General features: G+C 65.3%; 52 protein-coding genes and 6 pseudogenes (2 of these 58 only partly in view). 31 read left to right on the top strand and 27 right to left on the bottom strand.

The genetic code is table 11. The annotated features are described in order from the left end of the window. On the top strand, positions 1-720 hold the 3' portion of the coding sequence (locus LKE06_RS15495) for a diacylglycerol kinase family protein (RefSeq protein WP_372477368.1). Its footprint begins 621 nt before the window's first position; 720 of the gene's 1,341 nt are visible here — the last part of the coding sequence; its start codon lies beyond the left edge, outside the window; its stop codon occupies positions 718-720. After that, the gene (locus LKE06_RS15490) at positions 707-1,381 is read left to right on the top strand and encodes a rhomboid-like protein (protein WP_227999643.1); all 675 of its coding nucleotides are present in this window, start codon (positions 707-709) and stop codon (positions 1,379-1,381) included. Before LKE06_RS15495 ends, LKE06_RS15490 begins: the two co-directional genes overlap by 14 nt. A gap of 10 nt (positions 1,382-1,391) precedes the next feature. Here LKE06_RS15490 and LKE06_RS15485 read toward each other — a convergent pair. The 4 genes and pseudogenes from LKE06_RS15485 to LKE06_RS15470 all read right to left on the bottom strand — a co-directional run. Beyond that, positions 1,392-1,526 (bottom strand): annotated as a pseudogene (locus LKE06_RS15485) (IS5/IS1182 family transposase); the annotation flags it as partial. Positions 1,527-1,771: 245 nt separating this feature from the next. After that, entirely contained in the window at positions 1,772-2,332 is a 561-nt protein-coding gene (locus LKE06_RS15480; protein WP_227999637.1) for a TetR/AcrR family transcriptional regulator, read from the bottom strand. Further along, positions 2,332-2,844, bottom strand: a complete 513-nt coding sequence (locus LKE06_RS15475; RefSeq protein ID WP_227999635.1) for an FBP domain-containing protein — start codon at positions 2,842-2,844, stop codon at positions 2,332-2,334. The genes LKE06_RS15480 and LKE06_RS15475 overlap by 1 nt, the downstream gene beginning before the upstream one ends. 201 nt (positions 2,845-3,045) lie before the next feature. Next, positions 3,046-3,652, bottom strand: a pseudogene (locus LKE06_RS15470) (acyl-CoA dehydrogenase family protein); the annotation flags it as partial. A gap of 242 nt (positions 3,653-3,894) precedes the next feature. On the opposite strand from LKE06_RS15470, the gene LKE06_RS15465 reads away from it, so the two are divergent. Beyond that, on the top strand, positions 3,895-4,050 hold the full coding sequence (locus LKE06_RS15465; protein WP_227999632.1) for a hypothetical protein: 156 nt from the start codon (positions 3,895-3,897) through the stop codon (positions 4,048-4,050). A 33-nt stretch (positions 4,051-4,083) separates the two neighbouring features. Next, a complete protein-coding gene (locus LKE06_RS15460) occupies positions 4,084-5,103 on the top strand; it encodes an alcohol dehydrogenase catalytic domain-containing protein (protein ID WP_227999631.1) in 1,020 nt (339 codons plus the stop codon). Positions 5,104-5,157: 54 nt separating this feature from the next. Here LKE06_RS15460 and LKE06_RS15455 read toward each other — a convergent pair whose 3' ends face one another. After that, positions 5,158-5,694, bottom strand: coding sequence for a hypothetical protein (locus LKE06_RS15455; RefSeq protein WP_227999630.1), 537 nt, complete (start codon positions 5,692-5,694; stop codon positions 5,158-5,160). 281 nt (positions 5,695-5,975) lie between these two features. Here LKE06_RS15455 and LKE06_RS15450 point away from each other — a divergent pair, with 281 nt between their 5' ends. Then, positions 5,976-6,380 (top strand): hypothetical protein, encoded by a 405-nt coding sequence (locus LKE06_RS15450; RefSeq protein ID WP_228000688.1) that lies wholly within the window; start codon positions 5,976-5,978, stop codon positions 6,378-6,380. Positions 6,381-6,405: 25 nt separating this feature from the next. Here the strand turns inward: LKE06_RS15450 and LKE06_RS15445 are convergent. Next, positions 6,406-6,513 (bottom strand): annotated as a pseudogene (locus tag LKE06_RS15445) (IS30 family transposase); the annotation flags it as partial. Here LKE06_RS15445 and LKE06_RS15440 point away from each other — a divergent pair. The 3 genes from LKE06_RS15440 (at position 6,466) to LKE06_RS15430 (ending at position 8,627) form a co-directional block, all read left to right on the top strand. Beyond that, entirely contained in the window at positions 6,466-6,603 is a 138-nt protein-coding gene (locus LKE06_RS15440; protein WP_228000687.1) for a hypothetical protein, read from the top strand. The pseudogene LKE06_RS15445 and the gene LKE06_RS15440 sit on opposite strands and share 48 nt — an antisense overlap. Positions 6,604-6,845: 242 nt before the next feature. Next, positions 6,846-7,697: a hypothetical protein gene (locus LKE06_RS15435; protein ID WP_227999629.1), complete on the top strand. Its 852-nt coding sequence runs from the start codon at positions 6,846-6,848 to the stop codon at positions 7,695-7,697. A gap of 525 nt (positions 7,698-8,222) precedes the next feature. Then, positions 8,223-8,627, top strand: coding sequence for a DUF7144 family membrane protein (locus LKE06_RS15430; RefSeq protein ID WP_227999627.1), 405 nt, complete (start codon positions 8,223-8,225; stop codon positions 8,625-8,627). A 227-nt stretch (positions 8,628-8,854) separates the two neighbouring features. Here LKE06_RS15430 and LKE06_RS15425 read toward each other — a convergent pair whose 3' ends face one another. Continuing rightward, positions 8,855-10,264, bottom strand: coding sequence for a hypothetical protein (locus tag LKE06_RS15425; RefSeq protein ID WP_227999625.1), 1,410 nt, complete (start codon positions 10,262-10,264; stop codon positions 8,855-8,857). A gap of 510 nt (positions 10,265-10,774) precedes the next feature. On the opposite strand from LKE06_RS15425, the gene LKE06_RS15420 reads away from it, so the two are divergent. Together LKE06_RS15420 and LKE06_RS15415 are read left to right on the top strand one after the other, a co-directional pair. Next, positions 10,775-11,227 carry a DUF6325 family protein gene (locus LKE06_RS15420; protein WP_227999623.1) on the top strand — a complete coding sequence of 151 codons (453 nt, stop codon included), beginning with the start codon at positions 10,775-10,777 and terminating at the stop codon, positions 11,225-11,227. Positions 11,228-11,273: 46 nt separating this feature from the next. After that, complete coding sequence (locus LKE06_RS15415) at positions 11,274-11,549, top strand: SHOCT domain-containing protein (RefSeq protein ID WP_227999621.1); 276 nt, start codon at positions 11,274-11,276, stop codon at positions 11,547-11,549. Positions 11,550-11,889: 340 nt separating this feature from the next. Here the strand turns inward: LKE06_RS15415 and LKE06_RS15410 are convergent, their stop codons facing one another. After that, on the bottom strand, positions 11,890-13,290 hold the full coding sequence (locus LKE06_RS15410) for an MFS transporter (protein WP_227999619.1): 1,401 nt from the start codon (positions 13,288-13,290) through the stop codon (positions 11,890-11,892). A gap of 13 nt (positions 13,291-13,303) precedes the next feature. Then, positions 13,304-15,142 carry a glycoside hydrolase family 15 protein gene (locus LKE06_RS15405; RefSeq protein ID WP_227999617.1) on the bottom strand — a complete coding sequence of 613 codons (1,839 nt, stop codon included), beginning with the start codon at positions 15,140-15,142 and terminating at the stop codon, positions 13,304-13,306. Positions 15,143-16,116: 974 nt separating this feature from the next. Here LKE06_RS15405 and LKE06_RS15400 point away from each other — a divergent pair. Both LKE06_RS15400 and LKE06_RS15395 read left to right on the top strand, forming a co-directional pair. Beyond that, complete coding sequence (locus tag LKE06_RS15400; protein WP_227999615.1) at positions 16,117-16,470, top strand: GNAT family N-acetyltransferase; 354 nt, start codon at positions 16,117-16,119, stop codon at positions 16,468-16,470. Positions 16,471-16,793: 323 nt separating this feature from the next. Continuing rightward, a complete protein-coding gene (locus LKE06_RS15395) occupies positions 16,794-19,544 on the top strand; it encodes a cation-translocating P-type ATPase (RefSeq protein ID WP_227999613.1) in 2,751 nt (916 codons plus the stop codon). A 39-nt stretch (positions 19,545-19,583) separates the two neighbouring features. Here the strand turns inward: LKE06_RS15395 and LKE06_RS15390 are convergent, their stop codons facing one another. Then, on the bottom strand, positions 19,584-19,835 hold the full coding sequence (locus LKE06_RS15390) for a hypothetical protein (protein ID WP_228000686.1): 252 nt from the start codon (positions 19,833-19,835) through the stop codon (positions 19,584-19,586). Here LKE06_RS15390 and LKE06_RS15385 point away from each other — a divergent pair. Together LKE06_RS15385 and LKE06_RS15380 are read left to right on the top strand one after the other, a co-directional pair. Further along, positions 19,768-20,664 (top strand): slipin family protein, encoded by an 897-nt coding sequence (locus LKE06_RS15385; RefSeq protein ID WP_227999611.1) that lies wholly within the window; start codon positions 19,768-19,770, stop codon positions 20,662-20,664. The two genes, LKE06_RS15390 and LKE06_RS15385, sit on opposite strands and share 68 nt — an antisense overlap. A gap of 428 nt (positions 20,665-21,092) precedes the next feature. Next, entirely contained in the window at positions 21,093-21,725 is a 633-nt protein-coding gene (locus LKE06_RS15380; RefSeq protein ID WP_227999609.1) for a CBS domain-containing protein, read from the top strand. Between the two features lie 195 nt (positions 21,726-21,920). On the opposite strand, the gene LKE06_RS15375 is transcribed toward LKE06_RS15380, so the two are convergent. From LKE06_RS15375 to acsA, 6 genes are read right to left on the bottom strand one after another with little or no spacing between them, the layout of a single operon-like run. Then, positions 21,921-22,877 carry a ribose-phosphate diphosphokinase gene (locus LKE06_RS15375; RefSeq protein WP_227999607.1) on the bottom strand — a complete coding sequence of 319 codons (957 nt, stop codon included), beginning with the start codon at positions 22,875-22,877 and terminating at the stop codon, positions 21,921-21,923. Then, on the bottom strand, positions 22,874-23,161 hold the full coding sequence (locus LKE06_RS15370) for an acyl carrier protein (RefSeq protein ID WP_227999606.1): 288 nt from the start codon (positions 23,159-23,161) through the stop codon (positions 22,874-22,876). Before LKE06_RS15370 ends, LKE06_RS15375 begins: the two co-directional genes overlap by 4 nt. 6 nt (positions 23,162-23,167) lie before the next feature. Continuing rightward, a complete protein-coding gene (locus LKE06_RS15365; protein WP_227999605.1) occupies positions 23,168-24,751 on the bottom strand; it encodes a dihydrolipoamide acetyltransferase family protein in 1,584 nt (527 codons plus the stop codon). Further along, positions 24,748-25,722 (bottom strand): alpha-ketoacid dehydrogenase subunit beta, encoded by a 975-nt coding sequence (locus tag LKE06_RS15360; protein ID WP_227999604.1) that lies wholly within the window; start codon positions 25,720-25,722, stop codon positions 24,748-24,750. The genes LKE06_RS15365 and LKE06_RS15360 overlap by 4 nt, the downstream gene beginning before the upstream one ends. Next, positions 25,719-26,756 carry a pyruvate dehydrogenase (acetyl-transferring) E1 component subunit alpha gene (pdhA, locus tag LKE06_RS15355; protein WP_227999603.1) on the bottom strand — a complete coding sequence of 346 codons (1,038 nt, stop codon included), beginning with the start codon at positions 26,754-26,756 and terminating at the stop codon, positions 25,719-25,721. Before pdhA ends, LKE06_RS15360 begins: the two co-directional genes overlap by 4 nt. Then, entirely contained in the window at positions 26,753-28,564 is a 1,812-nt protein-coding gene (gene acsA / locus LKE06_RS15350; protein WP_227999601.1) for an acetate--CoA ligase, read from the bottom strand. The genes pdhA and acsA overlap by 4 nt, the downstream gene beginning before the upstream one ends. 220 nt (positions 28,565-28,784) lie before the next feature. Here acsA and LKE06_RS15345 point away from each other — a divergent pair, with 220 nt between their 5' ends. Next, on the top strand, positions 28,785-29,204 hold the full coding sequence (locus tag LKE06_RS15345) for a CBS domain-containing protein (protein ID WP_227999600.1): 420 nt from the start codon (positions 28,785-28,787) through the stop codon (positions 29,202-29,204). Between the two features lie 198 nt (positions 29,205-29,402). On the opposite strand, the gene LKE06_RS15340 is transcribed toward LKE06_RS15345, so the two are convergent. Both LKE06_RS15340 and LKE06_RS15335 read right to left on the bottom strand, forming a co-directional pair. Beyond that, entirely contained in the window at positions 29,403-29,807 is a 405-nt protein-coding gene (locus LKE06_RS15340; protein WP_228000633.1) for a DUF302 domain-containing protein, read from the bottom strand. A gap of 25 nt (positions 29,808-29,832) precedes the next feature. After that, on the bottom strand, positions 29,833-30,102 hold the full coding sequence (locus LKE06_RS15335; RefSeq protein ID WP_227999599.1) for a metal-sensitive transcriptional regulator: 270 nt from the start codon (positions 30,100-30,102) through the stop codon (positions 29,833-29,835). 150 nt (positions 30,103-30,252) lie between these two features. Here LKE06_RS15335 and LKE06_RS15330 point away from each other — a divergent pair, with 150 nt between their 5' ends. From LKE06_RS15330 to LKE06_RS15320, 3 genes are all read left to right on the top strand, one after another. Next, the gene (locus LKE06_RS15330) at positions 30,253-30,870 is read left to right on the top strand and encodes a mycothiol-dependent nitroreductase Rv2466c family protein (protein WP_227999598.1); all 618 of its coding nucleotides are present in this window, start codon (positions 30,253-30,255) and stop codon (positions 30,868-30,870) included. Positions 30,871-31,083: 213 nt separating this feature from the next. Further along, positions 31,084-31,563 (top strand): pyridoxamine 5'-phosphate oxidase family protein, encoded by a 480-nt coding sequence (locus LKE06_RS15325; RefSeq protein WP_227999597.1) that lies wholly within the window; start codon positions 31,084-31,086, stop codon positions 31,561-31,563. A 299-nt stretch (positions 31,564-31,862) separates the two neighbouring features. Further along, complete coding sequence (locus tag LKE06_RS15320) at positions 31,863-32,417, top strand: flavodoxin domain-containing protein (protein ID WP_227999596.1); 555 nt, start codon at positions 31,863-31,865, stop codon at positions 32,415-32,417. A gap of 85 nt (positions 32,418-32,502) precedes the next feature. Here the strand turns inward: LKE06_RS15320 and LKE06_RS15315 are convergent, their stop codons facing one another. Further along, on the bottom strand, positions 32,503-35,055 hold the full coding sequence (locus LKE06_RS15315; protein WP_227999594.1) for a cation-translocating P-type ATPase: 2,553 nt from the start codon (positions 35,053-35,055) through the stop codon (positions 32,503-32,505). Positions 35,056-35,346: 291 nt separating this feature from the next. On the opposite strand from LKE06_RS15315, the gene LKE06_RS15310 reads away from it, so the two are divergent. Next, on the top strand, positions 35,347-37,077 hold the full coding sequence (locus LKE06_RS15310; protein ID WP_227999592.1) for a sensor histidine kinase: 1,731 nt from the start codon (positions 35,347-35,349) through the stop codon (positions 37,075-37,077). On the opposite strand, the gene LKE06_RS15305 is transcribed toward LKE06_RS15310, so the two are convergent. Then, positions 37,078-38,013, bottom strand: coding sequence for a universal stress protein (locus LKE06_RS15305; RefSeq protein ID WP_227999590.1), 936 nt, complete (start codon positions 38,011-38,013; stop codon positions 37,078-37,080). Positions 38,014-38,345: 332 nt separating this feature from the next. On the opposite strand from LKE06_RS15305, the gene LKE06_RS15300 reads away from it, so the two are divergent. Further along, positions 38,346-38,828, top strand: a complete 483-nt coding sequence (locus LKE06_RS15300; RefSeq protein ID WP_227999589.1) for a hypothetical protein — start codon at positions 38,346-38,348, stop codon at positions 38,826-38,828. Here LKE06_RS15300 and otsB read toward each other — a convergent pair. Continuing rightward, a complete protein-coding gene (gene otsB, locus LKE06_RS15295; protein ID WP_308188372.1) occupies positions 38,808-42,755 on the bottom strand; it encodes a trehalose-phosphatase in 3,948 nt (1,315 codons plus the stop codon). The two genes, LKE06_RS15300 and otsB, sit on opposite strands and share 21 nt — an antisense overlap. A gap of 397 nt (positions 42,756-43,152) precedes the next feature. Here otsB and LKE06_RS15290 point away from each other — a divergent pair, with 397 nt between their 5' ends. Next, on the top strand, positions 43,153-43,704 hold the full coding sequence (locus LKE06_RS15290) for an IS110 family transposase (protein WP_308188391.1): 552 nt from the start codon (positions 43,153-43,155) through the stop codon (positions 43,702-43,704). A gap of 12 nt (positions 43,705-43,716) precedes the next feature. Here LKE06_RS15290 and LKE06_RS15285 read toward each other — a convergent pair. Continuing rightward, positions 43,717-44,046, bottom strand: a pseudogene (locus tag LKE06_RS15285) (cupin domain-containing protein); the annotation flags it as partial. A 183-nt stretch (positions 44,047-44,229) separates the two neighbouring features. Here LKE06_RS15285 and LKE06_RS15275 point away from each other — a divergent pair. The 6 genes from LKE06_RS15275 to LKE06_RS15250 all read left to right on the top strand — a co-directional run bounded on the left by LKE06_RS15275 (position 44,230) and on the right by LKE06_RS15250 (position 49,578). Continuing rightward, positions 44,230-45,201 (top strand): Acg family FMN-binding oxidoreductase, encoded by a 972-nt coding sequence (locus LKE06_RS15275; RefSeq protein WP_227999587.1) that lies wholly within the window; start codon positions 44,230-44,232, stop codon positions 45,199-45,201. A gap of 25 nt (positions 45,202-45,226) precedes the next feature. Next, positions 45,227-46,117, top strand: a complete 891-nt coding sequence (locus LKE06_RS15270; protein ID WP_227999585.1) for an ABC transporter ATP-binding protein — start codon at positions 45,227-45,229, stop codon at positions 46,115-46,117. 6 nt (positions 46,118-46,123) lie between these two features. Then, positions 46,124-46,918, top strand: coding sequence for an ABC-2 transporter permease (locus tag LKE06_RS15265; protein WP_227999584.1), 795 nt, complete (start codon positions 46,124-46,126; stop codon positions 46,916-46,918). A 280-nt stretch (positions 46,919-47,198) separates the two neighbouring features. Further along, positions 47,199-47,558, top strand: a complete 360-nt coding sequence (locus LKE06_RS15260) for a hypothetical protein (protein WP_227999583.1) — start codon at positions 47,199-47,201, stop codon at positions 47,556-47,558. 5 nt (positions 47,559-47,563) lie between these two features. After that, complete coding sequence (locus LKE06_RS15255; protein WP_227999582.1) at positions 47,564-48,163, top strand: Rv1733c family protein; 600 nt, start codon at positions 47,564-47,566, stop codon at positions 48,161-48,163. Then, on the top strand, positions 48,160-49,578 hold the full coding sequence (locus tag LKE06_RS15250; protein WP_227999581.1) for a wax ester/triacylglycerol synthase family O-acyltransferase: 1,419 nt from the start codon (positions 48,160-48,162) through the stop codon (positions 49,576-49,578). Before LKE06_RS15255 ends, LKE06_RS15250 begins: the two co-directional genes overlap by 4 nt. A 98-nt stretch (positions 49,579-49,676) precedes the next feature. On the opposite strand, the gene LKE06_RS15245 is transcribed toward LKE06_RS15250, so the two are convergent. The 5 genes and pseudogenes from LKE06_RS15245 to LKE06_RS33455 form a co-directional block, all read right to left on the bottom strand. Continuing rightward, positions 49,677-50,108 (bottom strand): DUF2267 domain-containing protein, encoded by a 432-nt coding sequence (locus LKE06_RS15245; protein WP_227999580.1) that lies wholly within the window; start codon positions 50,106-50,108, stop codon positions 49,677-49,679. 9 nt (positions 50,109-50,117) lie between these two features. Next, complete coding sequence (locus tag LKE06_RS15240; protein ID WP_227999579.1) at positions 50,118-51,050, bottom strand: universal stress protein; 933 nt, start codon at positions 51,048-51,050, stop codon at positions 50,118-50,120. Between the two features lie 89 nt (positions 51,051-51,139). Continuing rightward, positions 51,140-51,574, bottom strand: a complete 435-nt coding sequence (locus LKE06_RS15235; protein WP_228000630.1) for an Hsp20/alpha crystallin family protein — start codon at positions 51,572-51,574, stop codon at positions 51,140-51,142. 355 nt (positions 51,575-51,929) lie between these two features. Next, a pseudogene (locus LKE06_RS15230) lies at positions 51,930-52,610 on the bottom strand (dienelactone hydrolase family protein); the annotation flags it as partial. 321 nt (positions 52,611-52,931) lie between these two features. After that, positions 52,932-53,072, bottom strand: a pseudogene (locus tag LKE06_RS33455) (pyridoxamine 5'-phosphate oxidase family protein); the annotation flags it as partial. Positions 53,073-53,203: 131 nt separating this feature from the next. Here LKE06_RS33455 and LKE06_RS15220 point away from each other — a divergent pair. From LKE06_RS15220 to LKE06_RS15205, 4 genes are all read left to right on the top strand, one after another. Continuing rightward, positions 53,204-53,656, top strand: coding sequence for a CBS domain-containing protein (locus tag LKE06_RS15220; protein WP_227999578.1), 453 nt, complete (start codon positions 53,204-53,206; stop codon positions 53,654-53,656). Positions 53,657-53,832: 176 nt separating this feature from the next. Then, on the top strand, positions 53,833-54,678 hold the full coding sequence (locus LKE06_RS15215; RefSeq protein WP_227999576.1) for a universal stress protein: 846 nt from the start codon (positions 53,833-53,835) through the stop codon (positions 54,676-54,678). A gap of 364 nt (positions 54,679-55,042) precedes the next feature. Then, positions 55,043-56,047 carry an Acg family FMN-binding oxidoreductase gene (locus LKE06_RS15210; RefSeq protein WP_227999574.1) on the top strand — a complete coding sequence of 335 codons (1,005 nt, stop codon included), beginning with the start codon at positions 55,043-55,045 and terminating at the stop codon, positions 56,045-56,047. A 373-nt stretch (positions 56,048-56,420) separates the two neighbouring features. Further along, positions 56,421-57,081, top strand: the 5' portion of a protein-coding gene (locus LKE06_RS15205) for a DUF2267 domain-containing protein (RefSeq protein ID WP_227999572.1). 5 nt of this gene lie beyond the right edge of the window; the window shows 661 of its 666 coding nt (coding positions 1-661); its start codon is at positions 56,421-56,423; the stop codon falls past the right edge of the window.

Here is a 57,081-nt window from a genome sequence, read left to right as displayed (position 1 = left end):
CCGTTCCTGGTGATCAGCGCCGGAACCCGCAACCACTTCGCGATGGATCTCGGCCTGGACCGCACCGACCCAGCCACCTGTCTCGACGCGGTACACGATGGCGTCGAGATTCGCGTCGATCTCGGCACCATCAACGGACTGCCGTTCGTCAACAACGTCTCGTTCGGCGTCTACGCCGAAATCGTGCGCAGCCCCGCCTACCGCGACGACAAGACCGCGACAGTATTGCGACTGCTCCCCGACCTACTCGCCGAACACTCCGACTCGCGGCTCATCGCCCGGATCGGCGACACGACGGTAGCGGGACCGCAGGCGATCCTGGTAAGCAACAACCCCTACGGCAACAGCGATCTAGCCGGCCTGAGCCGCCGCGACCGGCTCGACCGCGGCGTACTCGGCGCGGTCACAGTATCGGTCGCGAACTCTCGCGAGGCCATCGGCCTGCTCCGCCGCACTCGCAGTCACGGACTGACGCAACGAACCACGGTCGAAATCAACGTCGACGCCGACACCCCGCAGATCCCCGTCGGCGTTGACGGCGAATCGCTCCTGATGGATACCCCCGTACGATGTGTCATCGAACCCGAAGCCCTGCGAGTACGGGTTCCGAAGACACGACCGGGGATACGCCCCGCCGCACCAGCACTCGACTGGATACAGCTTCGCGACATCGCGCGCCACCCACAAACCGGATCGATGACTCTCGATGAAGCACGATAAAGCGCTAGTTGTCGTGTGGCACTACGTTCGCAGTGCTCCGTGGACCTTCTCCTGGCTGACGTTGCTGTTGGTGACTACAGTCGTCCAACATCTAGTGCCACGCAGCGACCTGCAACACATACTGGGTGAACGATCCACCAACCTCCGTCACCTCGAGTCCGACCCGGTGCACGTCCTCGTGACCAGTCTGCTGTGGATCGACGGCTATTTCTGGCTGCCCTACCTAGTGCTGTTCTGTGTCTTCCACGCACCGGCGGAACGGTGGCTGGGCTCGTTGCGCTGGGCAATCGTCGGCCTTACCGCGCACGTCGGCGCCACCTACCTGAGTGAGGGAATACTCGCCATGGCCATTCGCCATGGTTACTCCGATCCTGGAATGATCGACGTACGCGACATCGGTGTCAGCTATTTTCTCACCGGCGTCATCGGGATCCTCACCTATCACGTGGCTCGCCCGTGGCGGTGGCTGTACCTCGACGGGATCCTCGTGTGGTTTGCCATTCCGCTTTTGGTCCACCCCACGTTCACGGGTATCGGGCATTACTCGGCGATGCTGATCGGGCTGGCCGCCTACCCGCTCACCCGTGGACGGACCACGCCACAATGGAACCCGGCCACCGTGTGGCAGCGCCGGGTCCGCGTCCACCGACCCCGAGCCTAGGACGCGTCTCCTATTTCGTGAGGGATCTCAGCCAGATGCAGACCGCTGAGAGGACCACACTCGCTCGGTAGGTGAGGGCGAGTTTGTCGTAGCGAGTGGCCAACCCGCGCCACTGCTCGAGGGCCGCGAAGGATCGTTCGACAACGTTGCGGCCCTTGTACTTCTCGGCATCGAACCCGACGGGGCGGCCGCCACGTCATGCGGATCCCGCACAGTACTCACCGGAGTAGTCCTTTCGGATTGCATTCGAACAGGGGCGTCCGTCTGACAGGCGCCACGACGGCATGAGCTACCAGCAGTAGCCGCCGTCGACGACTACTGCCGGCAAATGGTTGCGGTGAGGTCCGGCGCACCGAGCGCGGCGCTACCGGACCGACATCCCCGACAGCGTCAGGCGCACTCCGCCCGGATGGCCGAGAGCATGACGGAGCGCAGGGAGATGGGCGGATCGTCGGTGATGCGGGCGATCCCCGCGAGACCGACGCCGAGCATGAGCAGCCGGCCTGCGGCTTCCCGAGCCTGCACCACGTCGAGGTCACCGCGAGCGAGGACGGACGCGAGCACGTCTGTCAGTCGGGCGAGCGACTCGACGTAGCTGTCCGCGACGGGCTTGCGCAACTGCGCGTGCGCCGCCGCCTCGGCCCACCGGGCCATCGCGTGACCGTCCGTCTCGCCCAGCAGATCTTCAAAGAAGTCCATCACCGCCTCGAGCGGTTCGAGACCGGCGACTTCCTTCTGGTAGGCCTCGATCTCACTCACGGCGTACTGTCGCCACGCCTCGGCGGCGAGTTCGTCGGTCGAGGCGAAGTGGTGATGAATCTGCCCCTGTGATCCGCCGAGTTCCTCCGCGACCGCGCGAGCTGTCACAGCACTGAGACCGCCCCTCGCCACTACCGCGGCCGCCGCCTCGACGATGGAGCGTCGGCGCTCGGCACGTGCCATATACGCCATCACTCACTCCGCCGTGCAGTTCGATCGAGATCCGAAACCGACCTTAGGAACGTCACTGTTCGCTCCCGCAGCCCTTGTCGGCGCCGTTCGATGGTCTCCTCGGCCGGGGGGTCGAGCGGTCCGACGATCGGCTTGCTGTGGACATTCACACTGCAGTCGAGATCGGTGCAGACGTGAAGCCCGAGCTTACTCAGACGCTGACGCTTGTCCTTGGACGGGCGCTGCGCGGTGAAGAGTGAGACCTCGTTGAACCGCCGCGTGAACCGGCACAGGTCGCACATCACTGCACGAGACCCGAGGGCGGCTTGATTCGGGTTCTGCCGAAGCATGACCCCGAAAGCCTCGCCGTCGACGTCGGCGACCATGTAGACCCGCATCGGGGCACGCAGGTCTCGCCAACCGAGGTAGTCGATCCGGTGCCAGTGCACCTCGTCGAACCACGTCGGTAGGTGCACCTTCTTCTGCGCCGGATCCAGGTTCACGATCGCTGCACGCACTTCTGCCCGTGTCATAGGTCGCATGGCAACTCACCTCACATATTTGTACATCGATACAAGTTGTACCAGGATACAAATTCGTTGCCCAGCCGTTCGCGCCGCGCGGGTGGACGCCGGACAGGCCACCAGGCGCACAAAACGACAGGGCTGTGTCGGCACCCGACCCGTTCCGACTTCGCACCGGACGGCCGCGCAACCAGCACAGTCCTGTCGCGATCAGACCGTTGCAGATTCGACCTGGTATCGCTGAAGTTCGCGCCGCGCGATGGTCCTCATGTGAACTTCGTCCGGCCCGTCAGCGAGACGAAGCGTCCTGAGATGCGCGTACGAAGCCGCAAGCGGGAAGTCCTCGGTGACCCCAGCCGCGCCGTGTACCTGGATCGCCCGATCCACAATCTCGAGCGCGATGCGTGGCACCGCGACCTTGATCACCGCGATCTCGGTGCGTGCCTGCTTGTTTCCGACGGTGCCCATCAACCAGGCAGTCTGCAGGGACAGTAGCCGGGCCATCTCGAGCTGGATGCGCGCCTCGGCGATCCAGTCCTCGATGTTGGCGTTGGCGGCCAACTCTCGCCCGAACGTCACCCGAGAGGAGGCACGCTCGCACATCAATTCCAATGCGCGCTCAGCCATCCCCGAGTGCGCGCATGGAGTGGTGTATTCGTCCGGGCCCGAGACGGGCCTGGCTGATCGCGAATCCGTCACCCTCACCCGACAGGACATCACTGACCGGAACACGCATGTTCTCGAACGTGATCTCCGCACGCCCTTCCCTGTCGTATCCGAACACCGGTAGGTTCCGCGCGACAGTCACCCCCGGCGACGGTGTCGCTGCCACAGAGGTGCGCCGACATCAACACTCGCACCACGAAGCGTCGAAAGTCCATAACCCGTAGCGATTCAACGGATATGAGCGGTCGATCAGTTCGCGCGGTCGATCCCGGTATGCCCACGCACAGCACGCCCGGGCGCTACTCTCGTAGCTATCCGCCGCCTTACATCGGCGGCCCGCCACGACGGACCGCATTATGGCCGTTCTGCTCGACACAAATGGATTCCCGCGGCATGACCGTGCGGACATTCGCAAGCCGGCGGTTCCAGCCGGCCGCCGGGCATATCGCCCACCTCCACCTCTACGAGGTCACCATGCAAGGCAAATTCCGCATCGGGCAATTGATTATCAGCCACCGTCCCAGAAGAGTCGCGGGCGGTCACATCTGATTCACGCACCCACCAGATTGGGGAGATCGCCTCATGACCAGCATCCGATCCGTCCAGGTAGACCGCCCCGACGCCGAGCTGCGCCTGACCACTCGGGAGATACCGGACCCCGGTCCTGGTGAGGTGCGGGTCATCGTCGAGGCCTGCGGCATCTGCCACTCCGACGACGCGTTCGTCACCAATGCTCTACCCGGCGTGACGTTCCCACTGACACCCGGACACGAGATCGCCGGCCGCATCGATGCCGTCGGCGATGCCGTACCCCGCTGGCGTCCCGGCGATCGGGCGGCTGTCGGCTGGTTCGGCGGCGCGTGCCTGTACTGCGACCCCTGCCGCGACGGGGACTTCATGCACTGCGAGAACCTTCAGGTGCCCGGCTGGCACTACCCGGGTGGCTATGCCGACGCCCTGGTGGTCCCCGCCACCGCAATCGCCCGCATCCCCGACGAGTTCACCGCCGCCGACGCCGGACCGATGGCCTGCGCCGGCGTGACCACGTACAACTCACTGCGCCGAAGCCCGGCCCGCCCCGGCGATCTGGTCGCGATCCTCGGCCTCGGCGGTCTCGGGCACCTCGGCGTCCAGTTCGCGGCGAAGATGGGTTTCGACACTGTCGCGATCGCCCGCGGTCAGGACAAGGAATCGCTGGCCACGACGCTTGGCGCACGGCACTACATCGACTCCACCGCACAGGACGTCGCCGCCGAACTGCGCCGATTGGGCGGCGCCCGGGTGGTGCAAGCCACCGCCGCCAACTCCGCGGCGATGGCCGCCACCATCGACGGGCTCTCGGCGGACGGCGAACTGATCGTCATCGGCGCCGTCCCGACTCCGATCCCGGTCAGTCCCTTCCAGCTGATCTTCCAGTCCCGCTCGGTGCACGGGCACCCGGCCGGCACCGCGCGCGACATCGAAAGGACGCTGGAGTTCGCAGCCCTCACCGGCATCCGCCCCATGATCGAAGAGGTACCGCTGACCGACGCGCCCGCCGCCTATCGTCACGCCCTCAGCGGCAAGGCACGATTCCGCGTGGTCCTGACAACTGGGCTCTGATCGACGACCGATTGCAGCAGAACGATTTGCGGTCGACCACCGACCGGGCATGGGTCAGTGGGTGATGATAACTTTGACCACTACTACGGTGGTGGCCGCAGCCGCCAACAGCATGGCCTCGAACAGGATCGAACGCCGCGGCCGCGCACCATTGAGCCGCTCGATGACGAACACGATTCCGCCGATCCGGATCAGCATGACCACCTCCGCGAGCAGCTGCGCCGTGCGCGGTTCGAGCCGCCCGATCCCGGCGGTGGCGAGAATCAGGCAAGGCAGCACCGCCGAGGTGAGGATCGGTACCGAGTCCCGCAGATCCATCCAGCGCTCCCGCGTGGAGATCGGACGGTTCTGCTGGACACTTTGCCGGACTCCCTCGGCGAAGGCGTGCCCAAGGAATGTCGACAGAGCCGTCCCGAGGACGATCAAGATGCCAACGTATTCAGCGGACGTCGTCACCGGTATGAGCGCAGAGAGGATCAGGACGTTTCCGTAAACGTACGCACTGATCCGGCTGGCCGCGTTGCGACCGTCCAACGGAGCGCTCCGGGAGAACAGCGGTCCGTGTAAAAGTGCTTGCTTGTTGGCTTCCATCGGCCCTCGCATGGTCGTCGCCGCGCGACGTGTCTTCTCGAACCGTACCGACTCCACAGTAGTGAAGCGAAAACCGAAAATCGCTCGGCGAGGATTTCGGTTACCGCCGCGTCCCACTGTGGCCGTTCCGACGATGCCCGCGAGCCAGAACCGCCCTCGTCACCACGTCGTACCTGCCTGGCATGGTGTCTGCCTTCCCAATCATGAAGATAGGTCTCAAATCCGGACGGTTCATACTGTGCGTTCGTTATCCACAATGCTTTGTCGAAGAGGGATCTACATTGTTCAAGATCAAGAAGGCTGTTGTCCTGTGTTCGGGCGCTGTCGGAATCGCCGCCCTGGCAACGGTAATTGCCCCAGCTACCGCGTCCGCTGCAACCTATGGCGGTCAGTGCGGGGCCGGGCACCACGTGATTGACTCGCATGCGCTTTCGAGCGGCACCATCTTTCTCACCTATGACGGATCGACCAATTGCGTTGTCACCGTGCGAAACCAACCGGGCAACCCGGTGCATATGACCGCGGGCCTGCGGAAAGCGGGGGACGGCGAACACACGGCGTTCGACGAGGGCAACTTCCGCGAGTATGCGGGCCCGGTGAAGCTCTCGGCGAAGGGCCAGTGCATCGACTGGGGCGGGATGATCGGCAATGACGTGTGGAACGGCTATAAGACACACTGCGGCTGATAGCGAAAGGCGAGAGGCTTGTGCGGAGTCGTTTCCGTGGCCGGTCGTTGAGTGCGGTCGCGACCTTCTGTAGGCCTGTAGGAGCGTGACGCTGCAAATTGCTTCCTCGTGGGAAGTATTGGCGCAGAAGTCCTGGCTGCGGTTGGCGTGCCTGGCCTACAACCTGACCCGCGCCGACCTCATAGAGGCCCCCACTCGGCTGACATCCTCTGGGCGACAATAGATTTGGCATCTGCCACAACACTGGCACGCTGAATACGGCTGACACAAGCTGTTCATCGCCGTCCACGCACCACCCGCCGCGGCCTGACGCATCCACCATCCCCGAAAATCGGGCTCCACCAGGAAACAGTAGAAAGTCGGGGCAGACCAGCGGAACCGGCTACCATGACCTTGTGGTCTGCGCGCCACATGCGCCCAGACCACCCAGAAAATACGACGGTGGATCCGGGCTGAATCGAAGATATGCGGTCGACGAAATTGTTTGGCGCGCTGGCCGAGGCTCTCGCCGCGGACACCAAGTCCGCGAACGGCTGGTCGCGGACAGCCCGACAGATTATCAACGGCTTCGCCGAAATCGAGATCCTCGACCGATCAATGACCCTCGCGGCGAAGATCTTCACTTCTGTATTGCCCGTGATAATCGCGGGCTCGATATTCACTTACTGGGATCTGGCCGCCCGGGCAATAAACGACCAGCTCGGCTTCAACACGAAGATATTTTCGAGGGTCGGCGCCTTCGCAACCACCGATCCGACCTTCGCGGCGTTCGGTGTCCTCGGATTGCTGATGGTCGCAATCAGTGGCACCTCGTTCGCCAAAGCGCTGGCTCGAATTTACGGGAAGATATGGAATGTGCCGTCGATCGGCCTGCGTGACGCCTGGCGATGGCTTATCGTCCTCCTCACCGTCGCCCTTTCCGCCGTACTCATCGGCGCAATCCGAGAACTCACCGGAGTACGCTACGTCGGCGTTCCTCTCGCCGTCGCCGGCGAGCTGGTGATCTGGATGATTGTATGGACCCTCAGCCCCTTCCTACTCACAATGGGGCAGCTGTCCGGTCGCGTACTGTGGGCGACCGGGGTTCTCACGGCTTCTAGTCTTACGCTCGTCCGCGCCGCAGGACGGCTCGTTCTCCCGAGGATCACGGAAACCGCGTACGTGAGGTTCGGACTACTCGGGCCAGTGTTCACCTCGATCAGTTGGCTGTTCGTGCTATCGATCGTGATCGTCGGCGCCGCATCGATCACCAGGGCCCTTGCCTTCGATGAGACACGCCTCGGTCGATATCTCCGCGGGCCGGTCGCCGGCGATTGAGAATATCCGCGGCCGACCGCGACCGACTCGAATATTTCAGTCGCGGGCTCCGAATCCGTCAGATATCTCCCTCCGGCAACAACACTTCGAGCTACATGGCGAGCATCGGATCGGCAGACATGCGGCCCGACGGCACGGTAGCCGCAGCGCCGCTGGGCGGAATTCCCTTGCCGAGGAACGACGCTGGGTGATTCCGATTCGACGGTAACCAAAGTATCGCTGGGGGTATGCTGACGCAGGTGAGGCGAGCGCCGGCACCAGTATCGGCGACTGCTGTCTGGGCGTCGAGTGGCGAGGGAACCCGGGTGTGGCAGACAACCCGAGGGGCAGAAACGCGCCATTCTCATTCTCGATACCTATCAGGCATTTCCTTCGCGCACACCGATCCGCGATTCTGCCCAGGCAGCTCTGCGCAGCCGCTGTTCGCAGTAAATCCCCAGTTTTGGTCGGCCTCATCCGCATCTGGCGAGACCCACCGAAACTGACGAACCCCATCGTGCATCGCCGATGAGAGAGGTGAACGCAATGTCCGCAACCGATGAGCATTCCGTCAAGAATGCAGTCGCGGCCGGGACGTCGATCGGCGCCGCGGTTCTTTTGATTGCCGCCGGTATCCTTTCGATCTTCGAGGGAATCTCCGCTATCGCCAAGGACGCGGTTCTCGTTTCCGGGCCCAACTACACCTACAAATTCAATACCACCGGCTGGGGCTGGATCCATCTCGTTCTCGGGATCTTGATATTGATCGCGGCAGTCGGGCTGATGACCGGAGCTATGTGGGCGCGAGTGGTAGCGGTGTTCCTCGCCGGGTTGTCGATCGTGGCCAACTTCCTATGGCTGCCGTACTACCCATGGTGGTCGACCGTGGTGATCGCCTTGGATGTCGTGGTGATCTGGGCGGTGACGACTTGGCGGCCGGACCGAGTCTGACCCGATCCGCACCGCTGGGATGGGAATCGCTCATCGCGCGGGCCCGGCTCGCTGAAACGACCACTCGCGAGTTCGGAGTGCCGTCATCCTGACCTGAGCAAGGAAGCACATAACGATCACGAAGTCAGCACCAGATCGAGCGCACCTCTCGGAGACCGCAGCAACAGGTCTTCGAATGCGAGCGTTCGGAGGGACTCGGCCCCGAGCCACGCAGGTCATGCGTCGGCCTACACCGGGGTCTCGGCATCGTTCTTCGTCTCGGGCTCGGCTTGGTGCTGCCAGGCGCGGGCGGGACGAATGAAGAGCTCCAGCGCCAACAACGCCAGCAGCGAGCCCAGCACGATCCACACCACCACCAACCCGGTGGGGTAGCGCCAGAACACCAGCAGCAGCGTGGCAATGCCGATGATCGCCCACCGCAACGCTGTTCGCGCACGGTTAGCCCAGGTCTCCACCGGGTTCGGTGGTCGGGAGCGCCGGAGTTGCTGGACTGCGTCCAGGCCACGGCCGAATTCGCGGCGCACCGCGACGGCGGAGGCCGAACCTCCTGTCAGGTAGGCGCCTACTGCGATCGCTACGCCGAGCACAGCCACCGCTCGCAGCGCGATTCGCAACGGCAGCAGTATGGTGTCGATGATCACGGTCGCCGCATCCGATGTCAGCGCGTCGGGCGGAACCTGGTCCAGATACAGTGCCCGAGCAATGACCAGCGCGAGCGCGAGGATGACCATGCCCGCCGCCAGCGCGACTCCGACGAAAAGCAGGGCACGGCGGCGACGGCCGGTCGGCGCCGCAGCGACCGCGGCCACCGCCGCCACGATCGTCGCCAACGGCAGCACCGTCGCAGCTTTGTCGAGCGTGTCGACCGCATGTTGCGCTCGGACCAGCTCCGGAGACCGGAACAAGACGAACTGTTTGTCGACCGCAGGGATCTTCTCGGCAAAGGTGAAGCCGCGATCGAGCAGCCGCGCCTTCACGTTCTCGAGCACCGTGCGCAGGGAAAGGGTCACCGTGCCGTTCTCATCGACGGTCACCGACTCGGCGCCGACGTGTCCGGTCATCGTTGCCACCAGCGCGGTATGGGCGGCGCGGTTGGCTTGCACCCACAGGTCCTTGAACTGGTCGCTGCGCACGAACGACAGCACCGTGTCGTTGACGAAGCCTCGCGTCTGCTGGGCTATCACCGGCGCCAGCCCCTCGATCGCGCGATCCACCCGCGGCCGGTTCTGGGCCGCGGGAACCGCCTCGGTCAGCGCGGCCAGCGCGTCCGCGGTCAGGCCCTCGATGTCGACGCGGGCGAAGATCTCGTCGGTGATCGTGTTCGAGACCTCGTTCTGCACTACCGGATTCGAGGCCAACGGCGCCACCGTGGCCACATACCGGTTGGTGTCCAGAATCTCCCCGCGCACGAACCGCGACACCACCGTGGTGATCGCCAGTACAGCGACCAACACTGACAAGATCGCCACCGTGGTCCACCGCCACGCATGCCGCGGCGGCCGAGAAACCTGCGGCCGTACCGCACCGCGAACCTCTGCGCGAAGCGCGGCGAGCTCGGCGCGAAGCCGATCGAGTTCAGCACGTTCGCCGGAGCTCAGCCGGTCGGCGGGTTCATCTTTTGGTGCGTTGGGATCCACGGGTATCCCTCACTCCGGAAATGGATTCGGGCGAATACGGCAACGTCATCGCGGCGGTGATCGGCCCACTCTTTTCGGCCAAGGGAGTCGCGCGGCAACCGCTAGCTCGACGCTTGGTTCGGCGGCGTCGCTGCGATCTCGGCGGAGCGGTTCGCCGAGTGGCAATGGATTCGGTGTTCCGGGTGAGATCACCCGGGTAACCACGATGTCGAGTGCGATGTTCTCCAGCATCACCGTCCCCTTTCGAGGCGGGACTTATATCTAGAAGCATGTGCTGGTTCGCCCCACTTCGATTGGGGGGCATGGCCTCGAAGGTTTGGTCTGTAACCACAGTCCAGTGACCTGTGCCGATCAGCGGCGTACGCTATGAATGAGATTAGCATCACTGACGCCGATGGTCCGAGATTATTCTCGATCCGGCACCAGCCGAATTTACAGCCACGCCGGGAGCAATCCCGCACGAGAGTCAGGCTGATACGGCTCCCTTTTTGTGGTGGAAAGCGGGTTACAGTGACCGAAACCGATATCGACGCGTTAGGCCCTGTCGACTATCTCGTAATCGAATTTCCCAACGATCGACCTCCGGATGGTTCGGCGCTGCCCATGCTGCGCGATCTTGTCGAGCGCGGCATCATTCGAGTGCTGGATCTGGCGTTCGTCCAAAAGGATGCCGACGGATCCCTCGCCGGGATCGACATCGCCGATATGGGCCTCGAAGGGGACCTTGACATCACGCTGTTCGCGGAGGCGGGATCGGGCCTGCTCGACGACGCCGACCGGAGGGAAGCCGGTGCGGCGCTCGAACCAGGATGTTCGGCCGCGATCCTGGTCTACGAGAACAGATGGGCGGCGCCTTTCGCGTCCGCCTTGCGTCGCAATGGCGCCCAACTCGTAGCTTCTGGGCGCGTACCGATGCAGAGTATCTTGTCGTCCCTCGATCTTGTCGATACGGAAAGTCTATGAAACTAGGGAATTCGCTCCGGCGAATCGACCGAGCCAGGAGAGTGTCATGCCCGGATTGCTTCGCGGCGTAGCCCGCACCGCCGTGGTTGCCGGAACCGCAACCGCTGTCTCCAACCGGGTCTCCCGACGTCAGGGAAATCGCTGGGCCACACAGGAGCAGGCGCAGTCCACCCCTGCACCGCAGCCGGCGTCCGCGCCGCCGGGCGGCGGTGCAGGCATGGACCGAATCACCGCATTGAAAGAACTCGCCCAACTCAAAGCGCAAGATGTGCTAACCGAGGCCGAGTTCGAAGCCGAGAAGTCTCGAATCCTCGCTTCCTGAAGGAATTCGGCACTGCGCCTTCAGTCCATAATCTACGGCCACGCGGACCAAACACACCGCGATTCCGGGTAGCCATGCTTTTAGCGGCAGCTTAACGGCCTTCGTCCAGATTGCGCCTCATGTGGAACCGCCGAAAGAGGTCGGCTATGCGCGTCACCGAATGCATAGTCCCGGACCTTCGGCCATTGATCCGTATTTCATTGCGCTGCCGGGGAAGTGAAACCCGCGGCAGCGCAACCTACTGGAGCCATTTCGGCGAGTGGCGTCGCACGGATGCTCACACGTAGTTCGGCATCGCACCTCCCCTCCGTGGGCGAACCCACACGGCCCGAGCCGGGTTTCACGAGAGTCCGAGCGATGCCGGGGGCGGCGCCGGTGATGTGCGACGGGGCAGGAAGGTTGCCGCAATCAGCCCTGCAAGCCCGATCGCGGCGAGGGTGATCATGGCGGCAGCGTAGGCGTGACCGGTGAGGTTGGCGACCAGGATGGTGCCGGCGACGGCGGTGCCGATAGATGACCCGAGGTTCGACACGCTGCGTGAAAGCCCGGAGATCTCGCCCTGCCACTCCTCGCCGAAGCTGGACTGCACGACATTGACCGAAGGTGTCAGCATCACCCCCAGTCCGAGCCCGATCAGCAGCAGTCCTGGCGTGAAAGCCCAGGGATTCACGGAGCTACCGGCCAGCGCGAGCAGCGCGACGACGCCGACGATTGCCACCAGGAAACCCGCCATGATGAGTGTGCGCGGGGCGCGGCGCCGGGCCAGCCGTGCCGCCGACAGCGACGAAACCAGCAGACCGATAGTGGCCGCGGTGAAGGTGACGCCGGTCTGGATCGCGTTATATCCGCGGACGACCTGCAGATAGGCCGACACGACAAACGACGTGCCCATCAGCAGTAGCCACTGGATGTTCTGGGTGATCAGACCGAGGTTGGACGTGCGGTTGCGGAACAAACTGGTCGACAGCAGCGGCTCACGCCCAGCGCGCTCCTTGGCGCGCATGGAGACGAAGAACCACGCGAGGACCGCCGCGCCGAGCGCCAACAGTGCCAGCATCAGCCAGAGGTTGTTGTCGGCGGCCAGAATACCCATGACGAGCAGGATCAGTCCGACCGCCGACAGGATCGCACCGCCGAGATCGAAGGGCCGTCCGGGATCCGCGGGCAGCGGGTCGGAGATCCGGCGGCTCAGCAGGATGATCGCCACAATGACCAGGGCTTGGAAACCGAAGGCCGCGCGCCAGCTGAGCCCGGAGGTGATGAGTCCGCCGATCAGTGGTCCCGCCGCCGCGCCGATGCCGCCCATAGCCATGATGGCGCCGAATGCCCTTGCACGCGAGGTCATTTCGGTGAACAACAGGGTGGTGAGAATATAGACGGGTGGGATCAGCAGCGCAGTGCCCACACCTTCGAGGATCGAGTTGCCTACGATCAGCACGCCCAGTGTCGGCGCGAGTCCGCTGAGCACGGCGCCGACGCCGTAGACGGCCAAACCTACGATGAAGCATCGTTTGCGGCCGTATCGATCGGTGATCTTCCCGCAGGGAATCATCAGTGCGGCCATCACCAGCAGGAATATCGTGATTGTCACCTGCACCCCGTGCACAGTGGTGTGCAAGTCGGCACTGATGTCGGTGATCATCACGTTCATGTTGGATCCGGCGAAGCTGCAGATGAACTGCGCCAACGCGAGAGGTAGCAGCACCCCACGAGGCGGACCGACCACCTTCGTCTCCGCCATCCGCCTGGCCCAGCTAAGAACCGGTCGGCCGAGCTTCGGCGCGGTCTAGCTCTTCGTCCAGTGCGATTGCCGCGGCGACCAAGGCTAGATGCGTGAACGCTTGCGGGAAGTTACCCAACTGCTCGCCCGAGGGGCCGATCTCCTCGGCGAACAGACCGACATGATTGGCGTAGGTGAGCATCTTGTCGAACGCGTAGCGAGCCTGGGGCAATCGCCCTGCGCGGGCCAACGCCTCCACATACAGGAAGCTGCACAGGTTGAAAGTGCCCTCGACCCCCCGCAGGCCGTCCGGGGATGCTTCGGGGTCGTATCGGTAGACCAGACTGTCGCTCACCAACTCGTCGTCCATCGCGTCGAGCGTGCTCAGCCACGCTGGGTCCTGCGGTGACAGGAAACCCATCCGGGGCATCAGCAGCAGCGAGGCATCCAGCACATCGGTGGCGAAGTGCTGTACGAATGCCTGTCGTTTCGGGCTCCAGCCGCGCTCGACGATCTGGGCGAACACAGTGTCTCGTTCGCGCGTCCAGCGCGCCACATCCGCAGGACGAGAGTACTGGGTGGCCAGCTGAATACCTCGATCGAACGCAACCCACGTCATCAGTCGGCTGTAGGTGAATTCCTGCCGGCCGCCGCGGGTCTCCCAGATCCCCTCGTCGGGACGGTCCCAGTTCTCGGCAAGCCAGTCGGTCAGGTTCGCGAACGCCCGCCAGCCCGAGATGCCGCCGATATCGGACGTCTGCGCCAGCGCGTCGGCCACCTCACCATATATGTCGAGCTGGATCTGATCGGCCGCCGCGTTCCCGACCCGCACCGGCGCCGAACCGCAATACCCCTCCAGATGAGTGAGTATCACCTCCTCCAACCGCGGATCTCCATCGATGCGGTACATGATCTGCAGCGGCTCACCCGAGGCAGTGCCACCCGCTTCGAGGCGGTCGCGCAACCAGCGCCGGAAGGCATACGCCTCCTCGGTGAAACCCAGGTCGATCAGGGCCCGCACCGACAGGGAACCGTCCCGAATCCAGGTATAGCGGTAATCCCAATTGCGTTCGCCACCCGTCTGCTCCGGCAGCCCCATGGTGGCCGCGGCGATCGGCGCCCCGGTCGGCGCGTATGTGAGCAGTTTCAACGTGATCGCCGAACGATTGACCATGTCTCGCCAACGACCCCGATATGTGGACGAACGCAGCCACGACTGCCAGAACTCGCGGCACGCCTCGAACTCCGCGAGCACCGCCTCCCGGACCGGGGGTACCGGCACAGCACCGTCACTGTCCATGCTCGTCAAGACGATCACCGCCGTCTCCCCCTCAGACAAAGTGAACTGCGCGGACACGTCACTGCCTTCAGCGTGTAACGGCACCCGCTCGGTCGTCTGCAGGTGCAGATCGGTGTCCGGCCCCTGGAAGATCGCCCAGCGCTGATCGCGCAAAGCGAGCGTGTGCGCGGCGCGCGCGTAGTCGAACCTCGGGCGACAGGTGAGCGTGAACGGCAGGCTCCCCCGCACCACCCGCGCGATCCGCACCAACCGATGCCGATCACTCGGTGCGGGATCTTGGATCGGCTCCATGAAATCGATGACTTCCCCGACCCCGCCCTCTGCCATGAACCGGGTGACCAGCACCGCCGTGTCCGAAAGGTACAGCTGACGAATCGTCACCTCGTCCGCCGCCAGATCCGCAGACAACCGACAGCAACCGCCACGCTCGCTATCGAGCAGCGAAGCGAAAACGCTCGGTGAATCGAACCGCGGCGTACACCACCAGTCGATCGTGCCCGTCGCGGACACCAACGCCGCCGTCTGTAAATCACCCACAATGCCGTGCTCAGCGATCGTTGGATACGCGTTCACAGGCCCTCCTCCATGGGAATCGACCGCACCGAACAACCCAACTGAACTGCACCGACCACCGCACCGATATCCGCCAGATGCGACCCTCACAGTGTGCGCCATCCTGGCGGTAAATGTGAATAGCTCATCAACAGCAATACGGCAGCGGAAGCCGACGATATCTTCGTCGCCGACGACGGTGTTCAAGTGATCGATTGTCTCGACTTCGACGACGAAACTCCGCCACGTCGACCGGCTCGACGATATCTGTTTTCTCGCCATGGACTTGGAGATGCTCGAGCATAGCGACCTGACCGAAGTGGTCGTCGACGACTATTTACAGCTGACGCGACCCCACTCCGCGGTCGCTGTGCCACCAGTACATCGCCTATCGAGCAATCGTGCGCGCAAGGTTGCCTACGTGTGCTTCCTCAGGGCACACCGGAATCGGCGTCGCATGCCGACGAACATGTCGACATCGCGTCGCGGCATCTCGAGTCAGGTGCTGTCCGCTGGTCTTGATCGGCAGTCTCCCGGCACCGGAAAGTCGACGGTCCCTCGGAACTCGGCGGCCGTAACCGATGCGATCCTGTTGTCCAGCGACCATATTCGCACCGATGCCCGGGCCTGCGGCATCGTAGGTGACCGGAGCGGAGAATACGGCCGCGGCCTATACACCGGCCGTGTGGGAACACGTGTATGCGGTCATGGCAGTCGACCGAGCACCTTGGCCCAGTGCGGTCCTTCTCGACACCACCGCCCGCTGCAACACACCATCGCCGCAGCTCTGCGGACCTATCGGCGAGCCGAAACCCACCTACAGTCGTGACCGTCGTGCTGACCGCCCGGCCCGCACCACCGAACCATCAGAATCACCCCGAACACGAAGAAAAGGAGACAGACCATGGAAGCAATCGCCATGATCTGATTACTGGGACTCGCGACACTTGTCGTTTCCTGGTCGCCGCACGTTGTATCGAAAAAGCACGGCCGCAGTGCTCGACCTGCATGCGGCACCGGGTGAGAACGGCTATTTTCGGTTCTTTGGACAGCTTCCGAAAAATCTGACGCACATCGCCGCCGAAATATCGAAGACCGACCAGAAGCATTGCGCGGTGGGTGTATTCATCGACGGCCGCCTGATCGGGATGGCGAACTACATCCTGTTGCACGGCTCTCGCCCCGCAGAAGTAGCGATGGTCGTGGCGCACGAAGACCAACAATCGGGAATCGGCACCGAATTACTCGAACAGTTGACCGGCGAGGTACGGCAGCACGGCATCGAACAACTCGTCGCCGACGTCATTTCTACCAACTCGACAACGTACAGCTCGTCTATGTGGGCATGAAGGCAATCCATTTCCGTAGTCGTCGATCAAACGGGGATTTCCGAACAGCTGGGTAGGGCATCGAGTCGTCGCCCCGGGGGTGACCGAAGTCCCGCGCCAAGCCCTCGTACCGCGCCATGCGGGCGTGCGGTAATCGTGCCAGGGCCGAAAGTCATCCCGGTGACCGACGCCTGTCGCCGATCCCGATGCGTCCGGTCCCTCCCGAACCCGGACCACCCGCGCATACAGTCGGATATCGCTGGAATATTCACCGAAAACGATCGCGGTTGCTCGAGGGAGGCCCCATGAGCCCGACCAGCGCGCGCCTGCCGCGGTGATCTCTGATGCCGAGCGCTGTCTCACACGCAACCGGCCATCACGCGGCGGATCTACCGGGCCGGGTAGAGCCGACGGAGCCAATCGACCTGCTACTGCGCGATCTGCGCAGCTCACGCCGAGGATTGTCGACCCGCGAAGCGCAACGGCGGCTGATCCATGCCGGGCCCAACGCGCTCCGCCGGCGCGGCACTCGCCAGTGGCCCCGCCAGTTGCTGCGGCAATTCACCCACCCATTGGCGTTGTTGTTGTGGGCTGCGGCGATCCTGGCATTCTCGATCGGTATCGAAGCGGTCGCGATCGCGATCGTTTCGGTGATCGCCCTCAACGCGGTCTTCGCGTTCGCCCAGGAGCGCCATGCCGAACACGCGGTAGAGGCGCTGGGCGCCTTCATACCGTTGCGCGCCACCGTGATTCGTGACGGCCACCGCCGTTCCATCGAAGCCGCCGATCTCGTACCGGGCGATGTGCTGGTCATAGCGGAAGGCGACAAGATATCGGCCGATGCCCGGCTGCTCGACGGTGGCGTCGAGGTGGACATGTCCGCTCTCACCGGCGAATCGGTTTCCGTCTACCGCGGCGCCGAACCCGTCGATGCCCGGGTGCCGCTACTGCTGGCCACCGACGTCGTCTTCAGCGGGACCGCCTGCACCCAGGGCGAAGCCGAAGCAGTCGTATTCGCCACCGGCATGCGCACCGAGTTGGGGCGCATCGCGGCGCTGTCCGAACGTGTGCACGCCGAAGAGAGTCCGCTCGAGCATCAGGTCCGCCGGGTGGCCTGGCTGATCGCACTGATCTCGGTGGCACTCGGGGCGGCATTCATTCCGGTGGCGATCTTCGGGGCGGGTCTGCCGTTTCTGGACGCGGTGATTTTCGCGGTCGGGCTGCTGCTCGGAAATGTTCCAGAGGGCCTACTGCCGGTGATCACGCTGGCACTGGCCATCGGGGTTCGTCGTCTCGCTGCCCAGGGAGCGGTGGTCAAACGCCTGTCCGCGGTGGAGACGCTCGGTTCCACCGATGTGATCTGCACCGATAAAACCGGAACACTCACCGAAAACCGCATGCACGTCACGACCGTGCACACCAGCTCGGGCGACACCGAACTCTGCGGCGACGACATCGGCGTCGACAATGAATCTGCCACAACGGTTTCCACACTTGCGGCCAGGGTGGCGCGCGCCATGGCGCTGTGTAACAACGCACACGCCACCGCGGGCTCGCTCACCGGGGACGCCACCGATATCGCTGTCCTGGCGACCGCGACCGCGCTGGACCCGAATGCGCGGTGCGGAACTCGGTTGCGGCAGTTCGCCTTCGACTCAGTACGCAAACGTATGTCGACCATCGACGAATGCGACGGGCAGCGCTCGGTGCATGTCAAAGGGGCCCCCGAATCCGTGATCCCGCTGTGTGACACGGAATCCGCACCGGACGGCCACCCGCGTCCGCTGACCTCGCAACGCCGCACCGCGGTGCTCGCCACGGTCGAGGCGCGGGCCCACGACGGGTATCGGATGCTGGCCATCGCGGATCGGCCACTGACCGCCGAGCAGCCCGATCCCTCCTCGCCCGAAACCGCCGAGTCCGAGCTCACCCTGCTCGCAGTGGTCAGCATCGTCGACCCCCCACGCCGCGAAGTCGCCGACGCGGTCGCTCGTTGCCATACGGCGGGGATCCGCATCGTGGTCATCACCGGTGACCACGGCGCCACCGCCGCTGCGGTGGCCCGCCAGGTCGGCATCACCCACGGCGACCCGATCGTCGTCACCGGCGCCGAACTCGACACCATGAGTGAGGACCAACTCGACCGATTGCTGTCGAGCGCGAACGAATTGATCTTCGCCCGCTCCTCCCCCGAGGCCAAACTCCGCATCGCCGACGCATTGCGCGCGACCGGCCATGTGGTGGCCATGACCGGCGACGGCGCCAACGACGCCCCCGCCCTGCGCCGGGCCGACATCGGAATCGCCATGGGCCGCAGCGGAACCGATGTCGCGCGCGAAGCCTCCACCCTGGTGCTCACCGACGACAATTTCGCCACCATCGCCGCCGCAGTGCAGTCCGGCCGCCGCGTCTACGACAACATCCGCAAATTCATCTTCTACATCTTCGCGCACGCCACCCCCGAGATCCTGCCGTTCCTGGTGTTCGCACTGTCGGGCGGCACCGTACCGATCCCATTGACGGTGCCGCTGCTGCTGACCTTCGACGTCGGCACGGAGACAGTGCCTGCCCTGGCCCTCGGCCGCGAACGTGCCGAACCCGGCATCATGAGCCGTCCGCCTCGACCGCAGGGCGAGCCGGTGATCACGCGACCGATGCTCTTGCGCGCCTGGCTGTTTCTCGGTGCACTCTCCGCAGTGCTCGCATTGGCCGGGTTCTTCGCAGTGCTGCTGTTTGCCGGATGGCAGCCCGGTGACCCCACCGGGCCCGGCACCGCCCTGCATCAGCCGTACCTGCAAGCGGTCACGATGGTGTTCGTCGGGATGGTCGCCGGTCAGATCGGCACCGCGTTCGCCGCGCGCACCGAGCGGGCCTCATTATGGTCGATCGGAATTCTGTCGAATCCGATGTTGTTATGGGGCATCGCGTTCGAGATCGTACTCACCGCCGCCGTCGTGTACCTGCCACTACTCCAGCACCTGCTCGGAACCGCCGCCCTCGCACCGTGGATGATCGCATTCGTGCTGCCGTTCCCGGTCATCGTGTGGGGGGCCGACGAAATTCATCGCTGGTTCCTGCGCCGCCACAACACCTGATACGTGCCGGATCTCCGAGCCTTTCGCGGGACGCGCCGCTTACCAAGACGCGCCGCGCGCCTGTTTCAGCAGCACGGCGATCACGGTCGCGATCCCGGAGGCGATCACCTCGATATCGGGTGTGCTGTCGAAGTCACCGGTGATGAGCCTTGACCTTCGGCGCACACCGATATCGAGGACTTTCGTCCATATCACGATTCCACCCGCCCGGTTAGCATCGCAGATGTGGGGGGCCCGGTACGGAAGTGAGGCGGGCACCGTGAGCACTACCGCCGCTATCGTCGTGGTCATTGTCGCCGTGGTACTCGCGGCCTGCGTCGCGGCATTGTCGATCCGCGTGGTGAGCCAGTACCAGAAAGGCGTGCTGTTTCGCCTGGGGCGGCTTATCGCGGTACGAGAACCCGGTCTGCGATTCATCATTCCGATCGCCGACCGGCTCCGCATCGTATCGATGCGCATCGTGACGATGCCGATCCAGTCGCAAGGGATCATCACCCGTGACAACGTCAGCGTCGACATCTCCGCGGTGGCGTACTTCCGGGTGGTCGACGCCGCGAAATCGGTGGTCGTGATCGAGAACGTCAACGCGGCTATCGACCAGATCGCCCAGACCACATTGCGCAAAGTGGTGGGCCAGCACACCCTGGACCAGGCCCTCGCCGACACCGACGTCATCAACGCCGACATACGTCAAATCCTGGATGCCACGACAGTGGAGTGGGGTGTGGAGGTGACACTGGTCGAGCTGAAGGATATTCAGCTGCCTGATGGCATGAAGCGCGCGATGGCTCGCCAGGCCGAGGCCGAAAGGGAGAAGCGTGCGAAAATTATTGCCGCCGAAGGTGAAAAGTATGCAGCCACCGCGCTGGGTGAAGCTTCCGACATCATGGTCGCGCATCCGGTGGCGCTGCAGTTGCGCAACCTGCAAACGCTGATCGAGCTGGGCGTCGACAAGAACACCACCGTCGTCTTCCCAGCGCCGTTGATGAGTGCGATCGGCGATATCGGCAGCTTCTTCGCTCGCGAGTCCACCGCGGCCGACGCCCTGCACCCCGCTACTCAGTCGGCCACCAACGGCACACCGACTGTTTCTTCGGTTACGCAGTCGCAACAGATTTAGGCGATGGCGGCTGTTCGGCCAGCATCGCCCCCGCGCCCGACCATGCGGGTTGTGGTCCAGGTACGCCGCGAACCGGGCAGCGTTCATCGACGGCGACGATCCCTGGACACCGACGACGATCGTCCGGCGATCGGCCCGCGTGTTCACTTCAACTTTCGTTCCCGTAGGCGACAAACGCTGCTATGAACGCTCCGGACATACCCGTCGCCGCGGGCGTCGGTCCCACACCGGCAGGACCTTCGCCCTCAGCTGACACTGTGCTCACCGCGTAGATTCCGAGGTTTCGCCGAGCCGAACGATGCCACGTACCGGCCCCGATATGGGTCGATATACCCGAACGGTCGCGGGCCTAGGTCCCCACTTGTGAGCCGACGGCCTCTATCCGGGACCGGGACGTTCGGCGGATCGTCGACGTAGGAGGTCATGCCATGTACACACGCGATATTTTCACCCGCCCGGTGGTGACAGTCGGACCCGAAACACCACTGCCGCAAGCGGTCTTGTTGCTGACCGAGCACGGCTTCGCTGCCCTGCCGGTCGTCGACGATGCCGACCACGTCATCGGCATACTGTCCGAATCGGACGCACTATCGGCCTCGGACAACCGGCCCACCGCCACGGTTCAGTCGGTGATGACCATCCCTGCCGAAGTCGTCGAGCCCGGCACCGATATCGCCACCGTCGCCGCCCGTATGCTGACCCGGCGGCTGCGTTCGATGCCCGTCGTGGAGGCCGGAATCCTGGTCGGGATCGTCGCCCGCCGCGACCTTCTGCACGCCCTGGTCCGCGATAATGCAGCTGTAGAAGCGAAAGTCCGTGCCCTGCTCGACAATTACGCCGGTAGCCGACGCCAATGGACAATTCAGGTCGACGACGGCCGTGCGGTCATCCGCGGTATGTTCGCCGACGCAGCCGAACAACACACGGTTTCCGCGCTGGCGCTTACCGTCGACGAAGTCACCCATGCAGAGACCGTCACAGGTCCCACCCCATCGGCAGAAACCACGACTCCGCCACTGGCGGAGTGGTTGCACCGCAAAGCCGACGAAACGATCAGCTGAACCCGATGGCCGCATTCTGCCGAACCGACGCGGGATCGATCACCGGGAGCCACCTCGTTGTGACGTTGCCGCTGAAAGAACGACCACGTTGTAGTCCGTTTTTCGATACCTTCGATTGTCGCCCCACCCACACACCGGGTGGAGTATCCGAAGGCACTGTCTCGGCAGCCTTTCAGGATCGACTGTCGGGCCGTTCTACCCTCGTTCAGGTCCCGCACCCCAGGCCGAAAGTCTCTGCATTGCTGTCCACGGTGAGGCGTGGTGCTGACGGAGAACGGCTTCGGCGAGCAGTGGCGCGATCGAGCAGACCTCGATCGCGCCCAACTCCTCCCGGTGCAACACGCTGTCGGTCACGACGATCCGGCGCAGCCCGAGCCGGTGCAGGCGCGACGCCACACCAGCAATGAGCGGACCGTGAGTAGCGGCCGCAACGATGTCGTGGGCGTGGTACCGAACCAGCCGAGCCGCCGCCTCGATCGTCGCACCTGTGTTGATCATGTCGTCGACCAACGCCACGGGACAACCGGCGACATCGCCGAGTAGGTCCAAAGCCTTTACGCTGGTCTCGCTTTCGCGGTGTTTGCGCACCACCGCGACCGAAGCCCGCATCGCCGACGCGAAGTGTTCGGCGCGTTCGCCCGCACCCAGATCCGGCGCGACAACAACGCCGTGGCCGATCAGCGCCGGGGCGAGTTCGTGTGCGAGCAGTGGTACCGCGGTCAGCACCTCGACCGGAATCGCGCACATCGCTTCGAGCACGGGGGTGTGCGGATCGACGACGATCATCCGGTCGGCGCCGGCCCGGGCGATCGCCTCGGCGGCGACTCGCGCGCCGATCGCCTCGCCATCGGCGGTACGGCGATCTTGACGGGCGTAACCGAAGTAGGGAACCACCGCAGTGACCCTGCTCGCACCGGCGCGTCGGCAGGCGTCGAGCAACAGCAGCAATTCGAAGAGATGTTCAGCGACGGGCGGCGACGTCGGCTGGACGACGTAAACGTCACAGGCGGCGACGTTTTCGACGGTCGCGCGGACCTCGCCGTCGGGAGATCGCTCCAGCGCGCACCTGCCCGAACCGACCCCGATATGCCCGACGACCGCATCGCCCAGGGGTGGATTGGCCGTGCCACAGATGACTCGCATCGCTTTCATGACCGGTCGGCCTCGCCGCCGGGTCCGAACCTCGGGCCGCCGGTGAGGAAGTCGACACACGAATCGACAGTGGCAAGGCGCGGGTAGTCGGCTTCCTCGATGCGCTCACGCCGCACTTGCGACAATCGCTCGACAAAGGTCAGAAAGTCGATGGAGTCCAGTTCCAGCGCATCGCGCAGCGGTACATCCGGCTCCAAGGCCGCGAGTTCGACGTCGGTGGCGAAACCTCGCAGTGCCGCGCGCACAGCGGTATCAGCGAATTCTCGGGACATGGTGGGGTGCATGGTGATTCACAACTCCTCGGGGCGTTGCAGCAGATCGGCGACGGCGTGCAGGAAGCGGGCGCCGGTGGCGCCGTCACTGGCGCGGTGGTCCGCGGACAAGGTGGCGGTCAGTTGCGGGCGCACCCCCAGCAGGCCGCCGACCGCACTGGGCCGCTCGGCTACCGCTCCCAATCCGACGATCGCGACCTGGGGTGCGGCGATCACACCGAAGACCGAATCCACACCCAGGTCACCGAGATTGGTCACCGTTATGGTGGCGGGAGTGACGTCGCCGGACCGCAGGCGTCCCGAGCGCGCGCGCTCCACAACCCCGCGCAGCGCGGCCATCATGGCCGGCGGGTCGAGAGTGCCGGCGCCGGGAATGGTGGGCACGATGATCCCGCCGCCACGCAGCGAGACGACGACACCGAGATGGACAGCGGTGGCCGGCCGGAACTCGTCTTCGATCCAGTGCCCGTTCAGCTGCGGCACCTTCTGGGCAGCACCCGCGATGGCGCGAAACAGCAAGGCCGGAAGCAGGATCCGGCTCGCCACCGAGACGGTGCGATTCTCTGCCCGCAGCCAGGCAGTGGGCGCCGAGACGTCGATCGTCTCGGACAGATAGTAATGCGGCACAGTCTGTTTCGAACGAACCATCGCAGCGGCGATCATTGTGCGCATCGCCGCGACATCGTGGGTCCCAGCGGCATCCGAGGTCGCCGGCGCCGGTGTGATCACAGCGGCAGGTTCGGACGCCTGATGGCGGACTCCCGGCTCCTCGCTCGCAGCGCGAACATCGGTCGCATGAACAGCTCGGTCCGGCCCACTGCCGGTGACGGTAGATAGGTCTATCCCGCGCATGCTGGCCAGGCGGCGGGCGAGCCCGGACGCACGCACATGAGCACCGGTTCGCGCAGGCGGGGCAGCACTTACCTCGCCCGTCGGCCGTCGACCGCTGTCCGCACCGCTTACTGCTGGTTTGCCGATCTCCGGATCAGCGGCATCTTCCGGGCGGACCGACTCCGGCACATTGGGACGATCGGCTCGTGGGGGCGAAATATCCTGCTGTCTCGCCGCCCGCTCGACGTCCACGCGCATAATGCGCCCGCTCGGACCGGAGCCGCGCAGGGTGGCCACGTCGAGCCCGGCCTGCTCGGCCAGCTGACGGATCAGCGGAGTCGTCCGGGCCGGCGGATGCTGATGTCCGTCCAAAGACGTAGCGGCTTCCGATGCCTGCGCAGAGGGCGGTCCGGTTCGGCCCCCGGCAACCGCCTCGGCGCTCGAACCGGCTGCCACCCCTCCCGGTTCTGGGAGCGGCTCGACCGGAAGCAAACGCTCTGCAGCTGGAAGTCCTGTGGTGGTGGGGCTACCGACGGCGGCGGTGTCTATCGTGGCCAGCACGGCCCCGACCGGGACGGTTCGGCCTTCCGGCACGCGGATCTCACCGATCACACCGTCGTCGAAGCATTCGATCTCGATCGCGGCCTTGGTGGTGTCGACCTCGGCGACGATATCGCCCTTGTGCACGACATCGCCGGTATGCACGAGCCAGTGCAACAGCGTGCCCTCGGTCATGTCCGCCCCCAGCGACGGCATCCGGAATTCGGTCACCGCACTCCCACCGCCTCTCGGGCCGCGGCGACGACGGTGGCGGACTGCGGCAGCGCGGCCTCCTCGAGCTGACGGGCGTACGGGACGGGCACTTCCGCGGCGCATACCCGGCCGATCGGTGCGTCAAGATCGTAGTACGCGTGTTCGGCTGCGCGAGCGGCGATTTCAGCAGCGACACCGACACTGCGCCACCCCTCGTCGACGACGACCAGACGATGGGTACGAATCACCGATTCCAGCACGGTCGCCTCGTCGAGCGGCCGTAGCGAACGCAGGTCGATGACCTCTGCCGAGATATCCTGCGCGGCGAGCTGTTCAGCGGCATCGGCGGCGACGGGGACCGAAGCCCCGTAGGCGACGAGGGTGACGTCGGTGCCGGCGCGCCGGATGACCGCATTGTCGATGTCGACCGCGCCCGCATCCACCGGCAGGTCGGCGTCGCTGTTGTAGAGCGAGATCGGTTCGAAGATCACCACCGGATCGGGGTCGGCAAGCGCGGTCCACAACATGCCGCGCGCATCGGCAACCGTGGCCGGGCACACCACCCGAAGCCCCGGAATATGCGCGTAGAAGGCTTCCAGGCTGTGCGAGTGCTGGGCGGCCAGCTGGCGTCCGGCGCCGGTCGCCATCCTGATGACCAGAGGCACTCCGAGTTGCCCACCGGACATGTGTCGCAGCGTTGCGGCATTGTTGAGAATCTGATCGAGCGCGAGCAGGCTGAAGTTGACCGTCATCACCTCGACGATCGGACGCGAACCGCCCAGTGCCGCACCGATTCCCGCACCGACGAATGCCGATTCGCTCAGCGGGGTATCGCGGATGCGCCGCGGACCGAACTCGTCGAGCAGCCCGCGGCTGACTCCGAAGCACCCACCGTAGGCGCCCACGTCCTCACCCATGAGAAATACTCGCTCGTCGCGAATCAATGCGTCGCGCAAGGCTTCTCGTACTCCATCGCGGTAGGTGGTCATGACCGCTCCGCGTAAACGTGGCGGGTCAGTTCGGCCACCGGCTCCAGCGGTGCGGCTTCGGCCGCGACGATCGCGGCGTCCAGCTCCGCCGCGGCCTGCGATTCCAGGGCTGCCCTGGCGTTGTCGTCGATGTCCCCGGTCGCGCGCAACTGTTCGAACAACGTCGTGATGGGGTCGCGCTGCTTCCATCGTGCGATCTCGGCCTTGTCGCGGTAACGGTCGGCGTCGTAGAGCGAGTGCGCGCGGAATCGATAGGTACGCAGCTCCAGAAAACACGGCCCGCCGCCGCCTCGAATCGAGGCCACCGCGCGGCGGGTCGCCGCCGCCACCGCGACCGCGTCCATGCCGTCCACAGGCCATGCCATCAGTCCGTAGCTCGATGCCCGCAGCGCCAGGTCGGTCGCCGCGTGCTCGCGGGCCAACGCGGTGCCCATGGCGTACTGGTTGTTCTCGCACGCGAACAGCACTGGCAGCCGCCACAACGCGGCCAGATTCAGGCACTCGTGAAACTCTCCCTCGGCCATGGCGCCGTCGCCGAACAAACACACGGTGACCCGCGTGCGGTCGGCCATGACATCGGCCAAGGCCAATCCGACCGCGACCGGCAGCCCCCCGCCGACGATGGCATTACCGCCGTAGAAACGGCGACCGGCATCGAACAGGTGCATCGATCCGCCGCGGCCGTGACTGCATCCGGTCGTGCGGCCGTACATTTCCGCCATCAACGCCGATATCGGGATGCCGCGCGCGAGGGCATGGCCGTGTTCGCGGTAGGTCGACACGACGGCATCATCGGATCCGATCTCGCTCAGTAGCCCGGCTGCCACCGCCTCTTCCCCGATGTACAGGTGCAGGAACCCGCGGATTTTCTCGGCGCTGTAGAGTTCGACGCAGCGTTCTTCGAAACAGCGGATCCGAATCATCTGCCGCAACAATTCGATTCGAGCCGCCGCCACAGGATCCCCCGCGGCGGGCAACGTGCCGATGATACTGTGCTGGCCCGAGTCTGCGGTGTGTATGCCGCTGGTATTCATCGTGCCGCCTCCAGTGTCGACACATCGCCTTCGGGCAGGCCCAGCTCGCGCGCCTTCAGTAGCCGGCGCATCACTTTTCCGCTACGGGTGTGCGGCAGACTGTCGACGAATTCGATCTGCTTGGGTGCCACCGCGCCCAGCATGCGGCGCCCGAATGCGGTCAACTCGGAGCGCAGCGACTCCCCCGGGTTGTATCCGGGCCGCAGTACCACGAAGGCCTTGACCAACTCGCCCGCCACCGGATCGGGCGTGCCGATGACTCCGGCTTCGGCGACCGACGGATGCGCCATCAACGCGCTCTCCACCTCGAACGGCCCGACCAGATGGCCCGCCGACTTGATCACGTCGTCGGCGCGTCCAACGAACCAGTAGTAGTCGTCGCCATCGCGACGGGCGAGATCGCCGGTGAGATACCAGCCGTCGGCAAAAGCCTTCGCGTATCTGCCGGGTTCGTTCAGGTAGCCGCGACACATCGATGGCCAGCCGGCCCGTAGCGCCAGTTCCCCCACTTCGCCCACTTCGGCTGGGGTGACCGTCCCGTGCACGACTGCGGCGCGGCCGTCGGCGCCGCGGCGCAGCACCGTCGAATCGACCCCCGGCAACGGGCGGCCCATCGATCCCGGGCGCACCTGTGCCGCAGCGATATTCGCGATCATGATGGCACCGGTCTCGGTCTGCCACCAATTGTCGTGCACTGGACGGCCCAGGACCCGTTCACCCCACACGACCGCTTCCGGGTTCAGTGGCTCACCGACGCTGGCGACGAATCGCAGGCACGACAGATCCGTTCCGGACGGCAATTCGTCGCCATGGCGCATCAGCATGCGCAGCGCGGTCGGCGCGGTGTACCACACCGATACCCGCTCGGCGGTGAGAATGTCGTACCAGCGCTGCGGATCGAATTCGGCCTCGTCGCTGAGCACGGTGGCCCCCAGACTCAACGGAGCGATCACGCCATAGGACATGCCGGTCACCCATCCGGGATCGGCAGTGCACCAGAAAACATCTCCGGCCCGCAGATCCAGCGCGAAACGTGCGGTCGCACGATGCGCCACGATCGCGCCGTGCACATGCATCGCGCCCTTCGGTGTGCCTGTGGTGCCGCTGGTGAAATGCAGCAATGCTGGATCTTCGAATCCCGTTCGCACGATCGAGAATTCGGGCTCAGCCGCAGTCATGGCGGACGGCAGTTCCACGACTGCGGGCAGGTCCGCTTCGGTGTCGGTGACGATCACGTGCCGCAGGGCGGGCAGCGAATCCCGGATCGGAGCCACCTTGCGGCGGTAGTAGGCGGCGGTGGTGACGAGCGTGGTCGCCTCGGCCAGCGCCAAGCGCTGCCGCACGGGCTCGGGTCCGAACGCCGAGAACAGCGGCGATACCACGCACCCGGCCTTCCATGCGCCCAGCGTCGAGATATACAGGTCAGGCGTGCGGCCGAGCAGTGTGCACATGCGTTCCCCGCGGCGCACCCCCAGCGAGCGCAGAACATTGGCGAAACGATTGCTCGACGACACCAGATCGGTACAGCCGAGCGTGGTACACCCTCCGGAAGCCGGCAGCCACCGCAGCGACGGCGCGCTTCCAGTTGGATCGTCCAGGTGCCGGTCCACCGCCTCGTAGGCGATGTTCACACCACCACCGGGCAGCCCGGCCAGCTGCGATCGTTCAGCGGCCCAGGAGAATTCACGGCACACCCGCGCGAAATCGGCGAGATTCGCCCTCGCGATATCCGCCGCCGACTTATCGATCGGCGCCCACTGCGCCGGCTCGACCGTCCTGCCGTCGTGGTGGCTGCTCCCAGTGCCCATCTCGCCTCCGCCTCACGCAGTAACGTCTGTACCTCGCTACACCAGTCAACGACGGGGGCCGCATGGACAGGGAGTGCGCAAAGACCATCGCGCCGGTGACCTCGGTCGCCGGCGCCACGCACAATGTCAGGTCTCCGAGAGGACCTTCTGCTCTTTCGCGAGGGACCGAGCCGAACTAGCGTCATGAGATCCCCGAGTTGCTCGAACAAGGAGGAGACCCATGACGACAGCCAAGGACATCATGCATCCCGGCGCGACGTGGATGTCACACACGGACACGGTCGAGCACGCGGCGCGGCTGATGAGAGAACTCGATGTGGGTGTGCTGCCGATCAGCGATGAGAACGAACGACTGTGCGGCATCATCACCGACCGCGATATCGTCGTCAAGTGCATCGCCATCGGACAGGATCCGGCGGGCACGACCTGCTCCGACCTGTGCGAAGGCACCCCACGCTGGGTCGACGCCGATGCCGACGCAGGCGAGGTCCTGCGCGAACTGGAGGCGCACCGCATCAAGCGACTCCCGGTCATCAAGGACAAGAAACTCGTCGGCATGATCAGTGAGGTCGATGTCGCCAGGCATCTCAGCGACGCCGAGGTCGCCGAATTCGTCGAGCGCGTGTACGCGGGCCGGTAGCGACTGCCCTGGGTTGCCGCCGCGGGGATACCGCGCGACGCGCTGATAACCGAGGACGAACGCGAGCGGACGTCGGGCGCAAGTTGCCCACCATCACCGGCGAGCCGCGACGGCCCGAACCACGCGCCGATCGGTCCAAGATCCTCGTCGTGTTGACGCTCCGGGCCGGCTTCGCCGGCCGGATCGACCGATGTCGCGTCAGTGCTCACGCAGGGTGTCGATCGCGGCCCGGAGTTTGGCGGCGGCGTCCGCCGCGATGGGACTCAGCCCGGGTTCACCGGTCACCTGAACCATCACGTCGGGATTCATGGCTTCGACGATGACGGTACCGGCGTCGGCGGGGTTCCGGCGGACGATCACGTTGCAGGGCAACAGCAATCCGATCTGGCGATCGACATCGACCGCCCGGTGCGCCAACGGCGGGTTACAGGCGCCGAGGATGCGATAGTCCTCCATGTCCTCGCCGAGTTTGGCTTTCAATGTCGCTGCCATATCGATATCGGTGAGAATGCCGAATCCCTGTTCGGCCAGGGCATTGCGGGTCAGTTCGACGGCCTCGTCGAAACTGTCGGCGTGCAGGGTGGTGGAGATGGCCAGGGTCATGATCGATGCGCTTTCGTTACGTTGCTCAGGCAAGAGCGAGGAATAGTTTTTCGAGTTCGGCTTCGCTCATCGGTTCGGCACCGTCGGTACCTGCACCGGTCAGGCATTCACGCAAGCCGGTCGCGACGATCTTGAATCCCGCCCGGTCCAATGCCCGCGAGACGGCAGCAAGCTGGGTGACGACCTCTTTGCAGTCGCGCCCCTGCTCGATCATGGCGATCACGCCACCGAGCTGTCCTTGGGCGCGACGCAACCGGTTGAGCACCAGGGCGATCGTTTCTTCATTGCCTACCACGGCCTTGTTTCCTTTCGTATTGAACCCGTCATCGAGTATACCCCTGGGGGTATACTCGAGTTCGACCCAACAATACCCCCGGGGGTATATGAGGAAAGGCGGCCTCGGGCACAGCAGGTACCGGGGCCCACGACGAAGGAGCACGCACAAATGACAGCAATAGAGCTGTACCTGGATCCGGTCTGCCCATTCGGATGGGTGAGCGCGCAGTGGTTACTCGGAGCAGGCAGTGGTACCGACTCACAGATCACCCTGCGACAGATGAGCTTGGCCGTGCTGAACGAAGGCCACGATGTCGATGCCGGCCACCGGCCGATGATCGATCGATCCCGGCGCGTGGGGCGGCTGTTCGCCGCCGTCGCCGACCGGCACGGCGCCGAGGGATTCACAGCCCTGTATCAGGAGTTCGGCGTCAGCACTCATGTCCGGGGCAACCCGATGACCGGCGAGGCACTCACCACCACGCTCGCCGCACTCGGCATGGATCCGGCACTGGCCAAAGCCGCCGAGGACAGCGGATTGGACCCGATGGTTGCCCGAGCACACCTCGCCAGTCAGCAGGCGTTGGGGGGCCGGGGCGGATGTCCGATCGTCGCCGTCGATGGCCGCGGATTCGTCGGCCCGGTGCTGACCGAGATCCCCGCGGCGGAGGGTGGCGCAGATCTTCTCGGCGCTCTGATCACCATGGCGTCGACTCCAGGATTCGCCGCATTGCAACGGCCGTACTCGGGCCCGCCGGCCACCGGCGAACACACCCCGACACCGTGATAGGCCACTCGCCCCACCACCGTGACTCCCGGATGAAACCATCCACGCAATATGAGGCCCGGCCGCAGTCTCATCAGCGATGGGTTCATGGCACCTCGGCGATGATCGCAGAAGCAGTGCCGCAGTAGGACCTTCGGCCCTATCACCGCCGCCGAGGGTGATGGTGCGATGAAATCTCCGGATAGTCCTATATTCGAGGGGAGGTGTCGCGCCGTGACCTCACCCGAGCCCGTGATAGACGGCGACGTCCGCCGTGTCGTCGCACTCGATCGTGACGAGGCGATACGCCTGCTCGCCGGCGCCGCCTTCGGGCGAGTCGTCTTCACCCGCGACGCATTACCCGCGATCCGGCCGGTCAATCATCTCGTCGAACATGACGGCCGGATCATCATCCGCACCCGGCTTACCTCTCGCCTGACCTCGGCGATCCGGCCCCAACCACCCATTGTCGTCGCCTACGAGGCCGACGACATCGACACTGTCTCGCATATCGGCTGGACGGTCGTGGTGACCGGTTTTGCCCATGCCGTCACCGACCCCGAGCGAATCGCACGCTATGAACGTGTGCTTCGACCATGTGTCGCCGCGGCCATGGATATCGTCGTCGAGATCGAACCCAACATCGTGACCGGTATGCGGCTGATCGACAAAGCGGAGCCGACCGATGTAGAGGCACTGGGTGACGCACGCTAAGCGCGGCCGTCGTCGTCAGCGATACGAGGACCTGCCGGTCGCCCACCTCGCCGAACTGCCGGCGGGCACTGGCCGCGCTGCTGCCGCACCGGACCTTTCCGCAGGTATTGATCCGTATCGGCACCGCCCCCGACGGTGAATCGAAGCCACCCGCGACGCCACCCGCCCCGTCGACGAGGTCCTTACGTTCGCACACCATCGACCATGCGCGATCCGCGCGATGGAAGAGGACATTGGTCCCCCACACGACGGGAACAACGCCTCTCACCGAACGCGCCCGCCGAGCGCAGGCTTTGGATATGAACCACGAAACTCCACGCATCGCAGTCATTTTCGCTACAAGCCAGGGATCGACCCGCGAGATCGCCGAGTACGTCGGCGCCGATCTGGCCAATCGACGCGCGGACGTCGAAGTCGCCGATGTCGCACACGCACCCGAACTGTCGCGCTTCGATGCGGTGATTCTCGGCAGCGCCGTGCACGACCGCGAAGTGCTACCCGAAATGTCTGAGTTCGTTCGCGCCCACGCCAACGAACTCACCGCCGCCGAGGTCTGGATCTTCAGCGTCGGAATCGGGCCGGCCCTGCGCGGGCCGATCGGGCGCTGGCTGGGCCGGAAGGTTCCCCAAAATATTGCCTCACTGCGCGATTCGGTGTCACCGAAGGGATATCGAGCCTTCGCCGGGCATTACGAACGGGCCGGGGTTTCCTTGCGGGCGCGGGCGCTCTACCGGTTGTTCGGTGGCCCACGCTACGGCGACCTCAGAGACTGGAGTGCTATCTCTGATTGGTCGGCGACCATCGCACGTGCTCTGCGACTGCCCCAGCCGAAGTCCATCATCGTCTACCCCTGAACAATCCCGCGACGCCGGGCAGCCAGTGTCGCCGACACCGTCGCAAAGCGCGCAATCTACGCGATGACCTCGGTCGACTTCGGACTCACCGGGTTCGACTCGGATGGCGGATGCGGTCCAGACGCACTGCGGCGTAGCCGAGGATCGACAGACCGGTCACCACCAGCAGGTCGCCTGCCCCGAGCGCCTGCGTACCCAGAAGATGTTGTAGCGGAACAAGATACAGCGCGGCGAGTTGCAGTAGGAAAGCTGCCGCGACCGCGACGAGCAGCATCGGGTTGGCCAACGAACGCGGGCGGCAGCGCGAACCCATCGCCACCGCGAGCTGGGTAACGCCCAGGGCGAAGAACGCCATGCTCTGCCAGGGCCGGTCAGTGTGATAACCCCACACCGCCACCCCGAGGGTGACCGCGGTCAACACGATCGCGATGCGAGGTATCCGCTGCCACAGCCCGGCGCCGAGGATGCTCTGCGCCGGCGGGCGCGGACCCCGGCGCATCGATGCCGGATCTGCGGGCTCGCCGCCCAGAGCGACGCCGGTCAGTCCATGGGTCAGCAGGTTGACCCACAGAATCTGCCCCGCCAGCAGTGGCAACGCGAGTCCGAGCAGCGGCCCGACGAGCATCACCGCGATCTCGGTGGCGCCACCCGACAGGCCGTAGATCAGAAAGCGACGGATATTGGCATAGACCCGGCGCCCCTCCCGGACAGCCACCACCACGGTCTCCAGGTTGTTGTCGGCCAGCACCAGGTCGGCCGCCTGGCGCGCCACTTCGGTTCCCCGCGTGCCCATCGCCACCCCGATGTCGGCGCGGCGCAGGGCAGGTCCGTCATTGACTCCGTCGCCGGTCATAGCGACGATCTGGCCGTCGTCGTGCAGCGCCTCGATTATCTCCAGCTTCTGACTCGGTGTCGCGCGGGCGAACACCGCCCCGGTGATGAAGTCGTCGCCGATCGCGCGGCGGCAGTCGAGCACCCGCTCGCCGGATCCGGCGATGCCGAGTTCGACGGCAATCGCACGAGCGGTACCGGGGTGATCGCCGGTGATCAGAACGGGCCGGATGCCCGCACGACGGCACGCCGCGATGGTCGCCGACGCCTCAGGTCGCAGCGGATCGCGCATCGCGACCAGTCCGAGCAGACGCAAGCCATGCTCGAGGTCGTCGCCGGCCGGTGGCGGGCTCGAGTGGTCGGCTACCGCTACAGCCAGCACTCGGTAGCCATCGCGGGCGAACAGGTCCGCACGGTCGATCGCCCGGCCGAGCGATGCCGAATCGTCGTACACGACATCGGGTTCCACAAACGCTTCGGGAGCACCCTTGCACACGGTCCGATAGCCACCCTCGGGCAGCCGATGCACGGTTGTCATTCGTTTGCGGTCGCTGTCGAACGGCCGCTCGGCGATGCGCGGCATCCGGGCCATCAGGTCGCGATGATCGATGCCGAATTCGGCTGCGGCACAAAGCAATGCGGCTTCGGTCGGATCCCCCAGCACTGTCGCGCCTGCGCCATCGGTGACCCGAGCCAACAGCTGGGCATCATTGCACAGCGCCGCTGCCGACAGAAGCTCGATAACGGCCGTCCGTTCAGCCGAGTGCAGCGGTAGTCCGGCAACGAGTGGTTGTCTGTCGGGCCTGCACCCGAAACCGGTCACGGCGGCGTCTACCACCGGCGTCCATGTTTCGCGCACGACCATGCGCCCCTCGGTGAGAGTTCCGGTCTTGTCGGTGGCCAGGACCGTCACCGACCCGAGTGTCTCGACCGCGGGAAGTGTGCGGATCAGGGCCTGGTGGGCGGCCATCCGACGAGCTCCGAGGGCGAGGCCCAAAGTGACCACCGCGGGCAGCGACTCCGGGACCGCCGCCACCGCGAGACTGATTGCGGTCACCACCATCAGTTCCAGCGGCTGATGGCGAACAAGGCCCAGCGCGAGAACCACAGCGCACAGCGCGACCGTGACACCGGCCAGCAGCCGCCCGACATCGACCAATCGGCGCTGCAGCGGTGTCGGCTGACTGCCTCGGTCCAGCAGCCCGGCAATGTGGCCGGTAGCGCTCGCGGCACCGACAGCGGTCACCACCGCCCGGCCTCGGCCCTTGACTACCACTGTGCCTGCCGACAGCCCGCACTCACCGGTCACCGATTTGTCCGACGGGACGGACTCCCCGGTCAGCGCCGCCTCGTCCACCAGCAAACCGGCCGCCTCCACCAAGGTCGCATCCGCGGCGACAATATCGCCTTCGGCGACGACCAGCAGGTCACCCACCACCACATCGGAGGCCGGCAGCTGTCGTTGTCTGCCGTCCCGGACTACGCACGCCGTCGGCGCCGTCAACTTCGCCAAGGCCGAGATGGCGTGCTGGGCACGAACCTCCTGGCCGACACCGACAGCGGTATTGACCACCACGACCAGCACGATGACCGACATGTCGGTCCAGTCACCGGCCACGACGGTAAGCGCCGCCGCGACCAGCAACACCACGATCAATGGATCCCGCAGCTGCGCCGCCACCCGTCGCCACCACGGCACCGGCGGCCGCTGCGGCAGGACGTTGGCACCGTCACGCGCCCGCCCGGCGGCGGCTTCGGCGGCCGACAGACCGGCGAACTCTGTTGGTGCAGTGCGGTTTCCGGTCATTTCCTGATCCGCACCATCCGAGGTTGCGAGACCGCGGACGCGCCGCAGCGCACCGTCACCGGACGAGACGGCCGACGACTCTTGTCGTGTGGTGAACTCCTGTGAGCCTGTCCGAAAGTCACATTCCAACGGTCCGCTGGATCGAGGGCCGGAGACTAGGGCCTTTCGCCGTTGTTCGCGGCCGCGTTTGTCTTATAGGTGCCGTCTCCGGTGGCAGCAGCGGTAGTCTTGCGACAAGCGTAAATGCCATTGTTTCGACTACACAGACATCGAAATACAGGGATTGACGACATGGCCGACGAAGTTCGATCCGGTTCCTACTCGGTGCGCGACACTCTCTCACAGTTACGGCTGCGCGAGCTGCTCGCCGAGGTCCGGGATCGTGTCGACGAGATCATGGATTCCCGCGACCGGATGGACCGCCTGGTCGAGGCGATGCTGTCGGTGACCTCGGGCCTCGATCTCGACGAAACACTACGAACGATCGTGCACGCCGCGATCAACTTGGTTGATGCCGGATACGGCGCGCTGGGGGTCCGCGGTCACGACGAGCACCTGAAGCAATTCATCTACGAAGGTATCGACGAGCGCACCCGCACACTGATCGGAGACCTACCCGAAGGCCACGGTGTTCTCGGGATGTTGTTCACCCAGCCCAAACCGATCCGCCTCGACGATCTGGCCACCCATCCGTCCTCGGTGGGATTTCCCGCCCATCATCCCCCGATGCGAACCTTCCTTGGCGTGCCCGTGCATATCCGCAACGAGATCTTCGGCAACCTCTACCTCACCGAAAAAGTGGGTGGCCAGTTGTTCACCGAGGACGACGAGCTGATTGTGCAGGCGCTGGCCGCCGCCGCGGGCATCGCGATCGAGAATGCCCGCCTCTACGAGGCCGCTCAGACCAGGCAGGCGTGGATCGAGGCCACCCGCGACCTGACTACCGAATTCCTCGCCTCCACCGACTCGGACGCGGTACTGGAACATCTGGTCGACCACGCGCGCGTGCTGACGCGATCCGATCGGGTGTTGCTCGCGATCGTTGAGGACCCCGATATTCCGGCCGACGAGATCACCGAAATGCTTATCAGCCAATCCTCGGGTTCCGAGGTTCCCGAAGCCGGTCGATCGCTCGCGGTGACCGGCACGATCGGCAAAGCGTTCGCCGAACGGACCCCGCTGCGTTTCGACAACGTCCACGAACTGGACTTCGCTCATCTGTTCCCGGGCGCCGGCCCGGTGCTGCTGGTGCCGCTGCACACCCCAGACGCACCACTGGGATTGCTGATCACCGGACGACCGGACGACACCGCCCCCTACGACAACGAGATGCTGGGGCTGGCGGCGGCGTTCTCCGATCAGGTCGCGCTCGCGATGCAATTGGCGGCCGCGCACAGCCGTATCCGTGAGCTCGATGTACTCACCGACCGTGACCGGATCGCGCGGGACCTGCATGATCACGTAATCCAACGGCTGTTCGCCATCGGTCTGTCGCTGCAGGGCGCCGCCCCTCGCACGCGTGTCCCGGAGGTCCGGGTGCGGCTCACCGACGCGATCGACGGTCTGCAGGATGTGGTGCAGGAGATCCGCACCTCCATCTTCGATCTGCATGGCGGCCAGGGAAACAGCACTCGGTTGCGTCAGCGCATCGAAGAAGCGATCCGCCAGCAGTGCGGCGACACCGGGATTCGCACCTCGCTGCGCGTAACCGGGCCGCTGTCGGTGGTGAAACCGCAGCTGGCCGATCACGCGGAAGCCGTTGTGCGCGAAGCGGTCAGCAACACGGTGCGCTACGCCGACGCGACGACGATCGATGTCGAGATCGACATCGGCGACAACTTGACCGTGACGGTCACCGACGACGGCTGCGGCATCGGCGAGAACATCACCCCCAGCGGCCTGGCGAACCTGGCCCAGCGGGCGCAATCACTCGGTGGCCGATTCTCTATCGGCGCGGGCCCGCTGAGGGGTGGCACCCACGCGCCGGGCACCCGGCTGTGCTGGTCGGCACCGCTGATCTGATCACGAATTCTCTTGCTTCCCAGCAGTCGCAGACTCCGAACGCACGATCGTGATCGGGCATTCCACCGATTGGACCAGGGCTGCACTGGTCGAGCCGAGCAACATGCCGGTGAACCCGCCGCGACCGTGGCTGCCGGCGACGACCAGCTGAGCATTCTCGGATTCATCGAATAGTGAACGCGCCGGCCGGTCGAGCACCATCGCCCGGTGCACCTTCACATCCGGATAGCGCTCGGCGAATCCGGCCAGGCTCTCTGCGAGCACGGCATCTTCGGATTCCCGGATCGCCTCCCAGCCGACGATCGCCGAACCGAGCCCGCTACTGCGATCGCTCCATGCGTGCAACACCACCAGCCCGACCTTGCGGCGCGAGGCCTCCTCGAACGCGAGCTCGAGTGCGGGCATGCTGTTGTCGGTGCCGTCGACCCCGACCAGGACCGGTTTCGCCGCGGTGACAGCGTCGGTTGCCGAGATCGAATGGACAACCGTGACCGGGCAGTGGGCGTGCCTGGTGACTGCCGAAGATACCGACCCGAGTAGTCCGCGCCGGATCGCGCCCAGTCCGCGGCTGCCCACGACAATCATCCAGGCCTGGTGTGATCGGTCGATCAGATGCGGGATGATCGAGTCGGTAGTCACCTCGGTGGTGATCACCGGTGTTTGTTCGGGAACGGCAGCGCGGCCGATGCGGACCGCTTCGACCAGAATGCGTTCGCCGTTGATACGAAGCCAGCTCATATCCTCCTCGGTCATGACGGGCGCAACGCCGAATCCCCCGGTGATCGCGATAGATGTGACCAGGTGCAGACGGCAGCCATGCAGAGCGGCCTCGGCGGCCGCCCAAGCCGCCGCGTGGTAGCTCACCGCGGAACCATCAACCGCGGTGACGATCGGTGGATCGGTGTACCGCCGCGGTGTCGACGGATGCTCGGTCATGGCGTTCTCCTTACTGGCGGTTTCTCCTGAGTTCCTATGGGGCGGCTGATCATTCGCCATTCACGCGTCCACCGGGCGCCGAGCAGCCTGGATATCGCCCAGACCAGCACCGCGGCAACGCCACAGATCTCGGCGTCGGGATGCGTAGCCGCCACGGTCATGTCCCTTCGCTGGAAGCGATAACGCATTCAGCATCACTCCTGGCGGCCGGGACGGGCACGGCCGAAAGTCACCGGTCCTACGAGTCTTCGGGCAGTCGGTGCGCACCGGCGCGGACCAGGCGGCCGGTCGTGAGTGTGCGGGACCAATGGCCCTTTCGATGCGCTCGGTGGATGCGCAAGGCCACGAGATGGCGGGAATCATTCGCGGGCGCCGGTTCGCGGCCCGGCATGTGGTGCTGGCGTTTGATGTCCGGCGCCGTCACACGGTGGGCATTCGTCGGCGCCGCCGAATTGGTGACCGGCGAACTCCGTGCGGACGCTGTCGCCACCGGCAAACTTCCCTGGCACTTTCCGTTGCTCGGTGCGATGCTGCTGATCCTCGCCATCGGTATCCCGATGGCGGTGACGTCGAGCCGTGCGGTGGCCGGCCATCGCCGCGCCGCAACAGCCACGGTGGTCAGCAACATTATCCTGATCTGCTGTGTCCTGGGGCAGATGGCGATGACACACACTCAGCTGGCTGCACCCGGTGTACCTAGTGACGATGCACGCCTGAAGCGACCTGACGTTCGTCGCGCCGAGCTGTTCACCTCGACCCGGCACGACGGCGCCGACTGGAGGCAGATCGTCGATTCACTGTCGGTTCGTCGGTAGGCGCACGCTGTCACCGGTCGCGAGAACGACTGTGCACCCACGGCATTCGAGCATGACCGGCGCGGAACCATCCGCGTCGGAGGTAATTTCGACGGTGGCGGCGTCGATACGCACGGTCAGTCGATGACCGCGATAGACCATCGCGAATACCAGCGTCCCCAATCTCGCCGGCCACTCGGGCGCGAAAATGAGACGGTCGGCGCGGATTTCGAGGCCGGTGAAACACCGCTGGACCAGGTCGACGCTGCCCGCCATCGCACCGAGATGAATTCCTTCCGCCGTAGTACCGCCCTGGATATTGGCGATATCGGACTCCAGCACGCTGTCGAAGAACTCCATCGCCCGGTCCCGGTTGGCGCGCGCGAGCACCCACGCGTGCACGACCGCGCTCAGCGTGGAGCCGTGTGAGCTGCGGGCCAAATAATAGTCAACGGTGCGCGGGATGGAGGGGCCGTCGAATCGGTAGCCCATTCCGGCGAACAGATCCCGTAGCTCGTCGGCCGACAGCAGGTAGAACAGCATGATCACGTCGGCCTGCTTGGCGGCCTGATATCTGTTGATGTCATCGCCCTCGGCCTCGAGGATGCGATCCAACCGCCGGATATCACCGTAGCGTCGGCGGTAGTCGTCCCAATCCAGTTCTGCCAGTTCGTGATACCCGGCAAACTGGCTGATCACTCCGTCGTGGAACGGTACGAACATTCGCGCGGCGACCTCGGCCCAGTGCGCCGGCTCGGCTGCGGCAACGCCGAGCTCGTCGAGCAGCTCCGCCCGCACCCGAGGCGGCAGCAGCTCCACCGCGTCCAGCGCTCGCCGGATCGTCCAGACCGCCATGATGTTGGTGTAGGCGTTGTCGTCGATTCCGTCGTCGGGCGCGCCCGGGTAGCCGGAATGGAACTCGTCGGGGCCGATGACGCCGCGAATGTGATACCGATCCCCCACCGGGTCGTAGACCGCCACATCGGCCCAGAATCTTGCGATCTCCACCAGCAGTTCGGCGCCGTAGTCGGCGAGGAACGTATGATCACCGGTGGCCTGATAGAAATGCCACACGTTGTAGGCCACCGCGAGCCCGGCGTGATGTGCCCGCGCGCTGGGGTCCGGATTCCAGTGCCCCGATCGCGGATTCAGGTGCAGCCGCTGGCTTTCCTCGCGCCCGCCGCTGCCCGACTGCCAGGGAAACAGCGCACCGCGACACTGGAGATCATGTGCGGCCCTGCGGGCTTCGGGCAGCCGACGAAAGCGATACCGCAGCAACTCCCGCGACAGCTGCGGCATCCGCAGGCTGACCACCGGCAACACGAACAGTTCGTCCCAGAAGACGTGCCCGCGGTATGCCTCACCGTGCAGGCCCCGCGCCGGAACCCCGGCATCCAGGTCCGCGGTGTGCACCGACAGGGTCTGCACCAGATGGAGCACGTGCAGGCGTAGGGCCCGCACGGCGTCTTCGCTGCCGTCGAGATCGATACGCAATCGCCGCCAGATATGTTCCCACGCCTCGACGTGCCCTGCCAGCAGGACCTCGAAGCCGGAGAGATCGCCGAGCAACCGCTGCGCCGCCTCGCCGGGGGACGAGATGGCGCGGTCGCGGCCGGTGAACAGCGTCGCCGTTTTGTCGATGACGATCTCGATCCCGGTTTCGGCCCGCAGTCGGATGTCGTGGCCGATCACGCCGGCAGTATCGACCACATCGGAATGCGGGTGCTCGCGCGCACCGCCGACGACGATCGCGGTGTGGGTGGCGACGGCGAGGGGCAGCAGCGATTGATTGGTCTGCATTACAGCCAGTGCGGTGCCCGGAGCGGGTGTGGATGTTCGCAGCTCGACCAGATGTTCGCTCGACAGCTCGCGGTATCGCTCGACCCCGGTATTGCGCACCGCGGTGTCGATTCCGGAGCGGATTATCAGCGGACCGGACCAGTTCTCGGCGACGATCGTGGTGCGCAGGGCGCATGCGTGCGGCGAGTGCATCGCGGCAAAGCGCTGCTGCGTCACAGCGGTGATTCGGCCCGCGCCGTCGCGGTAGCGTAGCCGTCGGCTGAGTACCGCCCGGAGGAGGTCGAATTCTTGGGTGTAGTCGAGCAATTCGACCGCGTCGATGTCGAACCACTCACTGTCGGGCCGACGCCAGGTGAGCGGCAACCAGTTCGGCAGGTTCACCAGGCTCTCGTTGTCGACCGTGCGACCGGAGATCTGGTCAGTGAGCCGGTTGTAGATCCCGGCGATGTAGGTGCCCGGGTAGTGGTGGTCGCCTGCACGGGATTCGGGCGCGCAGGCCCGGGAAACGACGTAGCCGTTACCGACCGCGCCCAGCGCTTCGCGCAGTTTCTCGGTCGCCGGATCGTATCCGTTATAGGTGAACAGCCAGGAACTTGCTGCCGCCCAGACGCTTTCGCCGGTAAGCAGATCGGCCACCCGCCCCAGCAGTTCCCCGGCGCGAGTCGGGCCGTCGAGCGCGAAGCGGGCCGCGGTCCGACGATCCCCCATATCGTCGTGGCGGACCACGATCGGGATGCCCGCGACGTCGATCGCGTCGAAAGCGTCCTCGTCGGTCAGATCGTCACCCAGATAGATCGGGACAGCAGGATGCGCGATGAGATCCAGGATCCAGCTCAGAGCTCGTCCTTTGTCCCAGTCCATGTCCGGGCGCAGCTCGGTGACCTTACGGCCGCCGGTAACCCGCAGCCCATGGGCACGGGCCACCTCGTGGACCGCGGCGACGACCGTCGCGACCGACCCGTCGGCGACATTGCGGTGATGAACGGCAACCGCGAAATGCTTGTGTTCGATCAGGACTCCGGGGATCGCACCGAGCCCGTCGGCCAGTTCGTCAGCGGCCCGGCTCAGCGCCTGCTCCGCTTTCGGGCCCGCGTCGTGAACATGGGTGGTGCCGTCGGGTGCGATCAGCTCGAACCCATGGCTACCCGCGTACCAGATCCCCGCCACTGCGACGCGATCCCGCAGATCGGTGAGATCGCGGCCGCTGAGAATCGCGACCGGGCAGCATGCGGCGAGCCTGGCCAACGTCTCCCGGACTCCCTTGACAGGAACCGCTGCGGCTGGGTCGGCGACGATTTCGGACAAGGTGCCGTCGAAATCCAGCAGCACGGCCACCTGTTGGTCCTCTACGACGTCGGCGATCGACGTCCAGCAGGCCGATGCGTCGGCGACTTCCGACATCCGCCGGAAGCCACTGCGCACCCGGACCTCGGCGGCGTCATCGATGACAACATCGGCCCCCGATCGCAGCAGGCGACCCGGTTGCCCGGTCCGGTCGATGCCGATGACCAGACCGAACCCGCCCCGACGTCCGGCGGCGACCCCCGCCTCGGCATCTTCGACCACAGCGGTCCGCTCGGGTTCAACACCGAGGCGAGCCACGGCGCAGGTCAACGTCGCCGGATCCGGTTTGCCCGCCAATCCGAGTTCTTCGGCCACGATCCCGTCGATCCGGACCGCGAACAGGTCACCGATGCCCGCGGCATCGAGCACGTATGCGGCGTTGCGGCTGGCGGAGAACACCGCCGTCCGCACGCCCGCGGCGCGCAACTGCCGTACCAATGCGACCGTGGTGTCGAACACCGGCACATCGCCCTCGGCGATCCGGCCGAGAAACAGCTCGTCCTTCCCGTTACCCAGGCCGCAGATCGTCGTCGTGTCACCGGAGTCCGAGGCCAGCCCGCGCGGTATCGAAATTCCACGCGCGGCAAGGAAATCCGCGACACCGTCGTAGCGGGGCTTGCCGTCGACATGGTCTTCGTAGTCGGACTCGGTGAATCGCGCGCAATTCTCACCCGGACGTGGGGTTCGAGCCTCGAGAAACCGATCGAATATCTCTGTCCACGCGGAGGCGTGGATCGCGGCCGTATCGGTGAGGACGCCGTCCATATCGAATACCACCGCATCGAAATGACGAGCATCGATCACTGGCCCCGACGGTTGCATAGCCTGCACTGACCCAGCGTGCTCCCCGGCGCACCGGCCCGGCAAGGTCCACAAGTCCCTACCTGTGGTGCCGATCTAGAGGACGTACCCATCCGTCACCCGGTGACAGGGGAACCATGCCGGTGAGGGCTTTGGACCCTGATCTCCCCCGTTACCTTGTTCGTGGGCCCGATACCGGGTCCACGGTCGCCAGGCCGGTATGACTTCCGCACTCATGATCCGGGGGTGTCGCCGGGTACCTGGTGGCGTCGACGGACCGCTGATGGGGACAGGGCCGATACACAGGTCTCTTCGCAACGTGGGTGCCGGGCGTTGACGCCTCGATCGGCGACCGCCGCAGCGCTTCGAACCCGATGAGGAAACAGTAAGTGGCACAAGCATATACCGTGTTCTGCGGCATCGATGTACCAAAACCGACGCCCGCGACGCCCACATCATCGCCGACGCCACCAGCACCATGCCCCACACCCTGCGCCGCGTGGACACCGGTGATGAAACCCTCACCGAGCTCGGTGTGCTGGTCGGGTTCGACGACGACCTCGCCGGTGAAGCGACCCGCACCAGCAACCGCATCCGCGGGCTGCTCACCAGCATCCACCCCGCCCTCGAACGCGTCCTCGGGCCCCGCGTCGCCCACCCGGCTGTGCTGGAAATCCTGTCCCGCTGCGGCGGACCGGAAGGCATCCGCACTAAGTCGCCGCCGATATCGAGGAGATGCTCGCTGATCAAACTCAAACGGGCGCTGTTCCTGTCCGCGTTCGCCGCGCTGCACGACACAGCCTCGCGCACCTACTACGAACGCAAACGCGCCGAAGGCAAGAAACACAACGCCGCCCTGATCTGCCTGGCTCGACTACGCTGCGACGTCCTCTACGCGATGCTCAAAACCAAGCAGCCCTACCGGGATCGCGTCAGGGCAGAAGCAGCGTGAAGCTTCCTCTTGCCAGGCGAGTGAGTCGTCGTACTCTGCAGTCAGCGGGCCACCAGCACCGCCGGTGTTCTGAACGCCCGCGGGTTCGATCAGCATCGCGTGCACCTCCCCTTCAGCCACAAGGCAGTGTTCGACACCCCTGGGCACCACGAACAACTGGCCTGGCCGCACTCGGACGTCGCCGTCACGCATCCGAATAGTCAGTTCGCCCTCGACCACAAAGAAGAGCTCATCGGTTGCATCATGCTTGTGCCACACGAACTCACCTTCGAGTTTGACGACTTTGATCCCGTAGTCGTTGAGCCGAGCCACAACCTTTGGTGACCAGTGCTCGGAGAACAACTACAACTTCGCGACAAGGTCTACCGCATCCTTCGACATAATCCGATCCTGGCGTACCAGTGGGAGAGGTCGAAAGACCTGGCCGCAGGAACTAATTCCCCTATTCGGCGACCAGGCCCGCAACAGAGAGTGGGATCAGCATCTGTCCGCCAGGAAGTCATGGCCACTAGTTAAGGAAAGGCAATGGCCCAAGCACATCCCGATCCCGATACCGTGCGGTCCGCGCTGGCGCTGGCTGTGCGCGCGCCGTCGGTACACAACACTCAGCCGTGGCAGTGGCGAATTGGTGACCGCACGGTGCACCTGTACGCCGACGACACTCGACAGCTGCCGCTGGCCGACCCGGATCGGCGAGATCTGCTGCTCAGCTGCGGGGCGGCGCTGCATCATTTCCGAGTGGCGGCGAGGTCGTTCGGTTGGCATACGGTGGTACACCGGTTCCCGAACCCGGCCGAGCAGCAACACCTCGCATCCATCGAATTCACCGCGACCACGCCCACCTCCGACGTCATCGCGACGGCGAGAGCCATCACCCGTCGCCGCACCGATCGGCGGCGCGTGACCTCATGGGAGGTCCCGCCCACACATACTCGGCACATCATCGAGGCGGGGACTGCGGAGGGTGCGCTGGTTCACGAGATCGCGGGCGGTGGCACCCGGACGCGGCTGGTACAGGCATTTCAGGATGCCGCCCGCCTGCATCGTGACGACGCGAGGTACCAGACCGAACTTGCGCTGTGGAGCGGGCGGCATGTCACGCCCGAGGGCGTACCCGCCCGTGACGCTGTCACCGCGACGGATCCACTGACCCGCGAATTCCGCAGTCCCGAGCTGACCGAGGCGGTAATCCACGATCTCGATGACCGCGGCGTGCTGCTGCTGGTGCACACCGGCGCCGACGATCCGCTGTCCCGGTTGCGTGCGGGCGAGGCCACCAGCGCGGTGCTATTGGCCGCCACCACATTCGGGTTGGCCACCTGCCCGCTCACCGAACCAATGGAATTGCCGGACACTCGCGACCTGGTGCGCGCGGATGTCTTGTCCGACAGCGGTTTCCCACAGCTGATCGTTCGAATCGGCTGGGCCGCGACAAGTGCCGCACAGGTACCACTCACCCCGCGACGCCCACTGGATAACGTGGTGCGCCCGCTGTAGGCGGGTCCCGATCGAAGAGGTACCCATGCCGCCGGCCATCCGAACCACGGATTTGACCAAGCGCTACGGCAACCAGTCGGCGCTGGTGGACCTGGACCTCGAAGTCCCGGCCGGAGTCATCTTCGGTTACCTCGGCCCCAATGGCGCGGGTAAGACGACCACCATCCGGATATTGGCGGGTCTGTTGCGACCGACGCGCGGGACGGCAGCGATCGGCGGCGCGGACACAGTACGGAATCGGGCTGCGGCTCAACGCCGGATCGGCTATCTCCCGGGCGAATTCGTCGCCTACCCGGATCTGACGGCCGAGCAGTACCTGAGCTATCTCGCGCACCTGCGCGGCAGCGTCGACCGGAAGGTGCGTGATCACCTCGCGGAACGCCTCGGATTGGATACCTCGACACGGATCGGTGCGCTGTCACACGGCAACCGACAGAAAGTCGGGATCGTCCAGGCGTTCATGGCCGAACCCGACCTGCTCATCCTCGACGAACCCACCGCAGGCCTGGATCCGCTGGTCCAGCACGAATTCCACACCCTGTTGCGCGAGGTCAGGAACGAGGGACGGACGGTTTTTCTGTCCTCGCATGTGCTGTCGGAGGTTCAAGAGGTGGCCGATACCGTCGGGATCCTGCGGCAAGGACGGCTTGTGGAGGCGCGTGCGATCGCCGACCTCACCGCGCGCCTGCTGCGGCGAATCGACCTTGTCTTCGCAGGCACACCACCGGATCTCGCCACCCTGCGCCATATCGACGGGGTGCGGACGGTACGGCTCCACACCAAGGCCGTGCATATCGAGATCGAAGGGTCGACCGCGGACCTGTTGCGTGCGGTCGCACCGTATGACGTCACCGACATCGTCAGTCGCGAGCCGGATCTCGAGGAAATCTTCCTCGCCTACTACGGAAAGGATTGAAACACCATGTTGCGCACCGTATTCACGAAATGTCTGCGCGATCAACGGCGCGGGCTGATCGGCTGGAGCATCGGCATCGTCACGCTGGTGATGTTGGAATCCGCCGTCTGGCCGTCGTTTTCGAATATGTCCGGTGTCCGGGGGTTCTTGACGAATTACCCGGAGCCAATTCGCAAACTGTTCAACTTGGACCAATTCTTCACCGGCACCGGATTTCTGAACGGCGAACTGTTCAGCATATTGCTGCCGATCCTGTTCCTCGTGTTCGCCATCGGCCGCGGGGCGCGTGGCATCGCCGGTGAAGAGGAACGTGGCACGCTGGAAGTGCTTCTGGTCAACGGGGTTTCACCGATTCGGTTGACGCTCGAGCAAGCGGCCGTGGTGATCGCGTCGGTGGGGGCGCTCGGCATTGTGCTGTTCGGTTCGACCGTAGTGGCCTCGGCGATCTTCGGACTCGGGGTGTCGATCGGCGCGGCCGCGACGGGGGCGGTGTCGATGGCGCTGCTCGGCATCGAGTTCGGGTTGCTCGCCGCGGCGGTCGGTGCGGCGACGGGGCGGCGGTCTATGGCATCGGTCGCCGCGGCGGTGCTCGCGGTCGCCGCCTATGTGCTGTACATGACGAGCAAGCTGGTCGCGGCGGTGCGACCATACGGACCGTGGTCACCGTTCCACCAGGCGATCGACGGTGGGCCGCTGGGCGCGGGTCTGCCGCTGGCGTATTTGTGGCTCGCGCTCGTAGGAATCGGGTGTCTACTGGTCGCCTTGCCGATATTCGATCGGCGCGATATCTCCGGCGTGTAAGCACGCCGCCGCCCGGCCTGGTCGCCGGGTGTATCACGGAGTAGCCGCACAACTTGTCGGGATCCGCCCCTCTCATGGCCTCCGTAATGAGTGCGGATCCATCAGGTAGCAGACCTCCGGGATGCCGGGTGAGACCGACGGCCCCGTGGCGTCGCTTCAAGCCCCTGGATCGTGCGGTCCGGTCCCGTGACCGGCGGCGCAATTCTTAGGGGATAACGGCTGCGGAGTCGGTGCCATTCGGTCCTGTCGCCGCACCATGCTATGGCGTAACGATTGGTAAATGACGATCGCCACGACTCGATACCAGGCGCCGGGATTCGGCTCATCGGTGATGTCGTCGGCACTGCGCTCCCCGTTTGCCCACGGACTGCGGCACAACCTGTGCCAGCTGCGATATCAAGCGCGGCGTTCGGGTCATCATATCGCTACCCCCTGGCCACTGTCGGTGTGGATCGATGGCCGGTGGTATCGCGCACTACCTGATTCGCTGGAACGTGAGGACGCGACAGCGATCTATCAGTTGACTTTTACCGGCGCCTACGTACTGAGCTTCGCCATAGTGCGGTATGGGCTATCGCGTCCGTGCCCGGGAGCGAAACCGATATCCGAGGCGGACAGCACGACACAGGGTGCGAGGTGATCACAATGTCGGAGTACCCGTCCTTACCGACCCGATTGTGGCGGCGACGACCGTGGCGCACCAGTTCACTGATGCGGGTATCGGACCGAGTCGAGGCATTGGTGTGGCTGTTCGCGATCGTTGTCATGCTCGTCGCAGTGCCGGTCGCGGCCGCGGCGGGCACTGCGGGCTACACCGCCGCCGCGAACCGGATCCGAGTCGAGAATGCGACGAAAGTCGCTGTGCCCGCGACAATCACGACGGAACCGGAGCGGATCGTGATGGCAGATGCCTACGGGGCGACCACCCAACGATTCGAAGCGACCGTGCGTTGGGATCAGAACGGCCGCTCCGGGACGACGACCACCGAGGTGCCCGGCAAGTCCGCGACGGGCGAGGAGATCCGAGTGTGGCTCGACGGCGCTGGCAACGCGACCACCCCACCGGTGCGTTCTATCAACGCCGCCGACAGTGGCGTCGGCATCGGCACGACGGTGCTCGTCGTGATCTGGAGTGGCGCGATCCTTTTGGGCTACGGCACCGGCCGGTTACTGCGCACCGCCCGCTATGCGGCGCTGGACCGGGAATGGCGCGGGATGAGCCGCCCGGTCGGACAGGATTCATGACGGGACCTAACATGACCGAATTACGCCCGCTGGATTCGGGATTCATCGAACTCGAGGATTCCGACCGGCATATCAGCCTCGGAATCGGCGCGGTCGCAATCATTTCCGGTGCGGTACCGAAACGAGCCGAATTCACCGGGGCGCTGACTGAACGGCTGGCACACAACACCCGCCTACGACAGCGGGTCCGGCGCACACCGTTGGATCTGGCCGCACCGGCGTGGGAGGACGATCCGAATTTCAATGTGGCGCGTCATATCCGGTGGGCCGCGCTACCCGAGCCGGGTGATGCGCAGACGCTGTTCGAGCTGATCGCGACCGAACTCGCGGAGCGGCTCGACCGGGACCATCCGCTGTGGCAGTGCACCGTTGTGGAAAATCTCGCCGACGACCGATGGGCGCTGATCGTGCGGGCACACCACAGCCTCGTCGACGGTGTATCGGGGATCTCGCTGCTCGAGAGCTTCTGCGACCGCGATGCCGACGACACACCGGCCGACAACCCGCAGCAGAACCACGAAAACCGCACTGCGCCCGGATGGTTCGAGTTGGCGACCAAAACCCTGCGCATGCCACTGGACGTGCCGCGTTTCGTGGTCGGCGCGCTGCGCAGCCTCGCACCCATCGCGATCGCGACCATCAGCCCGGCCGCCGGATCCTCGCTGAACGGTCCCATCGGGCGCCAGCGCCGCTATGTCGCCGTGCGCACCTCGCTGTCCGAAGTACGCGAAGTCGGCGCGGCATTCGGCGTGACCGTCAACGACATCGTGCTCGCCGCGGTTGCCGCGGGCTACCGTCGTCTGCTCTTGCGCCGCGGCGAGGAACCCACCGGCGATAAACTCCGTATCCTGGTGCCGGTGTCTATGCGTCCGACGGATGCGAAATACGTACTCGACAACCGGATTTCGGCCATGCTGCCGCAGCTGCCGATCGATATTGCCGACCCGATCGAACGACTCGGCCGAATCCATGACCGGATGACCGCACACAAGTCGAGCGGCACGGCGCAGGCCGAGAATTCGCTGCTTTCGATGGCCGGGCGGCTCCCGTTTGCCCCCGTTGCCTGGGCCGTACGGCTCGCGGCGCATTTCCCTCAGCGCGGCGTCGGTGCGCTGGCGACCAATGTCGCCGGCCCGCGGCGAGAACTGACCGTGTACGGCGCGAAGGTGTTGGAACTGCTGCCATGTGTGCCGATCGCGATGCGGCTGCGGACCGCCATCGCCATCCTCAGCTACGGCGACCACCTGGCCTTCGGCATCACCGGCGACTACGACACCACACCGGATATCGATCTAATCGCCGACGGAATCCGCGAGGGCATCGCCGAATTGCTGGCCCGTGCCACTATACCGCGTCAGGACGCCGCATCCCCGCTCACGGCGCCCCGCGATCGCAATACATCCACCCGCGGCTGATAAATCGTCGCGCGAGTGCGACTCACCAGCCACTACGTGCTGATCACGCCCGTCGCGAAGCACGCAGGGACCAACGGCTGGTCAGCACGCGGCGGCGCTCATCCGTTGTCGACCGTGCCCTCATCGAAGGGGCCGGTGTTGACACCGAACAGCACGTCACGAAGATCGGCTGGAAGTACTGCGGCAACCCGATCGAACTGGCCCGGTGAGCAGAGGTCGCGCAGTGCGTCGGTCACCAACCAAGCCAGACCGACAGCCTCGTCCTCGATGAACTCCGAAACACGGTGCGAGACCGGCACTTTGCCGGGTACCCAGCCCGCGAAGAAGATGCCGCGTAGCAATTCTGGCAGCTGCGCGCTCAGGTGGGCGGCATCGGCCACCTCTAGTCGGTCGCGCACGGTGTGCAGCCAAGCACGGGTAACTCGGTAGGCGAAGGCACGGTCGTCGGTCGCCAGATCGTCGGTGATGCGGCGCAGCCACACATGCGCGGTGTGCATGGCATGGGCGAAGGGATCATCGGAGTTCGACATTGTCACCACCTAATCCGGATGCACGACCATCACTGGGCAAAATGCGTGCTCTACCAGCGAATTGCTGGTAGAATCGAACAGCAGGCTGCGGAATCCGCCGCGACCACGGCTGCCGACCACGACCAGCTGCGCCTTCTCCGACCACTCCATGAGGTGCGTCCAGGCGTCGGACGGGTAGACCTCACGGGTCACTCGTAGGTCCGGGTATTTCTCCTGCCAGCCAGCGAGTCGTTCGGTCAGCAGCGCCGTCTCCGCGGTCGCGATGTTCTCGTCGGGAATATCGAGGAAGTCGTATCCGGCGAACTCGGCGAAGTCGAGGTCGCTCCAAGCATGCACCGCGACCAGGTCGGCATCGCGGTCGGCCGCTTCGGCGAAGGCCGCGCCGATGATGGCCTCACCGACCACGCCGCCGTCGATTCCTACCACGACAGGACCGCCGATCCGCGGCGGTTGTGCCGGATCCGCTGCGCGCACAACCACAACAGCACCCCGTCCGTGGGGGACCACAGCCAGCAGGGTCGAGCCGAGATGACGCAAGGGGCCGACACCCGGCGTGACACCGAGCACCACCATGTGCGCCGTGCGCGAGTGCCGAACCAGCAGCTCCGCCGGATTCGCCTCGGAGACCTCGGTGGTGATGGTCACCGCCGGGGCGATATCGTGCGCGAGCTGCTGCGCCGCGGCGACCAGACGCATACCTCGGGCCCGGAATTCGTCAAGCAACGACGGCAACGCGACGCCGTGGCCATGCAGCGCCGATGGCACCGCGCTCAGATCGAGGCCATGTGTGATGAGCAGCCCCCGCCCGCGCCGGGCCGCGGTTTCGGCGGCCCAGCGCACCGCGAGGTTCGCGCCCTCGGTGCCGTCAGTGCCGACCACCACCATTGCCGAGGCCGCCCGGTGCGGATCAGCGGTGGTCGACAGATTGTTGCTGTCGAACATGTGTTTTCGCGCTCTCTGGTGCGGATGGGTCGTCGCGACCTGGCAGATCCGGGATAGCCGTCGCGACGGCATCCCGGATTCGGTTGTCATTAGGACGATTTGATCGCGATGTGCTTTTCGGCAGGCACCGAGACGTCGGCAACCGGGACCGAAACGGTGAGGATTCCCTTGTCGTAGGACGCGGCGATATCGTCCTCGTCGGCACCGGCGGGCAATGCGATCGAACGGACGAACGCGCCATAGCTGAACTCGGAACGTCCCTTGGTCTCCTGCCTTTCGCTGCGCTCGGCCTTGATGGTGAGCACGCCGTCGTGGACCGTGACGGTGACATCCCTATCCGGATCCAGACCCGGCATTTCGGCGCGCACAAGGTATTTACCTTCGGACATCTCGTCCTCGATACGCAGCAGACGGCCCTCCCCGAACGGGCGAGCGTTCTCGATGGTCGGGAAACCAGCGAGCCAGTCGGTCAGTTCGGGAAACAGCGAGTGCGTGCGGCGATGTACCGGAAGCAGGCTCATGATTGGCTCCATTCTCATTGGGAGACTGATACTTTCGATTCGACCACGGCACGGCGCGTCGGACTAGGGACCCCGGTCCCCTCGGACCGGGCCGTTTGTCGTCAATGCCGGGGGTGGAATCGGGGCCGCACAGGATCGACATCCATCGCAACACAATTGGCCTTGCACCGGCCACCGCGCCGGACTCGGTCTCGAAGGAAGGAATCGACGGCATGAACCCGACGCAGATGTTTTGTCACTGGATGTGTGGCCTGATGAGTGGTTGCCCCATGATGGGCCCCATGTGACATCACCGAGGCGTGGTGCGAACGCCGGAGTGGTCCGGTGTCGGGTGGCGGCACACCGCTAGAGCGCGCGCCTATACCTTGCCGGGCTCGGACCGATCCTCGGCGGCAACGGGGCCCAGCTGGGCTACGAACCAGTCGCGAGCCAGGTCGGCAACCTTCTCCAGCGCCCCCGGTTCGACGAAGAGGTGGGTGGCGCCGGGCACTACTGCGAGTACGGTCTCGCACGACATCGCGGCTTGGGCAAACTGATTGAGCTCCAGCATGACGGTGTCGTGGCCGCCGACGATCAGCAGCGTCGGTGCTCGGACCTCGCCCAGCCGGTCGCCCGCCAGATCTGGTCGGCCACCGCGAGACACCACCGCGTGAATCTCGACCCGCGGATCGGTCGCCGCCGACAGCGCCGCACCCGCTCCGGTGCCGGCTCCGAAGTAGCCGATCCGCAGACCGGGGACGTGTTCCTGACGAACAAGCCATTTGGTCACATCGACCAACCGCCGTGCCAGCAGATCGATGTCGAAGACCCCGGCCCGGTGGATCTCCTCCTCGGCCGTGAGCAGGTCGAACATCAGCGTGCCTAGACCAGCTCGGTTGAGCACGCTCGCCACGTAGCGATTCCGGGGACTGTATCTGCTGCTGCCGCTGCCATGCGCGAAAACGACCATCCCGATCGGCTGCTCCGGAATGGTGAGATTTCCGGCGAGTTCGACCTTTCCGGCGGCCGCCCGAACCTCGTCATCGCTCAACAGCGGGTCGTCGACCGGAACTCCGCCGCGCGGCAAACCGAGCACGACGGTATCGGCATCCCGCGACTGCCGCAGGCGCACCGCGAGTTGTCGGCCGGCGTCACCTCGATCGAGAAATACCATCAGAACCTCCTGACAGGCCGCCGGCCGATCAGCTCAACTGGATCGTTCGCTGGTGTGCGTCGACGGCGCGCCGCAGTTCAGCCCTGGACAATTCGTCTATACCGTCCATTCCACCGAAACCCGGACTGCCGAAATAGAGCATCGAGTAGTCCGGCACACGGACCCCTGTCTCATCGCGAGTGACCAAAGTCCCTCGGCCGACCAGGGGATCGCGATGACGGCATCCATGACCTGGTCGACCAGCAGGCGCTCGTAACCGGCGATGCGATCGGGACCGGTGACCGGGTGCGCGAGGCCGGTCACCGCGACTGACCAGCCGGTGCGGCGGCGCGGGGCGATCTCGTCGGCAACCATGGAAGGCCGGCAGTTGCCACTGTCGAATCCCGGCGCCACGATGACTTTCGGCCCTCGCCGCCCCCTTCGGCGCCGTCGATGATGAGTTCCACCAGTGCACGACCTATTCGGCAAGGAGGCCGGTCATGACCACCGCACAAGCAATCATGCAGCCCGATGTCGCGAGCATTTCAGTCCGCGACACCATGGAGACCGCAGCTCAGCGAATGCGTCAACTGGATGTCGGCGCCTTGCCGATCTGCGACGGTGAGGGACACCCGGTCGGGATCGTCACCGACCGCGATATCGTCGTCAAATGCGTTGCCACCGGCACGAATCCGCGCACCACCACTGCGGGCGAATTAGCCCAGGGCGAGGACCTGCTCACCGTTGACACCGGCACAGATATCGGTGACGCGCTGGTACTGATGGAGCAACACCAGATCCGACGACTCCCGGTAACCGAGGCAGGCAAACTGGCAGGCATCATCACCGAGGCCGACCTGTCCCGACGGCTACCCGAAACCACCGTCGGTGAATTCGTGGAAGCCGTATGCGCACAACACCTTCCGGCGTCCACCAACGGAGGTTCACAATAGCGCCAGGGTAGGACGGCGGCAGGCCCTCGGTCTCGGTCCGCAGTAATCCGTTGACCTACGATCCCGCCTTCGAGCACCGATGTCCCTTCCGCGGCGGCCCGCCGGGGACGAGGATGGAATGTGGTCGTAGTCGCTGTGACGCAATCGAAAGATCTCGCGGCAAGGAGTGCGGATCGATGAGTATCAGGGCCGATCGCACCTCGATCGTCGTCGGCGTCGACGATTCTTCAACAGCGTTGAACGCGGCACGCTGGGCCGCCTATCTCGCCGGCGCCCTGCACGCACCGCTGTTGATCGCCTATGCGCAACCGCATTCGGCTACGGCCGCACAGCAGTTGGCCGAACACATCCATGCACCGAACTCCGTCGACGCGACCCTCGAGCGCACCCGCCAGCTCGTGTACACCTGCGATCCGGACGTGACCGTCAGCGCGGTGCGCCCCGAAGGCCCGCCCGCCGACGCGCTCGTGGCATTGAGCGCACACGCCCACATCGTCGTGGTCGGTGCGCAGACCGCCTTTGGGGACCGGTTGGTAGGCCCCATCACCATGTATGTCGCCCAGCACGCGCACTGCCCGGTTGGGGTTTGGCGCGGCGCGTACGGCAGGCCCATTCCGCGCGGCAAGCCGGTCGCGGTCGGCATCGACGGAACCGAACTCAGCATTCCGGCCATCGCCCACGCCTTCGAAATCGCCGCCGCGTTCGGGGTGCCGCTCACCGCCGTGCACTGCTGGCCGTCACGTATCGAACCGAGAGGCCACCATCTCGACCGCGGCGGCCAGCAGCGCACGCTGCTGGCCGAGTCACTGGTGGGTTGGCGCACGGAGTATCCGGATGTCGAGGTCATCGAAATGCCGGCCCCGGGCCTGGCCCGCTCGGTGTTGAACGAGATAGCGCGCGATGTTCAGTTGCTTGTCGTCGGCAGCCATGGCCGCCCTACCGCTACGGCGTTACTGTTCGGGTCGACCAGCCGAGACCTGCTCCACCACACCACCTGCCCGGTACTCGTCTGCCGGAGCTGAACCGATGGACCGAAAACCGCTGGCCCACAAGGCAAAAGGTCCGCATAGCGCATCGGCCGCCGGGTAGCTGCGGATACCGACCCGTGGATCCTGGGGTACGTTTGCAAAGAGAAATGCGGGTTGGCGAGCTCGTCTCGATGACCGATCACAGCTCGACGGGGCCGCCGTGCGGTCTCGAGCGCCGCGATCGAAATGTGCACGGCCGTGCACGGATCCTGCTCGGTGCCCGGCAATTCATGACCGGTGGGCGTGTTCGACCCGACGAGGACCTGACACCGGCCCGAGTCGGCGGGTGACCATGGACCTTCGAGAACGGGCGCAAGGCCCATATCGAGCCGCTCAGGGCGCGACGACACTCGACGGTATGACCGATACCAGCCCTTCCCATGTACGTTCCGTGCCGGACCATTCGACGGTGCTGGCGGCCATGCGATCGGCCGGGCGCGCACCGTCGCTGCACAACACCCAACCGTGGCGCTGGGTATTCGACGGCGTCCGACTGCACCTGTACCGCGACGACGACCGCCTGATGACCTCAGCAGACCCAATCGGCAGACAGTTGGTGATCAGCTGTGGCGCGATGCTGCACCACGTGCGTACCGCCTTTGCCGTCAAGGGCTGGCATACCGATATCACCCGGCTACCCGATTCCAACCGCTCCGACTATCTGGCGGTCATCGCGTACCGGCCGTGGCCCGATCCCCCAGTCGGCGTGCAGGTCCGCGCCCGCGCCATGGATCGGCGGCGCACCGACCGACTGCCGCTGTACGCACCCACCGGGCTGCCGCAGTTCCTACGCGCCGGGCGAATGCTGGTGACACCGCACTACCTCGAACTCGATCTCCTCGACGAAAGCGCGCACGCGAAGCTCGCGGCGGCCTCCGACCGCACCACCGCGGTCCGCCGCTACGACATGGAGTACCAGGCCGAATTACACTGGTGGACTGGACATTCCGGCGATCCCGAAGGTATCCCGCGCGAGGCGCTGGTCTCTGATGCCGAATTCTCCCGCATCAGTGTGGGTCGCACCTTCCCGTCGGCACCGCATTCGGCCCGGCGCGGCGATCTCGAGGACCATGCGCGACTGCTGGTGCTCAGTTCCGGCCGCGAATCCGTCGCCGCATGGCTGCATACCGGTGAAGCGCTTTCGGCCGTACTGCTGGAATGCACAGCAGCCGGGCTGGCGAGTTGCCCGATGACCCACATCACCGAAATGCCCTCGGCCCGAATGATTATCGCGAGCATGCTGCCCCACCCCGGTGTCCCCCAGGTGGTCATCCGAGTCGGCACCGCACCCGACGGCGAACCCGAGAACCCGCCGACGCCGCGCCGCCCGCTGACCGACATCCTGACAATGCAGCACAAATAGACCGGTTACCGATGCAGGCACAGGGCGGTTGGTTTATGTGTTCAACGCCGTGCGCGAACTGGCGCGACCACATCCGTGATGCTCGGGCACCCTCGACACACTGGCTGGATACCGGCGAGGCGCTGTCGGAGATGCTCCTCGAATGCACCGCGCGCAGCCGATCGGAGGCGACCGCGGTGGTGGTAAACATCCCACAACGGAACGTACTTTCGGTCCTCGACCGCCGACGCCGCCGCACCCGGCGGTACCGCACAGCAGGCCGCCGCGAAACCGGGACCATCGGCTCACCCGAGGGCACCCTTCGGCCCTAGGTCGGTGCCCGCGCACGTCGCAGGCTGGGGCTACAACACCGGCACGCACCCAGGAGCCAGTCATGTCGCACCCCGCCGATCCCCTCACCTCCGCCGTGCAGACTGCGCACGATTGGCTGCGCGCGGTCGCCGACAGTCTCGATACCGACGAACCGGCTTTCGCGTACCGGGCGCTGCGCGCCTGGATGCATACCGTCCGCGACCGCATCAGTGCTAGCAGCTCAGCCCACCTGACTGCGCAACTCCCCGAAATTCTGCGCGGCGCCTATTACGAGGGCTGGATGCCCGGCCACGTGCCGGTTCGGCATGGCGTCGCCGAATTCACCAGGCAGTTCGCCCGCGAGGCCGGCATCGACGAGAACGAGGTCGGCCCGGTCGCCGGTGCGGTCACGACGGCGCTGTCGGAGCTGTTCTCCCCTGGACAGTTGAATGGGATATTCGCGGTGCTCCCGATGCGTCTGTACAGAGTGCTGTGCGGTGCGCAACCGGAGGTCGACGAGTCACTGATCGAGTCGTCACCGGCCGCCGTTGCGCGCGAGGTCGATCCGGTCGCCGACATCGATAATCGCATTCGGGCACTCGGTGACGCAGTCGCCGTACTCGCGCGCGGCCTCGAGCGACTGCCCGCCGACAAACCAGATAGTGACAGGTCGACCCAGGCGGCCCAGCAGGCGCATCGCATTCTGCTCGCCGAAGGTCTGGTCGGCGCCGACGCGCGGCAGC

The sequence above is a fragment of the Nocardia australiensis genome, from assembly GCF_020733705.1.
Taxonomy (GTDB): Bacteria; Actinomycetota; Actinomycetes; order Mycobacteriales; family Mycobacteriaceae; genus Nocardia; species Nocardia australiensis.
This window is presented reverse-complemented; position numbering and strand designations above follow the sequence as displayed.

What these genes read in the sequence shown, in the direction of transcription:
- LKE06_RS15320 (WP_227999596.1), top strand. Translation starts at nt 31,863, where the DNA reads ATGAACCACGAAACTCCACGCATCGCAGTCATTTTCGCTACAAGCCAG.
- LKE06_RS15220 (WP_227999578.1), top strand. Translation starts at nt 53,204, where the DNA reads ATGACCACCGCACAAGCAATCATGCAGCCCGATGTCGCGAGCATTTCA.
- LKE06_RS15395 (WP_227999613.1), top strand. Translation starts at nt 16,794, where the DNA reads ATGCCGAGCGCTGTCTCACACGCAACCGGCCATCACGCGGCGGATCTA.
- LKE06_RS15330 (WP_227999598.1), top strand. Translation starts at nt 30,253, where the DNA reads ATGACAGCAATAGAGCTGTACCTGGATCCGGTCTGCCCATTCGGATGG.
- LKE06_RS15385 (WP_227999611.1), top strand. Translation starts at nt 19,768, where the DNA reads ATGTGGGGGGCCCGGTACGGAAGTGAGGCGGGCACCGTGAGCACTACC.
- LKE06_RS15315 (WP_227999594.1), bottom strand. Translation starts at nt 35,055, where the DNA reads ATGACCGGAAACCGCACTGCACCAACAGAGTTCGCCGGTCTGTCGGCC.
- LKE06_RS15375 (WP_227999607.1), bottom strand. Translation starts at nt 22,877, where the DNA reads ATGAAAGCGATGCGAGTCATCTGTGGCACGGCCAATCCACCCCTGGGC.
- pdhA (WP_227999603.1), bottom strand. Translation starts at nt 26,756, where the DNA reads ATGAATACCAGCGGCATACACACCGCAGACTCGGGCCAGCACAGTATC.
- LKE06_RS15275 (WP_227999587.1), top strand. Translation starts at nt 44,230, where the DNA reads ATGGCCCAAGCACATCCCGATCCCGATACCGTGCGGTCCGCGCTGGCG.
- LKE06_RS15380 (WP_227999609.1), top strand. Translation starts at nt 21,093, where the DNA reads ATGTACACACGCGATATTTTCACCCGCCCGGTGGTGACAGTCGGACCC.
- LKE06_RS15370 (WP_227999606.1), bottom strand. Translation starts at nt 23,161, where the DNA reads ATGCACCCCACCATGTCCCGAGAATTCGCTGATACCGCTGTGCGCGCG.
- LKE06_RS15245 (WP_227999580.1), bottom strand. Translation starts at nt 50,108, where the DNA reads ATGTCGAACTCCGATGATCCCTTCGCCCATGCCATGCACACCGCGCAT.
- LKE06_RS15455 (WP_227999630.1), bottom strand. Translation starts at nt 5,694, where the DNA reads ATGGAAGCCAACAAGCAAGCACTTTTACACGGACCGCTGTTCTCCCGG.
- LKE06_RS15465 (WP_227999632.1), top strand. Translation starts at nt 3,895, where the DNA reads ATGACCGTGCGGACATTCGCAAGCCGGCGGTTCCAGCCGGCCGCCGGG.
- LKE06_RS15360 (WP_227999604.1), bottom strand. Translation starts at nt 25,722, where the DNA reads ATGACCACCTACCGCGATGGAGTACGAGAAGCCTTGCGCGACGCATTG.
- LKE06_RS15430 (WP_227999627.1), top strand. Translation starts at nt 8,223, where the DNA reads ATGTCCGCAACCGATGAGCATTCCGTCAAGAATGCAGTCGCGGCCGGG.
- LKE06_RS15255 (WP_227999582.1), top strand. Translation starts at nt 47,564, where the DNA reads ATGTCGGAGTACCCGTCCTTACCGACCCGATTGTGGCGGCGACGACCG.
- LKE06_RS15340 (WP_228000633.1), bottom strand. Translation starts at nt 29,807, where the DNA reads ATGACCCTGGCCATCTCCACCACCCTGCACGCCGACAGTTTCGACGAG.
- LKE06_RS15475 (WP_227999635.1), bottom strand. Translation starts at nt 2,844, where the DNA reads ATGACACGGGCAGAAGTGCGTGCAGCGATCGTGAACCTGGATCCGGCG.
- LKE06_RS15390 (WP_228000686.1), bottom strand. Translation starts at nt 19,835, where the DNA reads ATGACCACGACGATAGCGGCGGTAGTGCTCACGGTGCCCGCCTCACTT.
- LKE06_RS15265 (WP_227999584.1), top strand. Translation starts at nt 46,124, where the DNA reads ATGTTGCGCACCGTATTCACGAAATGTCTGCGCGATCAACGGCGCGGG.
- LKE06_RS15270 (WP_227999585.1), top strand. Translation starts at nt 45,227, where the DNA reads ATGCCGCCGGCCATCCGAACCACGGATTTGACCAAGCGCTACGGCAAC.
- LKE06_RS15250 (WP_227999581.1), top strand. Translation starts at nt 48,160, where the DNA reads ATGACGGGACCTAACATGACCGAATTACGCCCGCTGGATTCGGGATTC.
- LKE06_RS15300 (WP_227999589.1), top strand. Translation starts at nt 38,346, where the DNA reads ATGCGCAAGGCCACGAGATGGCGGGAATCATTCGCGGGCGCCGGTTCG.
- acsA (WP_227999601.1), bottom strand. Translation starts at nt 28,564, where the DNA reads ATGGGCACTGGGAGCAGCCACCACGACGGCAGGACGGTCGAGCCGGCG.
- LKE06_RS15345 (WP_227999600.1), top strand. Translation starts at nt 28,785, where the DNA reads ATGACGACAGCCAAGGACATCATGCATCCCGGCGCGACGTGGATGTCA.
- LKE06_RS15210 (WP_227999574.1), top strand. Translation starts at nt 55,043, where the DNA reads ATGACCGATACCAGCCCTTCCCATGTACGTTCCGTGCCGGACCATTCG.
- LKE06_RS15415 (WP_227999621.1), top strand. Translation starts at nt 11,274, where the DNA reads ATGCCCGGATTGCTTCGCGGCGTAGCCCGCACCGCCGTGGTTGCCGGA.
- LKE06_RS15435 (WP_227999629.1), top strand. Translation starts at nt 6,846, where the DNA reads ATGCGGTCGACGAAATTGTTTGGCGCGCTGGCCGAGGCTCTCGCCGCG.
- LKE06_RS15310 (WP_227999592.1), top strand. Translation starts at nt 35,347, where the DNA reads ATGGCCGACGAAGTTCGATCCGGTTCCTACTCGGTGCGCGACACTCTC.
- LKE06_RS15215 (WP_227999576.1), top strand. Translation starts at nt 53,833, where the DNA reads ATGAGTATCAGGGCCGATCGCACCTCGATCGTCGTCGGCGTCGACGAT.
- LKE06_RS15480 (WP_227999637.1), bottom strand. Translation starts at nt 2,332, where the DNA reads ATGGCGTATATGGCACGTGCCGAGCGCCGACGCTCCATCGTCGAGGCG.
- LKE06_RS15260 (WP_227999583.1), top strand. Translation starts at nt 47,199, where the DNA reads ATGACGATCGCCACGACTCGATACCAGGCGCCGGGATTCGGCTCATCG.
- LKE06_RS15460 (WP_227999631.1), top strand. Translation starts at nt 4,084, where the DNA reads ATGACCAGCATCCGATCCGTCCAGGTAGACCGCCCCGACGCCGAGCTG.
- LKE06_RS15410 (WP_227999619.1), bottom strand. Translation starts at nt 13,290, where the DNA reads ATGGCGGAGACGAAGGTGGTCGGTCCGCCTCGTGGGGTGCTGCTACCT.
- LKE06_RS15240 (WP_227999579.1), bottom strand. Translation starts at nt 51,050, where the DNA reads ATGTTCGACAGCAACAATCTGTCGACCACCGCTGATCCGCACCGGGCG.
- LKE06_RS15305 (WP_227999590.1), bottom strand. Translation starts at nt 38,013, where the DNA reads ATGACCGAGCATCCGTCGACACCGCGGCGGTACACCGATCCACCGATC.
- LKE06_RS15490 (WP_227999643.1), top strand. Translation starts at nt 707, where the DNA reads ATGAAGCACGATAAAGCGCTAGTTGTCGTGTGGCACTACGTTCGCAGT.